Here is a 55,440-nt window from a genome sequence, read left to right as displayed (position 1 = left end):
TTTCAAACAACCGGCCGCCGTCGCCTTGTCCGGCATCATCATCGAAAAACGACTGTGGTGCTGGCGAATACAAGTCGAAGGTGCCGTCGAGCCGGTCAACAACAATCAAAATCGCACCGGCTTCCGCATTGCCCTTTCGGGTGACGGCTGCAAATCCATTTTCAGAAAAAATCCGGCGCACCAGCGCACTGACGAAAAGCTCAGACGTGACGCGCATCCAACCCTTCCTGACTGACCACATACGCTACTGAAAAGGCAAAGTGCCTATCCATCAAAGCGTTGACCGCTGACCATTTCGAGACGTTCGAGCGTTTGGGGATTGGCCTCCCCCGTGATTGGCAATCCACGATCGAGTTCAAACCGCTTCAAAGCCGCCGCTGTATTGGTGCCCATCAGTCCATCTACCGTCAACGGACCGTAGCCAAGTTCCGACAACGCATGCTGTATCTTCTTCAAACGCGGATCAGAATCGACCCCGGTTGCCGCCTCTTCCTGGGTGTTCTGCCGCTGTGTGCCGGACGTTACCGGTTTAGCTCTGGGGACTGGTGGCGCGTTGAGTGCCGCCGGATCGGTCCCATGAAGCCAGATCAAAGCGAGAAGGCTCTCGCTTGCTTCACCGGTCTCAACCCGCCCAGCTTTGCGTTCAAATGCGCGGATTGCACGTTCCGTCGCGGGACCATTGATCCCGTCCAATGGGCCTTCATAAAGACCCGCCTTCCGCAGGGAATTCTGCAGATCGAGGACGAGCGTCGAGATTTCCTGAACTGTGACACCGCCCTCCGCCTCTGCCAGAGGCTCAGGCGCGGTATCCGGCCAGTCGCGCGTTGTGTAGTAAGGCGCTGGATGGCGGCCGGGTTGCAGCCCGAGGGCATTTGCCACAATCAAACAGGCGGTCAAGCCCATGACAACAGTCCCGCCGGCAGCGACAGGATTGTCCCGGGCGACATTGCCAGCCCGGCTCATCATGGTTTCCGGTGGCTCCGGCTTTTTGTTTTGTTTTTTTCGTTTTGCCATGCCCTGCCTATGCCGACTTCGCTCGTGCTGCCTGCGCTGGGATGTTTTCAATGGATACTTCTGGCATGAACTCCGGCAATTGCTCAACGTTATCCGCGATCTCCACCGGTGCACCGCCGCCGGTTTCTGATGTCACTGGATCAATCGCCACAAGGACCGGCTGCGTTTCAGTTTGGTCACGTGCACCTGCCCGAAACGCCTGCGCCGGGATCAGTCTGACCGTCATCGCTGTAAAGTTCGGGGAGCCATTTTCTTCCATGTTTTCGTGAAACGTGCGCACCCGAAGAACCAGTTCGGAGGCAAGACCATCATGCCGGGCTTCAGAAAGCCGGGTCAGGTAAACGGGCCGGTCAGTGACATGAAGCCGCGCAAAGATCCAATCGGGGCCGCTGGAAGCAAACGCAGGCCCGAAAAGCCGGCGTGCAGGACCGCCAAGGAGACGCATGTCTCCATCCGGCTGCACTTCGCAAACGACGCCCGATACCGCCTGCCCCATCGTTTGGAAATCTTCGGTCGCACTTTTGATCAGCACCCTGGTTCGGCTCCGGTCCGAAATCAAACGACAGGCGAGCAGTCCTGCGTAAAGGATCGCGCCAAGCGTCGCGACCGGATCAAGTGCTGCAGGCAAACTGAACCCAATTGAGCCTGCGACCGGCAAGAAAATCAGACCGGCATAAACCGCTGCGCAAAACCCGGTGGTGATCGCCGCGGTACGTCTTTGACCGGCAAAAGCAGCTTCAACGCAGGGAATGAGCAACCAGATGACAGCAAAGGACTGGGCTCCGCCGGTCAATGCGCAAATCACACCTGTGAAGGCCGCAAACAGAGCCGAAGAAATGGTTATGGCGCGTTCCAGATTACCGGACCGGGACAGGTACAAGGCCAATGGCCATTGGCCCAACATCCAGGCCAGCATCAGTACCGCTGCAGAGTGCGGTGCGCCCGCCAGGGCAAGATGTAGCGGCAACACGAAAAGTGCCACCGCACCAGAAAAAAAGCAGCCAACCAGGAATGATCTGTGCAATGGCCCGGCCAAAGGATCCGAGACAGCGTCAGGGTGAATCATCCCGTCAATGCGGCTCGCCCAAGTCGTCCAGGCGTTTTGCAGATATTTCAGATGGTTACTCACAATACACTACCGATACGCGCGCGAGAATCGGGCCTCGCCAACCTGTTGGTGTTATTTTCGCCCGCACCGCTTAAGGAACGTTAAAGGATAAATCTCTTTTCGCTCAGAAATGCACTTTTCTCTTTGTTTTCAGTCCGTTGCTCGAAGTTCATTCAAATTTGAATCAAATTCTCAGAGAATTCGACTTAAATGCATGTTTTATTTTATGAAAATTGGATCCGTCAGCTCAACCGGGCGTTCTGAAGTCAGTGCTACAACGACCCCATAACGAGTGCGCCACCAACACAAACGGCGCACCTGACATGCAAAGAACTATGGGTAGCAGCAATGTTCTTTCTCTTGAGAACCGCCTTCTGGCTGACTTTGGTTTTGGTCCTTATCCCGATCGGGTCTGAGACCGAAAGCACTCCAGTAGAACCAATCAATCCGGTCTCGGCATTTATCGCCGCGCAGGCAACCATGTCTGATATTGGCGGATTTTGTGATCGCAATCCGCAGGCATGCGAAACCGGCGGAAATGCTCTGACAGCGATCGGCAGCCGCGCTCGTGACGGCGCCCGGATTGTCTATGAGTATCTGGACACACAAATCGCTGACGCTGATCCGTCCGAAACTGTGATCACCGGGTCCACAAACGTCCAGCCGACTTCTGATCAAACCAGCACCGCTGGTGCACAGACTGCCGATGGTGTGACCGAAACCACTCAGATCCAGGAATCAGACATTGGGCCAACGCCTAGGCCCAAACCCCGCTCAGGTCATAAGACCTGAGTTAAAACCGTTCCCAGATCCTGAGACCTTCAGGACCAAATGAACGGTTGATTGCGCCCCGCGAAGGCAATGCAAATCCGTTGCATTGCATCAGACGGCTTCACTTCAGCGGTTTTTCCGCTACGCCGCAGACGAACAGCTGCCCATTTCGTCTGCGGCGTTTCTTTGTTTTCACGCGCTCAACAAACATCCAAACCTAATAAAACCCCGGCGCCAGGATAGGCAGATTGGGTTCTGCGAGCTATATGGAGCTCAAAGCGACCACAAAAGACGGATGCCATGACAACGACACTCGATGACATTCTGGAAACATTCGAGTTTCTGGATGATTGGGAAGACCGCTACAAATACCTCATCGATCTGGGCAAGGAGCTTCCGCCTCTGACCGATGCCGAGCGCAGCGAAGAACATAAGGTCCGCGGCTGTGTTTCGCAGGTCTGGCTGATTACAGGGATCGAAAAAAACGCTGAAGGCGCCCCTGTGCTGAAGTTCCGCGGTGACAGCGATGCCCTCATTGTACAAGGACTTGTAGCGATCGTAACAGCAGTCTTTTCTGGCAAGACCGCTGAGGACATTTTGAAAACCGACGTTGAAGGGGTTTTCAATCAACTCGACCTGCAGGAGCATCTCACTCCACAACGTTCAAATGGCCTCAGGTCCATGGTTGGCCGGATTCGGACCGACGCAGAGGCTGCCTTGGCCGCAGCCTGAGTTCGTGTCGTCATCCGGGCGCTCACGATGCGGATGACCAGCTTCGAACGCCAGACGACCGTGACGGGGCTTGCGTACGTTCTCCATAGCGGTCTGCCAATGCAGACAACGCAATTTGCAGGATGATTTTCGCGCACCTTGCAGGCCATCCACGCTCTGCCTCGACTTTTTCAAGACCCTTCAGATGACAACACACGTCCACTAGAACACCCGCCAGAACCGGCTCCAGGCTCTCAAGAACAGTTTCCACACGCTGGCGTGCGGACAGCACATCGTCGTTCAAGTCTTTTAGGCCACTCCCTCTAGAGCTTGTGGTGACCCGCTCGGTGCGCCAGCCCTGCCCGACAGTTGGCATCATCGACGCGAAGGTAAAGTCGGCGCGCAACCGTTCCCCCGCCCGGATCTCTTCCGGCTTCAAAAGCGGCTGGCCGTTTTTCTTCTTCCGTGCAGCCAAGCGGGCAAGCGGACTTTCCGAAAGATTGACCCTGGCAGTTGTTGGCCGCTTTCCAGTTTCATTGGCGCCCTTACCGTTACAAGGCACAGATCGTATCTCGCGATGTTGATCGGCTATGTCCTCAGATCCACTCAAGGCGCGACGGAGCGCTGCACGCCCCTCCGGACTGATCCGGCAGATGCTCTGTTCCACTCTTTTCAGAACGCCGGCCGAAAGTGCCTCCTCTATCAGTCGATCGCTCCAACATGTTGATCTCGTTTTGGAGTCACGGACCAATTTCCATTGTGGCTGTCCGCTGGAACAGTCCCGGATAGCCTCCGATCCTTTGGACGACAAACAGCGCAAAAGACGAACTCGCGCGCGCCGGTCGGTACTGTTGGCTGAAAGGAATGTCATTGCGCCCCCCAGAAGCTGGCACCAAAAAGCGGATCTCGGCGCAATGTGATCAGTGCCTCAATCTCACTCACCAACTCATCAAAAAAGGGATCTTCCCTCATGATTTCTATTTTCTTGCATGCGTGGGAAGCGGTTGAACGGTCTCTGAAATAGCGGCGCCCAACCATCGCAAGAGACAAACCGAACTCAACATGCGCGAGATACATCATCAGTTGCCGCGCACCAGAAACATGCTTGGGACCGCGGTTATGGGTAAAAAAATCCATGGGCTTGATGCAGAACGCGCGGGATACATACCCCTCTGCAAGATGCAAATGGGCCTCCAGCCTGTTCTCCTCTAGCAAGCAAAGTGGTTTTGCTCGCAAAGGTCTGTAGTGGTCGTGTATTGCCCCTCCCCTATCATTGAACATATTCGCACCTCCTGTCGTGAACATTAGGAAATATTCGCCTGAACTACCGAGATAGGCTTATATTCCTACAGTCTAGACTCACAATTCAGAGGCGTGGATAAGTTCGCATACAACCTTAATACAAGATAGAAAGCTGCGACCGAGAGGCCGAGTGAACCCGCTGTCGGGCACGCTGGGACTCAAGACATCTGGTCTCGGTGGCCGGTCAGACACAAAAAAGGCCGCTCAAAAGCGGCCTTTCGATTATCCGGTTTGTATACGGATCAATTACTTCGCGCGCTTGCGCTGTTGGCCGAGGCCCATCTTCTTCGCAAGTTCAGACCGCGCGGCAGCGTAGTTCGGAGCGACCATCGGATAGTCCGGCGCCAGATCCCACTTCTCGCGATACTCTTCCGGCGTCATGTTGTAATGGGTACGCAGATGACGCTTGAGCGACTTGAACTTCTTGCCGTCTTCAAGACAGATGATGAAATCTGGCATGACGGACTTTTTCACAGGCACTGCGGGCTTAAGCGGCTCCGGCTCCGGCTCGTTTGAGGCTGCTGCTGTTTTCTGAAGCGCGCCATACACTTCGTTGATCAGGCCCGGAAGTTCTGTGGAAGCAACGGTATTGTTGCTGACATATGCTGAAACAATATCTGCAGTAAGGTCAATCAAATTGGCTTCAACCAGATTATCAGTCATCTCACACCTGTTCTCTACTGAAATTCAAAACTGCGGCTATGATTACCTGCAAGTCCAAACTCCGTAAGCAAACATAAGAATAGGGATACTTACAATGGCGAGAATCGACAAAGACTCTACTTTGCAGGCGTTGTTGACAGCCTTATATAGACCAAGGCTTGCACAGACAAGCCCCGCTCTCAAATAAAAGTCTAATGGATGCAATAAAAAACTAGGTCTCGGAAATAATGATCATTCTACGGATCATTGATCCACACCTAATCAAAAGTATTACCGCAAGGTCATGACTGCTGCGCTTCGGCAGTCACAACCGGTTTCAAATCAGTCTTTTTGCGGAAAAACCTCAGCCATGGCGTCTTCTTTCGTATCCGCGCAAGGGCGGTATCCAGCTTCATAAGCAGCCTTAGCAAGCAGATGCGCCGAAATCGGGGCAGTCAAAAGAAAGAATATGACACCGGCCAAAGCGCGTGTTGCAACAGCCAAGTCTGCTGCATAGACCGCAAGAGCGATGAGCATGAGACCTGAGCCAAGCGTTCCAGCTTTTGAAGCCGCATGCGTGCGCATGTAAACGTCTTTCAACCGAACTATGCCAATGGATGCAACCAGAGCAAACAAGGCGCCGATGACGAGCATGGTCCCGGCGAGGATCGTAACAACCGCGCTCATTGGCCTGCCTCCCGCCGCCTAATACTATCTTTGACCTCATCCATGATCGTGGCATCCCCTGCCGCACCCCGGTTCAAGATGAAGCGGGCGAAGGCAACGGTTGCCAGAAACCCGACCAGGCCAAGTGTGATTGCGATATCGATATAAAGGTAATAGCCGGTCAGAAGGCCGACCGCAGCAATGAACCCAATGCCAACCGCGACCAGCATATCAAGGGCAACCACGCGATCCGGCAAGCTTGGTCCCTTCACGATCCGGTAGACAATGATCAGGAATGAGATGCTAAGGATCCCGAGCGATGCCTTAACGGCCCAGGCGAGATACGCATCTGCAAAAGCGTCGAGAGAGCTCATCTGAACACCTCCAGGATCTTGCGTTCAAAGCCGTTCTTGATATCGTCAATCGTGGCTTGCGGATCCGGCACATCGATACAATGAACATAAAGCGTCTTGCGGTCTGCAGAGACATCCACCGACAGAGTACCTGGCGTCAGGGTGATCAGATTCGCCAGCATGGTGATTTCAAAATCACGGTCCACCGTCAATGGATAGGCAATAAAACCGGGCTGCAGCTCGATCTTCGGACGCACAACGATGGTCGCCACCCGCCAGGCGGACAATACCAACTCGTAAACGAAGGTTGCGGCCAGGTTGAACGCCTTGCCGACACGGCTGAAGTAGGCCGTGGTCCCGACCTGTTCACGGATCAGGTAGAGAGCAGCTGTTCCAAGCACGAAGCCAAGGGCCAGATTGATCTCGCTGAAACTCCCGGTCACAGCCGCCCAAGCAAGCGCCATGAGTATATTGATCAAGAATAGGCTTGTCATCACAGCCCCCCGAATACAGAGCGCAGGTAGCCGCGCGGTTCGACCAGACCAACAGCTCCGCGTGTTGAGAGTTCAAGCATCCACTCCGGCTGCAAACCGAAATAGACAATCATTGCCGTCAAAATGCCAAGCGGAAGCCAAACGGCTGGCCCCGCCAGTCCCGCAGCCCGTCCGCCAGCAACTGCGGCGGCCGCCCCCGGCCCCACACTCTCGCCGTCGGGCGTCCCTTCCGGTCCGCCTCGCCAGAACGCGTAGATCCACACACGGCCCATCGCGATGGTCGTCAAGAAGCCACTGAGCAGAATGGCGGCACCAAGCAAGGCCCTGCCATCGGCGAACGCAGCATCGACCAACAAGACCTTCGGCCAGAAACCGGAAAAGGGCGGCAGTCCCGAAACAGCGAAGGCAAGCACCAGGAAAACGGCCGCAAAGGCAACGTTCCTTTGATAGAGCCCACCCAACTGACGTAGATCGTAGGTGCCCGACATCATGTTCACGATCCCGCTGGCCATATACAACGCTGTCATCACGATGATCGAATGAACCGCATAGAAGATCGCTCCCGACAGCGCGAGGGTGGTCCCCACTGCAATGCCCGCCAGCATGGAGCCAATCCCGGCAATCACAAGATAACCGAGCAAACGCCGGAGCTCACTTTGCGCCAAGGCGCCGAAAGCGCCAGTCATAAGCGTCAGGATCGCCACCAGGGCAAAGAGGTCTGCGAGTGCTTCGCGGGATCCCGGCATGATCAGTACGAAAATCCTCAGCAGCGCATAGACACCAACCTTGGTCAGAAGCCCGGCAAACACTGCAGACACCACAATGTTTGGCGTGTGATAGGACGCGGGGAGCCAGAAATTGACAGGGAAAGCCGCCGCCTTCATTGCAAACGCCAGGAAATAAAGCACTGCGATGGTGAGAAGCGTTCCGGACGCCGGGCTGTCGAGCTCAGACATCTTGATCGCAATGTCCGCCATGTTCAGCGTGCCGAACACGCCGTAAATCATGCCGGTTCCGATCAGGAAAAAGTTCGTGCCGATGAGATTCAAAACGCCGTATTTGACGGCGCCGTCCAACTGGGGCTTTTCATTGCCGAGAACCAGCATGCCGTAGGACGAGATCAGCAATACTTCGAACCAAACATAGAGGTTGAAGATGTCCCCGGTCAAAAACGCGCCGCACACCCCGGCCATGAGCAAGACAAGAAACGGATAAAACCCGTATCTGCGCCCCGTAGCCCCAACGGTCACAATTCCATAAAGACCGGCGCAAAACGCAACAATCGAAGCAATCAGCGACAGCGTGGCACCAAGCGCATCAACGGTGAAGGCAATCCCGAACGGCGGCAGCCAGCCACCCATCACCATCGTGATAACACCTTGATCCAAAACACGGATCAAAAGCCCGAAGTTGACCAAGACGAGAAGCGCCAGGAAAAGCATCGCCAGTTTCGGCTGGGCGTCTGTGTTCTTGCGCATCATCAGGCAGACGGCACCGCCGATCAGCGAAACCAGAACCGGCGCCACGATCAACCAGTCCGCGGCCGCCACAGGCTCAAGGTTCATGGCTGCGGAATAGTCGACTTTTTCAGAAGAATAAGTGCTGGCCATGTCAGATCAGTACCCTTGCGGCGGAAGCGGATCGTTCTCAGGCTCGGCAACGCGCATTTCGTTGACGTCGTCCGTGCCAACTTCCTGGTAGGCCCGGAAGGCCAGCACAAGAAGGAACGCAAAGAAGGAAAAGGAGATCACAATAGCCGTCAGGACCAGCGCCTGCGGTAACGGATTGGCGATCACCTCCGTTGGCACCATCAACCCTTCCGGAATGACGGGCGGCACCTCACGGGTCAAACGGCCATTGACGAAAATCGACATGTTGACCGCGTTTCCGAGGATAGCGATGCCGAGCAACATTCTCACCAGCTGCTTGGAAAGCATGAGGTAGACGGAGACAGCGAAGAACAGCCCGACAAGGATAGAAAGACCGGTTTCCATCAGTCGCTCTCCCTTTCTTCCAGCGCCAACGCAATCGAACTGATCGCGCCCACCACCACCAGGTAGACGCCAATATCGAAGATCAACGGTGTCGACAACTTGATCTGGACATTGAACAGATCGATCGGCCACCACTGGCTGGTCATGAAAGGCTGATTGGTGAACAACGAGATCACGCCTGCTGCAGCTCCCATGAACAAGCCAAAGCCGGCGATGCTCATTGGATGCACCTTGATCGCGCGGCGTACAGCTGCAACGCCGCAGGCAATGCCGAAGATCGCGAGTGCAGAGGCTGCAATCAGCCCGCCGATGAAACCACCGCCTGGCTCATTGTGTCCGCGCAGAAGGACGAAGATGGAATACAGCACCATCAGAGCGGACAGATACGGCGCAATGGTTCGGAAAATGACGGTACGCATTACACGGCCTCCTTCTTTGCGCCTGTATCGGACGGATCAATGACCTCGTCCTCAGGAAGTGTCTTTTTCGTGTGCACGCGGATCAGCGCAAGGACACAAAGCCCGGCCAGGGCAACCACCGCGATTTCACCGAGCGTATCAATACCGCGGAAATCAACGAGGATGACGTTCACGATGTTCCGGCCGTAGGCAATCGAATTGCTGTACTCGGTGAAGAAGTCCGACAGCCTGCGGTCGAAGGGCTGCTGTGTAATCGCCATCAAGGTCAAGCCAAGCCCAAGGCCGACCGATACGGAGATAGCGCCGGTAACCAGTGTGGAGACACCATTGCGATGATCCCGTGGAGACAGGTTCAGGCGTGTCATCACAAGCGCCAGAATAACCACCGACAGCGTTTCAACCATCAACTGTGTGAAGGCCAGATCCGGCGCACCAAAGAGGAGGAAAATCAGGGCAACCGCAAAGCCCTGGATGCCGAGAGAGACGATGGCGGTCAGACGCGTCTTCGCGACAAGTACCGAAATCAGACCGAGCACCGCGATCAGAAAAATGCTCCACTCATAGAACGTGTAGGTGGGCATTTTCGGCATGGCTGGCCATCCGCCGCCAACATACCCCGGCACCAATACCGCGGCACCGGCGGCCAGAAAGGTCAGCGCCATATAGGTCTGCATCTTACCGCCCTGCACCACCCTGGTAATGGCTGTAGACAACGACACAATACCGGCGATTGCCTGGTCAAAGCCTTTGTCCGGTCCCCAACCGATGGCGGTCAGCGTTCCAGCTATCAAAGCTCTGAGCTTGTCGAGCTGGGTAAACAGGAAAATCCCCATGCCGATCGTAATCAGAGACAAGATCAACGGGGCGTTGATCTTGGTCGGCCAAAGATGCAGATCGATCTCGGTGAAAGATCCGATCAAGGATGACAGAGTTGGTCCGATAAACAGAACGCCTGTTGTGTGCGGGATGACCGCAAGGATGAACCCCAACACAGACAACACCACCGGACCGGCAAACAACAACACCGGCCCCTCGTGAGCGTGTTTCGGAGTGTCCACCGCTGGGCCGAAGAACGGCTTGATCGCAACGGCCGCTGCGATAACCAGCATCAATGAGTTGCCGACAACAGCCACGACAGTGATTAGGAGGCCAAAGTCCGGCCATCCCCATGTGCCGTAGTAAAGAACTTCCTTGGCGATAAAACCAATGAAGGGCGGAAGTCCTGACATCGACAGCCCTGCCAGACAGGCAGCCCCGAAGGTGATCGGCATCGCGGAGCGCAAACCACCAAGATAACGGATGTCCCGGGTGCCCGCTTCATGATCGATGGTTCCGGCAACCATGAATAGTGCGCCCTTGAACAGCGAGTGCGCCAATAGATACAGAACCGCGCCCTCAAGCGCTTTTTCATGACTTGTGCCGGTCAACATGACGAGAAGACCGAGAGACGCCACCGTTGTGTAGGCCAGCATCAATTTCAGATCGGTCTGACGCACGGCCAGAATGGTACCCACCAACAAAGTGATACCGCCAAAGAGCGGCAACACCGTCGTCCAGAGCGCGGTGTCTCCGAGAAGCGGGTGCATGCGCATAAGGAGGTAAACACCTGCCTTGACCATTGTTGCGGAGTGAAGGAACGCGGAGACGGGCGTCGGCGCTTCCATCGCATTGGGAAGCCAGAAATGAAACGGAAACTGGGCTGATTTCGTAAACGCTCCGCCGAGGACCAGCAGGAAAATCGGCACATAAAGGCCGGTGTCCTTGATGATATCGGGCGATGCCAGAAGCACCGACATCTCGATTTCACCGGTCGCAGAAATGATGACGATGAAACCGGCCAGCAAAATCAAGCCGCCACCGCCCGTCACCACCAAGGCCTGGATTGCTGCTCGTCTGGACGCCGCCCGAAGGTGGTCAAAGCCAATCAACAGGAAGGACGTGATCGACGTCAACTCCCAGAAAATAAACATGGAAATCAGGTTGTTGCCGAGCACGAGCCCCAACATAGCGCCCATGAAAAGAAACAGGAACGAAAAGAAACGGCCTTGCTGCGGATGGCCTTTCAGATAGCCACCGGCATACAGAATAATGAAGGTTCCGATCCCTGAGATCAGAAGCGCAAAAAGCGTAGACAATCCATCGACATAAATGGAGAAGTTCACACCATAGCTCGGCGCCCAAGCGACCGCTGCAACAAAGGACTGGCCCTCCGAAACAGGTGCGACAAAACCTGTGAAATGCAAAAAGATGAGCGCGGGAACCACCGCCAGCGGCCACGCCGCGTTGTGTTTGAACCACTTCGTCAAGAACGGCGCGGCCACTGCAGCCGCAAACGGCGCAAGCACAGCCAGAAGCGTGGTTTCGTCAGTAACTGCGGGCGTCATACTGATCTTTCGTTACGGTTGCCGATGGAGCATCGCGGATATGCTGAACGAATCGATGTCTTTGGGGGGCATAATAGCGGGATAGGAACTGTCAGGTGCGTAATTGGGACCCGTTTTTTGGACTTCAAGGCACAACGCGTGACCATTCAATACCTTACTCAACGCCAGGGTGCTGCCTCCCTTGACGCTGCGAGCTTCGTGCAAAAGTATTTAAAAATTGATTCCATTTGTCTTTTTGCGACATTCAGCCTCGGCCCGCCCGCTAGCCAACCAAATCAGCAGGAAGCCTCCCACTGCAAAGCAACACCAAAGATGAAACTGGTCTCATACGTAAACAACGATTTCTACGGGACTGCGTGCTGGCTCGCGCTGTAGAGCCGCGAACAATCCCCTAATACCGCAAGCCTCTTGATTTCACGTCCCTAATACCGTTCACTTTAAGAAACGTCGCAGTGGTTTCAGCGGCAAAATTAAGCGAGGCAACGCATGGCTTTGGACCAAAGAGGGGGGACAGCGTCCGGGGCTGCTGCTTCGCAGCCGAGCAATTTGAATTTCGAAACACTTTTGTCTCTCAGCGGCGACGCAATCCTTCAGCTGGGCCTCACCGGAACTTTGGAGTATGCCTCACCGTCCGCTTCCCGCTTGTTTGGCTGGGACTCCGAAAAGTTGCCGGAACATTTAAGTGACCTCGTCTATCTTGGCCCTCCCAACCCGGAGGCGGAGACGCTTCACAAGATTCTGTCTGGATCTGCAACACCAGACGTCAGCTTGCCCCATGCCGACCTACAGCTTCGCTCGGCACATGGCTCGCTTGTTTGGGCCGAAGTGACCACGCACCTCATCGAAAAAGACGGAGAACCGGCCGCATTTGCGGTCTTCTTTCGGAGCATTGCACGGCAAAAGGAACTCGAAGGGCTGCTTGAAGCGGCCACGCAGACGGATGCCTTGACCGGTCTCTTCAATCGCCGCGCTTTCGAAGACACATTGAACAGGGAGTGGGCGATCGCACTACGCGAAAACACCCACACAACTCTTATCAAGGTTTCGGTCGACAAATTTGACGCGATTTCCGAACAGTATGGACAAAGCGCTGCAGACGACTGCGTGGCGAAAGTGGCAGACGTTCTGAAAGACACCGCGCGCCGACCCGCCGACGTTGCCGCCCGGATTGCGATGTCGGAGTTCGCATTGCTTTTGCCTCGAACACACGAAATGGGCGCCGAAACCATCAGCGCCTATATACAAGTCGCGATTCAAGACTTGGGGATCCCCAACCCGGGAAACACCGCTCATAACGGTGTCGTTACCGCTTCGGTCGGTACAGCCTGCGCAGTTGCCGAACACAAAGGCGTGGCGGAAAGCTCAGAGTTTCTGTTAGCTGCTTCAGAATCTTGTGTTTTTCAGGCCCGTCAGGAAGGCGGAAACCGTGTCAAATTCTCAATGAGCGTCCTTGGCGGATGAGCTTCCGCCTCTTGCCGGTTCCAGTGATTTTCTTATCTCTTAGTCGGTACAAAGCTAGGAAAAGACAATGAGCGACGACACCGACACACAAATTAAAAAATCAACGGCTGAATGGATGGCGCAGCTCACGCCCGAGCAGTTTTATGTCACCCGTCAATCGGGCACGGAACGCCCCTATACGGGCCCCTACTGGAACAGCTTCAACGCCGGCCGCTACGATTGCGTCTGCTGCGGTGCCGAGCTTTTCCATTCGGACACCAAGTTTGATGCGGGCTGTGGCTGGCCAAGCTTCTTCGAAGCAGCACATCCTGGTGCGATACGCGAGATTGAGGACCGGTCCCACGGCATGATCCGTACGGAAATCAGATGCAACAAATGCGACGCACATCTTGGGCATGTTTTTCCAGACGGCCCGCCGCCAACAGGACTGCGCTATTGCCTAAACGGCCACGCGATGTCCTTTGAGCCAAAAGAGTAATGCCGCAGAGTTTCGTTGCGGCAAATGGCGGCTTTCAGCGAGACATTATGAAAGCCCAAACCATTGAACTCATTCATGACATTTCTTTGCGGGACTTTAGGCCTCCTTTAACATAACACTGGTATTTCCCCTGATAACTCGCCGCACTTTCAGGGGAAACACCTTGCCTATTCTTCGGATACTGGGACATGTCCTGTTGGGGGCAAGCTTATACGCTGCCTTCACCGCAGGGGCCCGAAGCCAAGACAAGATCATCGCCTACACTGGGTTTCTTCCCCCCTTGTCGATCAATGCCGAGGAACGGGGCATCGCCGTTGAGATCATGGAACTGGTCGCGAAAGAGGCGGATATCGAACTCGATATCCGGTTCGCACCTTGGAAACGGGCGCAGGTACTCGTCGAAAACACCCCTGGGTCTCTCATTTTTTCCCTAGCCTACACGCGAAAACGCAGCGAAAAACTGAAGTACATTGCCCCGTTGATCTACACGGAAAGCGCCTTCATCACCCTCGATGAACAAATCGACAGCTTTGAACAGGCGCTGGCAGACAACAAGGTCATCGGAGTGCATCTGGGCAGCCAGAGGGCCCGTATCTTACGGCGAAATGGCCTGACAAACCTAACCGAGATTGCCACCGCAGAACAGATGGCCCGGATGCTCCAGGCCGGACGTGTAGACGCCTGGTACACCATTTCGATGCGCGCAAGTTACATCACTCGCAAGCAGGGCTTTGATCACACACGCCTTCAGGTTGGAGCCCCACTTTCGCACGGCGTGCAATGGCTGGCCGCCAACAAGTCTGTGTCCCCCGCCCTGAAAGCCCGCTTGTCAAAGGCTGTTTCTAAGGTTTGGCGGGATCCAAGATATTGGCAGATCGTCGACAGCTATCTGCAATAACCCGCGCGTAACGCAGGATTTACCCCACAAACATCACCACGTGAGTACCGTCAGGAAAATGGAAGCGAACAGTTTGGCTCCGCTGGCCAACGGCTTCGTTTCTTGGCTCGCAAAGGATATATGATGACGGTGACGGCTTGCTTGAAACTCCTGATGCTGCCAGCGGTGCTGATTGGCGCCCTGGCAATGAAGGATAGCGTTGCAGCACAGGACCGGTTGCCGGACGGTGACGTCGCAAAACTTCACCACAATGGAACGACCTATGCGGCCTGGTACGGCACCCCCACGGATCGCTATGGGCATGCGATTTTGGGCGATGGGATTGAGGGCGGATCGCTGCATCTGAAAGTCGGTGGGAACGATTACACTGTGACCCTGCCACAAGACCAGGTTTTTGAAGATCGCACACCGCGCATTATTGATCTGAACGGCGACGGTAAGCCGGAAATCGTCACAATCCGGGCCTTCTTGTCTGCCGGCGCAAGTGTGGCTGTTTTTGGATTTCAAGGCGATCAATTGGTTGAACTTGCAAGTTCCCGGCCCATCGGCCGGACGAACCGCTGGCTCAACATTGCCAGGATCGCGGATTATCTCGGGACTGGACAAAAGCAGATTGCGTTCGTTGAAACGCCGCACATTGGCGGAACATTGCAAATCGCACGCTGGCAAGGGAATAAACTGGAGCTGGCACACGCGCTCCGTGGATTTTCAAATCACAAGATTGGCGCGCGAGAGCAAAACCTGAGCGCAACGGTCAAAGCCGATGCTCAAGTCCTGCCCTTCATCATACTGCCATCCAACAATCGCAGGGCCCTGCACCTGGTTGGATACAAGGATGGAGAATTTCGGAGTTTGGGCCAGAAAGCGCTTAAAGCCCCTGTCGCTAGGCATATCCCGGGCGCACAAACAAAAGCAGATTGTGCAGCGTTTGAGCTAGAAAATGGCGCGCAGACACGAATGTGCGCGAGCGATATCAACGCTGGGTGACACCTGGAAGCCAAAACAGTTCCGGGGATCCATTCACGCTGCTTGTCGATCGCTTCAAGGATATTCATTGGCCGCAAAGGACCTGACCTGATAGTCATTCCGGCAAGTCTTCCTTGAGAATTGCCAATGTCTGCCACCGCCACTAACGATCCTTTTGCGCCCGATGGGTCATACGCCTGGTTTCGCTTGGCTGTCTCGATCCTGCTGAGCACGCTTGGTGGCGCGGGAATGTGGGCGGTGGTGATTATCATGCCGGCTGTCCAAGTGGACTTTGGCATTGACCGGGCCGGATCTGCCCTACCCTACACGCTGACGATGATCGGCTTTGGTCTTGGCAACTACCTTCTCGGACGGGTTGTCGACAGGTACGGCATTGTCCTGCCGGTCATCGCTTCAGCCGTTAGTCTCGGCGCAGGTTTCGCGCTCGCTGCCGTCGCGCCAAACATCTGGGTGTTTTCGCTCGCACAAGGATTGCTGATCGGCCTTGGAACCTCGGCAACCTTCGGCCCGCTTGTCGCTGACGTTTCTCACTGGTTCGTCAAACGACGTGGTTTGGCAGTTGCCTGCGCTGCCTGCGGAAACTATCTGGCCGGCGTGCTCTGGCCGTCCTTGATCAAATGGAACCTTAACACGGGAGACTGGCGCGATACCTACTTGCTCATCGCTTTCATTTGTCTCATCACGATGATCCCGCTTGCTTTGGCATTGCGCAGAAGGCCACCAGAATCGGCGTTTAGCACAGCTCCTGCTCCTTCCGCTTTCCACCAGGCTTCTGCAGGATTGTCACCGCAAGCGCTTCAGCTGCTGTTGTTTGTGGCAGCGTTAGGCTGTTGTGTCGCCATGGCCATGCCCCAAGTCCACATCGTCGCCTACTGCGTCGACCTTGGATACGGCGTAGCGCCGGGTGCTGAAATGATCGCAATCATGACAGCCGCAGGCGTTGCCAGCCGGCTGGTGTCGGGTGTATTGGCCGACAAGATCGGCGGCGTTCGGACCCTACTGATCGGCTCAGTCCTGCAATGTGCTGCCCTGTTCTTGTTCATACCTTTCAACGGGCTTGCATCCCTTTATCTGGTGTCCCTGATCTTTGGGCTGAGCCAGGGTGGGATCGTCCCGAGCTATGCCGTAATTGTCCGCGAATACCTTCCTGCCCGTGAGGCCGGACAACGGGTCGGGCTCGTCATTATGGGGACTATTCTCGGCATGGCACTTGGAGGATGGCTGTCCGGGTGGATCTACGACCTAACCGGATCCTACCAGGCAGCGTTTTTGAATGGTATCGCCTGGAACTTCCTCAACATCACCATCATAATCTTCATTTTGATGAAGGGTAAGCGTCGCCTCGCAGCAGCTGTCTGAACTGTTCAACAGTTTCAGATGCCCCCTCAATCGAGAGCGCCGACCTATCAAGGCCGGAGTTCTACGAGCCAAATTTGAATGCCGAGCTCATAAAGATAGCACTTATCGGCAAATATACCTAATATTTCAGAGACATAAGTCGCAAAAAGCTAAGTTTAATGAAATGGATTCATAAGACTTTGTGAAATAGGATTGCGCCGACAACCTGCATACACCCGACCAAAACCTTGAAAGCTATCTGACAAGCGGGAAGACGTGTTTCGTATTATCGAAAAGACCCTGACATTATTACTGATGGCGTCGTTCCTGTGCTTGGCGTTCCCTGGTGGCGGGTCTTCCGCCTCTGATCAACAGGACATCCAGATAATCACGTGGCGTGGAATGACCCCCGCTGAACAGGGTTTTTTGTCGCGGCTGAGCGAGCTCGGCATAAGGGCAAAATTCCATCATTTCGACGCCGGGCGGAGTGAAACCAATCTTGCAGGTTTCTTGAGGGCCAATCGGTCCGATCTTGAAAAGAGAAACCTTATCTACACCTTCGGAACAACTGCAACCAACACCCTTCTCAATTTCGGGGTGGGCAATGTTCCGTTGGTTTTTAACATCGTGTCAGATCCGATCGGCAATAACATCACGCTGTCGATGCATATGCCAACGCGCGGCGCGACCGGTGTCAAACAATCCCTTTCCGCAGAAGTCATCTTGCAGTTGCTGGAGCAGGTCTACCCGTATGAAACCATAGCGGTTTTATTCGACCCAAGAGAACCCAACTCCACCACAGAAGCCGATAAGGTCACAAATGTCGCGGATGTCTTGGAAAAACAAACACTGCGTGTGCGGTTCATTCCCGATGTGGAAGATGCCGAATTGCATGTGGAACTGATGAGGTCACAGCTGGAAGCCGCAGATGTTGTCTATGTCACCTCGACATCATCGTTCGTACAGAAAGCTTATCTTTTGAAGCAAATATTGCCGCCAAACATCGTGAGTGTAACAGCATCCCCGGCGCTGGTGGACCATGGTGTTTCTTTGGCCTTTGGCGAAGCGTATTGGCAGCGCGGCGAAGCTGCTGCGGAATTGGCGGCAGAAATCCTGCTGAACGGCAAATCCCCCTCGGAAGTTTCAATCAACGAGATCAAGGCAAACGAGTCGATCCTCTTCATCGGAAAAACAAGCCCAGTGGCAGACAGGCTCGATCTGAGTGCGTTTCCCGATCGCGTGAAATACAGGTGATGTGGCAGGACATAGGCCACGCTTGATCGCCCTTGCCTTGACCGGGCAAACACCTTACCTCCGATTTCATGAAAAACGACACGCTCCCTCCACGCGCTGAAGCGCGCCCCGTCCAAATTGAAACCCACGGCATTACCCGGCAAGACGCCTACAGTTGGCTGCGGGCCGACAATTGGCAGGAGGTCATGAAAGACCCCAGTGTCCTAGATGCCGACATCCGGGCGTATCTTGAGGCGGAAAACACCTATCACGAGGCGCAAATGGCGCCGACGAAAGCTTTGCAGGAAACGTTGTTTTCCGAAATGCGAGGCCGCATCAAGGAAGATGACAGCGCGGTTCCCTCCCCTGATGGCCCTTATGCCTACAGCCTGAAATACAAGACGGGCGGACAGCAGCCGATCTTCTACCGAATACCGCGCGATGGTGGTGAAGACACTATCTTGCTGGATGGTGACAAGGAAGCCGACGGCAAAGCCTATTTCAAGATCGGCGGCGCCAGCCATTCCACGGACCATAAGCTGTTGGCCTGGGCCTACGACGACAAGGGGTCTGAGTATTACTCCCTCCAGTTCCGCAATCTAGAGACAGGTGAAGACACCGGTTATGTCATCGAAGACACGAGCGGCGGCGGTGTTTTCTGCGCGGAGAGCAAATACGTCTTTTATATCCGCCTTGATGCCAATCACCGGCCGTCCAAACTTTTACGCCATGAAATTGGTACGGACCCAGCAACAGATGTGCTCGTCTACGAAGAAAAAGACCCTGGCTTCTTCATGGGTGTCGGCAAAACGCAGTCCGGCGACACGATTGTCATCGACATTCATGATCACGAGACGTCCGAAATCTGGATGATCCCGGCGGATCAGCCCACAACAGCGCCCGCCCTGATCGCTGCTCGCGAAACCGGCATCGAGTATTCCGTCGATGACCATGGCGACACGCTTTACATCCTTACCAACGCCGACGGCGCGGAAGACTTCAAGATCGTGACGGCTCCGAAAGCCACGCCAGGCCGTGAAAACTGGCGCGATCTGGTGCCGCACAAGGCCGGGTGCCTGATCCTGTCCCACTGCGTCTACAAGACATTCACGACCCGTTTGGAGCGGGAAGATGGCTTGCCGCGGATCGTCATCCGTAACCTTGCAGACGGCGACGAACATTATGTCGCCTTTGACGAGGAAGCTTATTCGCTGGGATTGTCTGGCGGGTATGAATTCGACACAGAGACCATCCGCTTTTCCTATTCATCCATGACGACGCCGTCACAAACGTTCGACTACAACGTCGCAACGGGCGAACGCAAGCTGCGCAAGGAACAGGAAGTGCCCTCCGGCCACAAGGCAGATGACTACGTCACGCGGCGGTTGATGGCACCGGCGGCTGACGGCGAAACGGTACCGGTCTCAATTCTCTACCGGAAAGACACACCGCTGGACGGCTCGGCCCCACTCTTGCTCTATGGCTATGGGTCTTATGGCATTTCCATCCCGGCCAGCTTCAACACGAACAGTCTTTCGCTGGTCGATCGCGGGTTTGTCTATGCCATTGCCCATATCCGCGGCGGCAAGGAAAAAGGCTTCGGCTGGTACAAGGCCGGACGGCGAGAGAATAAGAAGAACACCTTCACAGATTTCATCGCGGCGGCAGATCATCTGGTCAAGGACGGCTTCACAAGCCACGAGAAGATCATTGCGCAGGGCGGATCAGCCGGCGGTATGCTGATGGGTGCGATCTCGAACATGGCGCCGGAGAAATTCGGCGGCATCGTTGCCGAAGTCCCGTTTGTCGATGTGCTGGCAACCATGCTGGATGACACGTTGCCCCTCACCCCGCCGGAATGGCCTGAGTGGGGCAACCCCATCACCGACAAAGTGGCCTATGAGTACATCGCTTCGTATTCGCCTTATGACAATGTCGAAGCCAAGGACTACCCGCCGATCTTCGCCCTTGCAGGTCTGACCGACCCGCGTGTGACCTACTGGGAACCGGCCAAGTGGGTTGCCAAACTCCGCGCGACAAAGACCGGTGACAGTCTCGTAATGCTCAAAACCAATATGGACGCCGGACATGGCGGGGCATCGGGACGTTTTGACCGGCTGAAGGAAGTTGCCCTCGTGCAAGCCTTTGCGCTTCAGGTGACCGGCAAGGCGTAAGCCCCTTCACAGTCTTGTGAAACTATTACCGGGTCCGGAAACGGATCCGGTTTTTCTTTGGCCATGAAGTCGCTTAGTGTGATCGGAGTGACTTCATAATGACAAGCAGGGATATCATGACCCGTACATCGTCCAGATGGCTTCGGCGCACCGCCGGTTTCACGCTGACCGCCGCCCTTCTCACGTCCGCCACGGTGACCCAGGCTGCTGAACTGCGCTGGTCGTCACCGACCGATCCGCAGACGATGGACCCGCATGCAGTCAACTCCGCCCCGGTGCTCGGGTTCTTGAACAATGTCTATGAAGGCCTTGTCAGGCGTGGTAAGTCCATGGACATTGAGGGATCCCTTGCCGAGAGCTGGGAGCCGATCGGAACGGACGGATGGCGCTTTAACTTGCGCAAGGGCGTGAAGTTTCATGACGGGGCTGATTTTACCGCTGAAGATGTCTTGTTCTCTTACCAACGCGCTTCATCCGAGGCCTCAGACACCGCATCCTGGTTTGCTCCGGTAAAAAGCGTTGAAGTCGTCGATGGCTTTACGGTCGATTTCCTAACCCACGCCCCCGACCCGATCTTTCCCGATTCCATCGCAAACTTTATGATCCTCGACAAGGATTGGGCCGAAGCAAATGATGCCGCCCTTCCCGCGAAGGATGCAGAAACTTACGCCACGCTGAACACAAACGGCACGGGGCCGTTCAAGGTCGTCAGCCGGCAACCCGGCGTCGAGACCGTGCTGGAACCGTTTGATGGTTGGTGGGATACCAAGGAGCACAATCTCACCAAGGCCACCTTCTTGCCAATCGCCAATCCGGCGACGGCCGTTTCTGGACTGCTCTCCGGTCAAGTCGATCTGATCAATCCGGTTCCGGTTCAAGACGTCAATCGGGTCGCCAATCAGCAAGGATTGAAACTGCATCAGGGCATTGAGGCCCGGGTCATCATGCTCGGCTTCGGGCACGCCCACGACACCTTGAAGTATTCCAAGGAATCGACCGGCAAAAACCCCTTCCAGGACGTTCGGGTTCGCAAAGCGGTGCAAATGGCGATCAATACCGAAGCCATGATCGACAAGATCATGCGCGGCAGCGCGGAATTGGCAACGCAACTCGTCAGCCCGCAAATGAAAGGATACAGCTCCGCAGCATCAGACCGTTTTGGCTATGACCCAGCCGCTGCCAAGGCCTTGCTGGCAGACGCTGGTTATCCGGATGGCTTCTCTTTCGGACTGATGTGCCCCAACGACCGCTACATCAATGATGAAGCGCTGTGCAAGGCAATGGCGGCGATGCTGACGCAGGCAGGCATGCGCGCCGAGTTGAATGCCATGCCGGTCCGCAGCTACTGGCCAGAACTTCGCTCCGGCAATTTCGACATGTATCTCCTGGGTTGGTCGCCTGGAACCTTCGACGCCGAACACCCAATCCGGTTCCTCGTCACCATGAGAAATGATGAGAAGAAGCTCGGCAGCTGGAACTTTGGCGGCTACTCAAACCCCGAGGTGGATGCGCTCTTGCCGCAAATCCAGCGGGAGATTGATCCGGCCAAGCGGCAGCAAATGCTGGATGAGATCGCTCTCACCGTCCGCAACGATGTGGTCTACGTGCCGCTCCACATCCAGCCCCTGCTGTGGGGCTCCAAGGACACGGTCGATCTGACCCAGCGGGCCGATAATTTCCTGATGCTGCGCTGGATTACAGTCAACTAGATCAGCGGGCGCTTAATCGAAATCGATTGAGCGCCTAAAGCTGATCGTTTCGAAAGGAGCCGAGCATCTTTGGGTGCGTCTAACAAAACGCCCGATGCTCTAGTCAACATCCGAGACTTATGAAACATACCGGCGCCGCTCGCGCCGGTATTTTTCCTTTCGGTCAAATAACAAAAATTTTTCTCCAATATTTCTTCAGAACATTTATTCGGATAACGAAATATAGATTAGATATTACAAAGAATAATATAAATATTACAGGCATTTAATGACGACAGTTTAATTTGAAATCTTCTCCGATCACGACCAAATCGTAACCGTCATCACCGGACAACAGTGTCCAAAACGATGGTCCTTGCGGAGGAGCAATACAATGACTTACCAGCCTACCCATCCCCTGCCGTTTTCAGTCAACACTGCGCCAGTCATGCCGATAGACCTCTATATCCCGGCTGGGCCGCCGGGTGATCAGAACGGAACCAGCAACACCGCTCTCTTCATGACCGATCTGGATGAACTCGGCTGGACGGTGCCGGACGCATTGGATGTTTCGACCAGTCCGGTCGAGTTCAACGATCTGCCGTTCTTGAACCTGGATCCTTACAATCTGGACGGTAAAGACAATCTTCCGACTGGCGACCTTGCAGAAGGGCCGCAGGGCGGTCTCAGTTCCCAGGTCGATGTCCAGGCAGGCTCCGGCGAGCAGCAGGTTAACTTCAGCCTCGAGATGGAAAACTACACGTACACCACAGAGTACGGACAAATTAACATCCTCACGCTGGCCGAAGAACGCACGACAGAAATCAAGACCATCAATTTCAACGGCCAAGAAGTCGCGGTGGAGTATCAGGCTGGCATTGCGCATGAATTTGAAGGCAGTTTCTACGACAATGCCTTCCGGGAGCTTTATGTCGAGATGGCTTTCGAAACCGGGATGACAATCCAGGCTGAAGCCTTCGACGCCAACGGCAACCCGATCATGACTGCGTTCGGATACGAGCAGGCGCTTGAAGTATACGGCGAGGCCTTTGATTACGGCATCGAAGAATTCGAAATGGCCTTCGAACTCGGAATTGAGCTCGAGCTGAACGATTTCGGCATGTATGAAATGACACTGTCGGTGATGTTTGAAGGCGAAATCGTCTACATGAACGGCGCAGAGCGTTTTTATGAGTTTGAAGACGAGCTGTTCTTTATGTTCTCCGACCAGGACCAGATCGACTTCAACCAAATCCCGGACGGGCTCTACAACGAGATCCAGAAATTTGCTGCCGGCATGGGTGATGCTTGGGGTGGCATGGAAATCCTGAACGCTCAGCTGGAAGCAATTTTCCTCCAGCTTCAGGAAGACGGTCACTACCAGGCATGGGATGACGTGGATCAGGGACTGGACAATCCGTTCGACTTCAACGTACCGCCGTCCGACTGGCTGACCTGATAGACTCGAACCACTCCGCAGAATTCATCCCTTTTGGAAGATCTGCCTTTCTCTTGAACGGACCGGTGGCAAAGCCATCGGTCCGTTGTCGTATTTCAGAAGGCCAACAATCTGGTCATATCGGATTTTGCGCCACAATAGCTTTTGACGTTTCGACCAGATGTTTGTACGACGGAACTCTGATTTGAAAGACATCTCTGAACAGAGATGCCGTCCGCGATTGCCAGAGGTCTTCATGCCGAAATTTGTGAGTAAAACTCGAAATGCCGGAAACCGCCTAAGGCTCATTGCGGTTGGCACTCTCGCATTCGCCCTAAGTGCCTGCCAGATCCAGTCGCCTTCAGATATTCTTTTTGCACCAACCTATAATACCGACCGCGGCAGCATTCCGGTCGTATCCGGAACTCAGTATGACTGCCGCACGTTTCAGGGCAGCGGTTGGAAAGGGATTGCCGGCGGCCGCGCTGCGAACTGGGGGGAGCCTTTCCCGGTCGCCCGGACAGCCTGTTTTAAGACGCGGGACGAATGTCAGGCTTTCCTGACCCTGATGAGCGGTTACATCGACTATCAGCCCTACTATCGCTGCCAGCCCCACACAGCCTGATATGATCAGCTGATCTGTCGCGCTATTGTCCTGGTGTTGCCGGAACATGTGCACAATCAATTCTCTGGTGCGGCGTGATCTGACCGCTTAAGTCAAAGTTGATACCGCGGGCAGCTGTCCTTGAAACACAGGTCGCTCGGCCAGATAGGTCCGCATAAACTCCCGCAGACACTTTGCACGCGCGCTCAAGAGCCTACCGGTTGGCCAGACAGCGTAGATATCTCGTTGCTGACCCTGCCAGTCTGGTAGAAGAAGTTTTAGTCGGCCCTGCTCTAGCGGCTCAGCAGCTTCAGTCACACTCAATAGACACACGCCAAACCCGTCCTCTGCAAACTGACGGACGAGCGCGATATCATCAACAATCACATCACCCTTGAGATGCAACTCGGAAGTGCTGCCAGTCAACCTGTGGCTCAACCGCCAGGCCGGGATCGTTCGGACGGCGATGATGGCATGTTGCTCAAGATCGTCTGGACTTTCCGGCATGTTGCACCCCTCAAGATAGGATGGGGCTGCCATCACCGCTGTCGAAATGGATCCAATCTTTCTTTGATAAAGACGCTGATCCTGCTGCGGGCCAATTCTCAGGGCCAGATCAATTCGCTCATCCAACAGGTCGATGTTGAAATTGCTCAGTCGCAAGTCCAGACGAATGCCTGGATACTGCCGCATGAAGGCGGTCCACATTGGCTGCAGGGCACCGACCGAAACATTGGTTGGCGCAGCTACAACGAGGGGCCCACTGAGTTCGTGCATCTCGGCGCTCAAGTTGCGCGCAGTGACCTCCGCCTGCTCCACGATCCCGGCAAAGGCCTGAAAATAGGCTTCGCCTTCAGAAGTCAGTCCGAATTTGCGGGCGGAGCGATGAACCAGTTGATGCCCGAGTTTGTCCTCCAATCGTTGCAATCGCCTGGTGACGGTCGCAGCCGGCAGGCCCAGCGCTGTGCCGGCACCCGTTAAGCTGCGGGCTTGGGCAACGTGTACAAAGAGCGCAATATCATCCAACATGATTACATTTTCGGAATTTAAATTGTCGATAATCGGTATTTATCATGAAAAATGAAATTCATATACCTCTCCTGTCCCCAAACAGATCAGGAGATGATCATGAGCCACTACTTCATCAGCGCCGGTATCGAAATGACTGCAGGCTCGAAGCTTGAGCAGGTTGAAACCGAGCTTCAGAAGCTGGTTGCGCAAACGCGCGAAGAACCAGGCTGCATCTTGTTTGAAATTCGCCAGAACCTGAAAGAACCAACAAAATTCACTTTGTGGGAGTGCTGGACCAATCCGGAAGCCTTGGCCGCACATTTCGAGGCACACCACACGAAAGCCTATCTCGCCCAAAACCTAACGGAAGTAAGGCACATCGAAGCGCTTGGAGAAATTGGAGACAAAACCTTCGCCGATGCGATCAAGGCACACGCATGAGACATCGTCTGATCTCGACCGCGTTGATGTCCTTCTTCTTGTCGTTTCTGATGTCCTGCTGGGTCACCCTGATAAATCTCGGCTGGAGCGACGCTTTCCTTGGTCAATGGATGTCTGCATTCCGGCTGGCATGGCCGGCTGCCGCCGTAATTGCATTCTGCTTTGGCCCTTTTGTCCAAAACGCCACCACCTACATCACGCAGCGCTTCCCGGGTTAGGTGCTCCGATCATGAGAGAAATCATGCTTCCAATTCGCCAAAACGTCGATCAACTTGGCCCCGTGGCCGGGCCATACAGCCATGCCGTGATCCACGGTGACACGCTCTACACGTCGGGTCTGACAGCCTTTGGCTCAAACAGCCAGTCCGAAGGCGCAGCAGAGCAAACACAAACCATTCTGGACCAGCTCTCCATTCTAGCTGAGAGCTGCAACACATCCCTGCAGCACCTGATCAAGGTCACGATCTTCGCGGTGGATCCGGCTGACATTCCCGAAGTCCGAAAGGTGCTCACAGACCGCTACGGTGAAAACGTGCCGGCCAGTTCTCTTGTGTTTGTAAAGGAGTTGTTTTCGCCGGATCTCCGGCTGGAAATCGAGGCAGTGTTTGGAGTGCATCCCGCCTAAAGTCCCCACCGCCACGGCGGGCTTGATCCCGCAGTGTACAAGACGGACGCTTAATCAAAACCGGTAGTGCAGCCATCAAACTGTATTGCCGGAACCGCATAATTCGGTGGCGGCTTTACAAACTACACTGGAGAAAGACAGTCTCTTTTATGGGCGTATCATAATAGGCCGGGATCTCCACAAACCCTGCAGCCTTGTACAAACGGATAGCACCTTCCATGGTAGGTAGCGTATCGAGCCGCATATACCGGTAGCCTGCGCTTCTGGCCCGTCCCAGAACGGCGGACACCAGGCTGGAGCCGACCCCGCTTCCCCGTCCCTCAGGCGCGACATACAAACGTTTCATCTCGCAAATGCCTTCATCAGCCATCGGCCGCAGGGCCACACAGCCGATCGATACATCAGAGCTCGTCTTCGCGAGTATCAGCGCACCTAGCGGCGGAACATACTTGCCAGGCAATGCAGCCAATTCTTCCTCAAAGCCTTGATACGACAAATCAATTCCAAGCCAATCCACATAGGCCCGGAACAGCCGTTTGACGTCTTCAAGGTCGCGGGACGGATCAGCATCCGTAACGGTAAAATCAGTCATGCTTGGGAAAAATCTTGTCCTGTTCAACTCGCGATCATTGGGCAGCGCCCGAAACAGCCGGGATTGCTTTTAAATAAACCCCGATCGCCTCGCGGTCGGAGGCCGGAAGGCGGGCCATATTTTCCTGAACCGGCACCATCTCCCCACCCACAGAATCGTAATCCGGTGTAAAGCCGCTTTCCAGGTAATAGGCAATGTCGGATGCGCTCCAGCTACCAAATCCTCCCGAGACAGGGGTGATGTTCGGCACCCGCCCCTCACCCGTTGCAGCCGGTGCCCCGCCCAACCACTCCGAAAGGATCAAGCCGCCAGCAAAATCGCGCGGCGTATGGCATTCCCCGCAATGGCCCATGCCTTCCACGAGATACCGTCCCCGCTCCCAAATTGCCGGATCCACATCTTCTCCACCACCAGGTGCCGCAACTACCGGAGCCGGGTCCAGGAACATTCGTTTCCAAAGCCCGACGCCCCGCCGGATGCTGAAAGGAAAGGCCAGTTCATTCGGTCCGGCATCTCCGCCGACAGCCGGCAGGGTCTTCATGAAGCTGAAGAGATCCTTGATGTCCGCGAGATCCATCCGGGCGTAAGAGGCATACGGAAAGGCCGGATAATAATTCCGGCCGTCCGGAGATGTCCCGTGTGTCATCGCGTTTGCTAGATCAGCGACTGACCAATTCCCGATACCATCATTCGGGTCTTGGGAGACATTTGGTGCCACGAAAACGCCAAACGGAGTTTCAAGACGCAGCCCGCCACCGAGTTTCAGCTTGTCATCGCCCTTCGCATCCGGCGCGGCGTGGCAGGAACTGCATCCAGATGCCCAAAACACAAGCTCACCATTGTCCGGATCGCCCGGTCCGAGGTTGGCAACTATGTTTTCGTCCAACCGGGTTGGGGCGGAGAGAAACCAGCCCAAGAGTGCCGCAGCAACGCCCAGCACGATCACGAACAGCAAGAGCTTTTTCATGATGGTTCTCCCCTCACCCCGAATTATGGATCCCGGAAATCCTAGTTCTTGACCCGGAACCCTTCATGGCACGACTTGCATGTCCCGAAGACTGGCCCCATCGCCGCTTTGAACGCATCGAGATCGGCTGGTCCGGCGCGTCCGGCTGCTTCCATCGCCGTGCCGGTCGCAGCAGCGAACTTCGCGATCTCGGCATCAAATCCGGCGCGGTTGTCCCAGATCGCCGGAGCGGCTTCTGTGTCGCCCGCGTTTGATCCATCCGGGAAATAGTCTCCAAAAGTAAGGGAGGCTGCACGCATGGCGGCAATGGCCGCTTTTCCGGCAGCAGGCGAATAGGCGATTTCGCCCTTCATCAAGCCGCCGCCAAGGCCAGCAGCTGCACCAACGGACGACATAATCGCCTGCCGGTCACCAATTGGATCATCGTCCGCCTGGGCCGCCCCAAGGCTGGCTGCAATCGCGATCGAAACAATGGAAATGCACTTCGAAATGGTCCGCATGGTCCTCTCCTCACTGACAGGTCTCAGCTTTGCTCAAGCGGATCTGCGTGTGGGAGCGTCCATCCCGGCAGCCGCATAAGTCTAGGGGAGCGGAAAGTTGCGGGCGTTGCAAGCTTTGAAATGTAACAACCGTTATCAAGAAATAGTGCGCAGACGTCTGCGGAAGGCAAAAAAGCCCCCGGTCTCGATTGAAGCCGGGGGCGGAAACGTCGCAGAAGCGAAGGTTTACTTCGTTGCAGCTTCGTACATCTCCAGGACGTAGTCCCAGTTGATCATGTTGTCGATGAAGGCTTCCAGGTACTTCGGACGCGCGTTGCGGTAGTCGATGTAGTAGGAATGCTCCCAAACGTCACAGCCCAAAATCGGGCTTGCGCCGTGAACCAGCGGGTTTTCCCCGTTCGGGGTCTTCATGATTTCCAGTTTGCCGTCCTTGACTGCCAGCCATGCCCAGCCAGAACCGAACTGGCCGACGCCAGCTGCAATGAAGTCCGCACGAAACTTGTCGTAGCCGCCAAGGTCGCTGTCGATCGCAGAAGCCAGAGCGCCCGGCAGAGAGGTGCCGCCACCGTCTTTCTTCATCCACTTCCAGAAATGGATGTGGTTGTAGTGCTGACCGGCGTTGTTGAAGAGAGGCGCGTTTTTGCCGAAGCTTTCTTTTACGACGTCTTCCAGAGACTTGCCTTCCAGGCCGCTGCCGGCGAGCAGCTCATTGCCTTTGGTGACATAGGCCTGATGGTGCTTGTCGTGGTGAAACTCGAGTGTTTCTGCAGACATATACGGGGCCAAAGCGTCATAAGCATACGGCAGATCAGGCAATTCAAAAGACATGGCAAACTCCTCATGTGTTCTATGAACAGCGGCGCTGACCAAAACGGCCGCGTACCGTGTTGAGCCGCAAAATAGGTTCGTCACCTGCGCTCGGCAAGGCGCGTTTTGAAAATAAAGAAAAATTTTCTTTGTTTTATCGCTTGTCCGGCTGAAATGCATTCCGGATCAAGCGGGAATCGAAGTTGAGCGGCATCTCACCCTCGACGGCGTAGATATAAAGCGCAGCCCGCAAGATGGCGCTGAGTGTGGTCACGACGACAGACCCGACGAGGATCAGGGTCACGCCCACCGTGGCCAAACCACTGCCCAAAGCCGGGTTTTGCTCAAAAGAAAAGATCCCCAGCATCAAGATTGGCATCGCCACAATCAAAATCAGGAAATTCAAAGCCCCCAATCCTATATGTCCAACCAGCGCTTCGCCCCAGGTTTTTCGAACGGCTTGAACTGATCGCTTGATTGCGGTCACCGGACCGACACCATCCACCACCAAAATCGGCACGGCGAAATACGTGGCAACAGCCCAACCGGCCCCGAGCAAGTTGATGAAAAAGCGCATCAGCCCCTTCAACCGGCTTTCAAGAAGCTGCAGAACCCAACCGACAAATGCCGTCACCAAGGCCCAAAGCAGGATCTGCGGCAGTCTGCGCATGGACAGGCTGAGACCGTCCATGACCGTCGGATCTCCCCCGGCGAACCGGATCAGGGCACAGCCAAGAAGCGCCGCGTTGAAAAAGATCATGATGAAGTAATTGATGAACAGGAAAACGAACATCAGCGCCCAAAACCTTGGATCCTGATCCGGTTGCTCGCTGTCGAAGATGCTCTGGAAAAAAACTTGAAGTTCGGGCGTCGTGTAAATCGCCCAGCCTCCGGACCCAATCACAAGAGCAAGTGCCAAGGCGCTCATGATCGGAAACAAGAGCATCTCCTTGTCAAGGAGCAACACTTTCCAGCAAGCCGCCCCAAGCGCCAGGGCTCGTTCCAGTTTCTCGATCATGTGTGGTTCCGTTCGCCGTTCAAACCGACAACATACGAAACCACATCTTCCGTTAAGGAAGCCCGAAGACAGACACTTCACACTTCAAATGCGCCCGCGTCCATCCACAGACATCGGTCGCCCTGGCGGTCAGTTCTGTTGTTGTAGCGGTGCGATCAGGGCAAGAATCCGCCTGTTACACCATTTGATTCGTTGAGTTTTTCCAAGATGGGCAGTGTTTATCCTGGCGCGGTGAAGCCAGCCCTGTGGCTGTTTGCTTTTACCATTATCGCTGCGTCCCAGCCCCAACAGATCCAGGCGGCTGACGTTCGGGTTGTTGACGGAGATACGCTCGTTGTGAACGGAGAGCGGGTCCGCCTTGAAGGAATTGATGCACCCGAACTGGCCCAAACCTGCCTCACGTCTTCGGGCAAAAGCTATCGATGCGGCCTGACCGCCAAGGAGCACCTGCGATCGCTTGTAAAGCAAGGTGATGTCACGTGCAGGGGAAATGAAACCGACGCCTACGACCGGAAACTCGCCACCTGTTTTTCCGGCAAAAAGAACCTGAACAAAGCCATGGTCGCAGATGGTCATGCGTATGCGTTCTTGCGATACTCTGATGCCTATCGGACCGAACAGGAAATGGCTCGGCTGAATGGCGCAGGTCTTTGGGCGGGCATTGCTGAAGCCCCTTGGGACTTCAGGCAGCAAAAATGGCAAGTTGCAGGGTCAAAAGCACCGGCAGGCTGTCCAATCAAGGGGAACATTTCGGCCCGCGGACGGATCTACCACACACCCTGGTCACCGCACTACAACCGGACACGAATCAACGAGGCTGCGGGAGAACGATGGTTCTGCTCTGAAGAAGAGGCGGTTGCCGCTGGCTGGCGTTCACCGCTGAGCTAATGCAACGCTTATTCTAATGTGTTCCTGAGGTCATGCCCCAAAGGCCGGGTTCAAGTTTTCATTGCGTATTCGGTAAACCAGGGTCGGATTGGCCCTCGTCACCCGACGTTGTGAGATGACGATTGAACAGCTCCCGCGCTTCACGGCCGGCTGGTGAGTTCTCAAAACACACATAAAGACTGTGGTTGATCAGCAGCTTTTCGTGAAACTGTAAACTATCCGCCACGAAGGCCACGCCAGCGTCTTCGGCCTTCAAATAGTTGAAGACATTTTTGTCGATCACGATGGCATCAGCCCGCCGAGCGGCGACCTTCAAGATATTCTGTGTGTCGTTTTCAGCCAGTTCACCGATGATGTCCCCGTCTGCAATCATCTGATCGAGCTTTGCTTCATTCACATAGCCGCGAACCACGCCGATGACGAAGGATCGTAAGTCATCGTGTGTTTCCCAGTCGAAAGAGCTGTTTAATGGTGTCAGAAACCCAACCGGGCTTTCGCCGAAAGGTTTTGAAAACAGGCACCGGTCTCCGTCGGCTTCCGCGTCTATGTCAGCCGAATAATACTCTGGATAAACACCGATCCAGTTCGGGTCATCAGCGGCAAGCATAATTGCGCGGTTCCAGGGAAACAGTTGAACATCAACCTCTATCCCAGCCTTCGCAAACGTTGACCTCACTGTGTTGGTATTCGGCCCCTCGCCCGTCGCTTCCACGTAAGGCGGCCAGTGAAGCGTGGTCAGCCTCAGCGTGTCAGACGCAAAGGACAGCGAAGACGTTGCAATGATCAAGGCACTTAAGGCCAATACGCAGCGCATCAAATTCTCTCGGTTATGATCCGTATTACACCGCTGGTAATCGGAACTGTCTGAAAAGCGCAGCGTGCCGCGCTTTCCATGTTTTAGTGAGCTCTTTAGCGCTCGTCAGAGAGCGGAGTTGAACTTGTCCCGCGCGGCCTTTCCGGCATCGGAGTTTTCGAAGCAGATGAAAAGACCGTGTTCAATGAGCAGATTGTCGTTGAACTTCAGATCACCGGCAACCTTGGCAACAGCCGGATCGTTCTGCGCAAGATGCTCAAAAACCAGCTTGTCGATCACGCCTGCAGCAGCGCGGCCGCCCGCGACTTTCAGAATGTTCTGCGAATCGTCGTCAGCTTCCTCGACCGCGATGTCGCCAGCTGACACCATGCCGTCGAATTTCTCTTCGTTGTTGTATCCACGAACAACGCCGATCTTGTGCGCTTTCAAGTCGTCATGGGACGACCAGGAGAAGTCTGAATCCTTGCGTTGAACGAACCCAACCGAGCTAACGCCGAAAGACTTTGAAAACAGGCAGCGGTCGCCGCCCTTTTCCGCATCACTGTCTTCGGCATAATACTCAGGGTAAACGCCGATCCACTCAGGGTCCTTTTGCGCCAGGTTGATCGCCCGGTTCCAAGGGAAAACAGCCACTTTAGCGGCAATACCGGCCTTTTCAAACGCTGCCTTGACAGCGTCCGAGCTCGGACCGCTGGCATCAGCCATCACGTAAGGCGGCCATTCCAGCGTCGTGAGTTTTACGGTCTCGGCCTGAGCGGCCAAGGGGCTCATGAGAAAGGCTGCGGTCGCAGTAGCCAATAGAAGACGCATGTGTTCGTCCTGCCTTAAATTAAAAGTGTTTCGTGCTCACGAGTGAGCGTGCCAACACTACGAACGAACAATGAATAAGAAATTTCCGAAGTGAAACCATGTCGCTTTTACGCACGTACAGTGCCGCGAATATTTGTTTTAACTGTTAATAATACTTATCTGCACACCAGACAATTTGATTAGACACAATCAACGGAACCCTTCGGCTGGAGGCTTGCAGGGCCCTAAACCGGCATCTACAAACAATTTCGGATAATTCCGCCCGCCGTTCCAGACACAAGACATCCTTCCATGAAACAGTCCTTTTGGAGTTCGATTTGCCTCGCGCTTGGTGGGTTGCTGGCACTGGCCGCGGCCATGGGCATTGGACGGTTCGTCTACACCCCGATCCTCCCCTCCATGGCCGAGGGCATCCCGCTGACGCCGAGTGCGGCCGGGCTCATCGCATCTGCGAATTTTCTCGGTTATCTGACTGGCGCTCTTATTGGCGCATCCCGTTTTTTGGGCGGAACACCCAGAACCTGGTTCCTTGCCGGGCTCGCGCTCAGTGCTCTGACGAGTGCAGCCATGGCCGTCACCAGTGATGTGTGGTTCTTCATGATGATACGCTTCATCAGTGGCCTGGCCAGCGCCTTCGTTCTCGTTTTTTCGACCACTCTCATATTGGAACGGCTGACCACAGCCGGTCACAGCGCCCTGTCTGCAGTGCATTTTTCTGGAGTTGGCATTGGCATTGCCCTCTCCGCTGTCCTGATCGCGGCTCTCAATCACTCCGCGGCAGATTGGCAAACCTTGTGGCTCGCAAGTGGCCTGGCGACCGCAATCCTTCTGGCCGGGGCCATTGTTCTCGTTCCGACAAGATCAAACACTTCACCGACGGGCACAACAAATGGCAATCACACCCCAGAACACGGCCAACGCACCTGGTCTTCAACGGTTATCCGTCTGGTTGCCGCTTATGGTCTGTTTGGATTCGGGTATGTCATCACCGCGACTTTTGTTTCGGTCATGGCACGCACGACCCCGTCCCTGACAGAGATCGAGCCTTATGTCTGGCTGGTTGTTGGTCTGTCGGCAGCGCCATCAATCTATGTTTGGAACTTGATCGCCGCCAAACTCGGTGCCCGCCGGGCCTTCGCGTTGGCATGCCTAGTAGAAGCAGGCGGCGTTGCGATGACAGCAGTCAGCACCTCGCCAACTATCTTTCTGATCGGAGCAGCACTACTGGGCGGAACCTTTATGGGCATCACAGCCCTTGGTCTTGCCGAAGGACGCCGTTTGACGGCAGAAGCCGGGACGGCCGCAGTTCGCCAGATGCTGGCGACCCTGACAGCCAGTTTCGGCCTGGGTCAGGCGGCAGGACCATGGATCGCCGGGCAATTGCATGGCGTGACGGGCTCCTTCCAGGCACCATCCATTGCCGCAGCCATTGCTCTTGTGATTGCGGCCGTTCTTGCCGGGCTATGAGCTACTGCAAAGCGCCCCTCACCAAAAAATGATCGAATTTTATCTAAATTGAAAACGTGTGATTTAAAACACGTCAGATGGAGAATTCCACCGCTACATTCCGCGTCACAGTCAATGACGACTGCAAATGACTTGGGAGAAAGATGTGAAACTTGTAAATTCAACTATTAAAACTGCAGCACTTGCAGGTTCTATTTCATTCGGCGCTACCGCAGCATTTGCTGCACCACCAAGTGATGGATCAACACTTGGCGAATGCTACAACAACTGGATTTCGCATTGTAACCAGACCACACCGGGCTACCCGAACAGCTGTTACGATGAAGTTTTGAACCATTGCGACAGCGTGCACAGCGCAAGCCTTGGAACACTCTCAGGCTACAAGGTCAAGTCCATGCAACGCTCCGCTCTCACGAAAGCCAAGCGTGCTAACACGACACTCGTTGCCCCGAAGGTTCAGCCGGTTCGCGTTCAGAACTGACCGGGCGCTACAGCTCAACAAAAAGCCCTGCAATGGACGCATTGCAGGGCTTTTGTCTGTTCAATTGAGCGCCTCCAATCAGGCGTGGGAGAACTCCCAATAAAGGTCACGTGCCCGAGCGGCGATCGGACCTGGCTGCAGATCACGCTCTTCGATCCGATTGACCGGCGTCACCTTGTTGTAGTTGCCAGTTGAGAAGATTTCATCAGCTTCCAAAAACTCGTCATAACCGAGTGTACGCTCAAAAACGTCATATCCGGCAGACCGCAGCAGATGAATGACACGCTGGCGGGTGATCCCGTTCAGGAATGTGCCGTTCGGCGCCGGGGTATGAACTTTCCCATCCTTCGCCATGAAAATGTTCGCAGAGGTCAATTCGGCAACGTTGCCCAGCATGTCGCGGACCACGGCATTGTCGAAACCCCGCCCTTTGGCCTCCAGCATCGCACGCGCATTGTTCGGATAAAGGCACCCAGCCTTTGCATTGACCGGCATGCATTCCATGGTCGGACGGCGGAACGGAGAAAGTGTGATACTGGACGCTGCATCCTTCGGTGCCATGGGTGCGTCGAACAAACACAAACAGAACCGTGTGCTGTCCGGATCACCGCTGATGACACCCGGCCCGTCACCTTCCACCCAGTACATCGGTTTGACGTAGATCTGCTTGTCGCTGCCGAACTTGGCACAGCCTTCCTTGGTCAGCTCCACCATCTCCCCAACCTTCATGGTTGGCTTCATGCCGAGAGCGACTGCGGAATCGTTCACCCGTTGGCTATGGAGATCGATATCCGGCATCACGCCATCGAAAAAACGGGCGCCATCAAAGACGCTTGACCCGAGCCAGGAAGCGTGGGTCCGCGGGCCCATGATCGGCGGGTTCCCTTCGTGCCAAGTCCCGTCAATCCAGGTCCAGGTGTCGCTCCAGCCGCTCATCGTTCTCCCTTTCGATCATTCTGGGTGTTTGTTATCCGTGACCGGACAGAACACCGCCACCGCCCGCGGGTCAATAGCTTACCCACAACATCTGGATCGCAAGTCATATTATTCCTCCAGCTGACTTTCTGGGACCAGTATCGACCTCACGACCATGCAAACCAGGATATTTCTTCCAGACGAGTTTATTGCGATTGAGCAGGATTGGCGTCCCACTTATCGCCAATGAACAATTTCTTGGAGGCGCGAATTTGCGATCAGTGCTTGCAAGAATACCGTGTCCCAGATAATTTGTTCCCTCTTTGTTCATTAATTTGGAGAAACTTGTAATGGATCAGCGCATTTCAATGATCACCCTCGTTGTTCCCGATATCATGACAACACGGGCTTTTTTCGAGACCGGTTTGGGTTGGCAGGTGAATGCGGCTCCCTCCCCGCATGTCGTGTTTTTCCAGATACCTGGCGGCGTGTTTGCGCTTTATGATCGCAGCGCACTTGAGGACGAGATCGGCACAAAGGTCACGGATGCACCCTTCGGTGCAATGACATTGGCATGGAACGCCAAAGAGCGTGGTGATGTCGACGCGATGTTTGAAAAGGCGGTTGCTGCAGGTGCCCGCCCGATAAAAAACCCTCAAGAGGCGTTCTGGGGAGGATATTCCTCCTACGTTGAAGTTCCCGGCGGGCATCTGCTGGAAATCGCATTCAACCCGTTCTGGACCGTCAACGACGACGGCTCCGTGCAGCTCCCTGAGGCCCAGCCGTGATGGGATGGCAACGGCGATGAACATTTGATTTTATTCGTACGGCTTTTGCTTGACCTTGTTCCAGGTTCAAGGTTCTCTGCCGCGTTCGTGTATCTCTTGTGCTGAAGGATCCGTTATGGCTCACGCCGCTTATGTCTTTGATGCTTATGGAACTTTGTTTGATGTGCATGCCGCCGTGCGCAGACATGCAGCCAAACTGGGTCCCGATGCGCAACGGCTGTCCTCTCTGTGGCGTGAGAAGCAGCTAGAGTATTCCTGGGTGCGGGCCTTGATGGGCCAGTACAAGGATTTCTGGGAATTGACCCAGGAGGGTTTGGACACTGCGTTTGCGCTGGTCCCAACGGCTGATAAGTCGATGAAAGACGACCTCCTGAATGCGTACTGGGAACTGGATTGCTATCCGGAAGTCCCGCAGGTTTTGACCGACCTGAAAGCAACGGGTGCCAAGATCGCGATCCTGTCCAACGGGTCACCGGCCATGCTTGACGCAGCGGCCAAAGCTGCAGGGCTCACCGAATTGTTTGACGAGATCTTTTCCGTCGATGAGCTGCGGACCTTCAAGACCAACCCGCAAACCTACGAAATGGTGACGACCCACTTCCGCATTTATCCGGAAGAAGTCTCCTTCCAGTCCTCCAATCGCTGGGATGTTGCCGGCGCAACCGCGTTTGGCTTCCGGACGGTCTGGATGAACCGCACCGGAATGCCGGATGAATACAGCGACCTTGCCCCAAAGGCAGTTCTCGCAGATCTGACCGGCCTGGCAGCTTTGGGCTGACCGGGTCGTCATCGCTGACAGATAACTTTTCAAAATGGATAGTTTCCATTACGCTCATCTAAATTGATAGTCGAACCGATTATTTCTAAAAAAGAAAAAATATTTATCTGAGATCGCATAGTTGCCGAACTTTGAAACTGTCCTATCCTTTTATCTTGCTGGGAGATAAAAAACTGAGGGCAATCTACTAACCCGTTAGATTTGTTGATCATTCGCAGCATTGCTTCGAACAATAAAAAACGGGCACACTCTACGGCACGGTTGGGAGGCCTGCCGAAACGCTCTTCAGATGATCTCTCTCAAGCGAATTGGGAGGAATTTATGACGAAGCTTACGACCCGCCGCGACGCACTTCGCGGCATTGCGGGCGCTGGCGTTGCCGGTGCCGCGACTCTTGCAGCCCCGAACATCGCGACTGCCCAGGGGCAAACGACCACCTGGAAAATACAGACCTCTTGGCCAGGCGGCGCTGGCCTGCAGATCTTCAAGGACTGGTGCGCAACAATCGTCGAGAAAACTGGCGGCGAATTGGCGTTCCAGCCGTTCGGCGCGAACGACGTGGTCGGTGACTTTCAGCTTTATGACGCGGTAAAAAACGGTGTTCTTGACGCCGTAAACCCTTTTACGATCTACGCGCAGGGCATCATTCCGGCGGCAACATTCTTGACATCGATCCCGCTTGGCCTGCGCAACCCGCATGAATTTGATGTTTTCTACTACGGCCTCGGCGGCATCGATATCGCCCGTGAGCTGTACGAGAACCAAGGCATGAAATTCGTCGGCCCGGTACACCACGGCCCGAACATCATCCACTCCAAGGTTCCGATTCGGTCAATCGATGACTTCCGCGGCCGCAAGATGCGCCTGCCGGGCGGCATGGTTGCCGAGGTATTCACCGAGATTGGCGCAGAAACAACCGTTCTGCCGGGGTCCGAGATTTTCCCCGCCCTTGAAAAAGGCACCATCGACGTCGCCGACTATGTCGGTCCGGCGGTCAACTATGCCCTCGGGTTCAGCCAGGTTACCGACTACATTGTCATGGGTCCTCCAGGGTTCATGTCGCTCTACCAGCCGGTCGACATCATGGACATCACCGTCGGCATGGACGCCTGGAACAAGCTCAGCCCGCAGATGCAGCAGTTCGTCGAGATGGAAACACATGTTTACTCCGACGCACACCATGCTGCGATCCAGAAGGCCGACCAAGATGCCTGGGCGAAGTTCGAAGCAGACGGCACGGAAGTTACCCGCCTGACGCAGGACGACGTCGAGCTGATGACCGAGGTCGCTGTTCCGATCTGGTTCAACTATGCAAACCGCGACGCAGACAGCGCCCGTGTGTTCAAAATGCAGCTCGACTACATGATGTCCGGCTCGTTGGGCTACGTGGATCCGTCGTTGACGGAAGGCCTTGAGCTGAAGCTCTAAGCCACAAACCGGCTCCGTAGGAAGTCACCAAATCCGCGCAGGAAACTGCGCGGACATCTCACCTCGACGTTAGGTTCGCCGAACAACAATGCACGCCACCCTGAGCTGTGCGGCTTTTCATAAAGCCGGGCGGCAACAGGTGTCAGGGCAGACGCCTCCTCGCGTGGGGACTGCGACTGTCCGGGGGAAGGACAAGGCATGCCTCAATTGGATTTCACTCTGCCGCACTGGGCCTATTGGCTCGGCCTGATCCTGTTTCCGATCATCGCGGCAACTCTGGCCAAGCGGCCAAAACCCAAAGAACGGAAATATTCAACCGTTCTGGGCTATTTCATCTTGGTGACCGGCGGCATATTGGGACTGCACAGGCTTTACCTCAAAAGCATGATCGGCCTGCTCTATATCCCGGTCTTCATTGTCATTCTTTTTGCCAATTCCCAGGGGCAGGATGCGCGGTCGGTCGCCTCCGACATGTCCAACCTCGTTCGCCAGGCAGAACGGACACTTGACCGTGAAGGCGGCCGGGTTACCTCAGCCGAAGCTGAACTGCCGGACATGCGCCAAAAGCTCGCGGAAGCTGAAGCCGGAAGCTTCGCCGAACGGCGGGCACAGCGCGATGTCCGCAGAGCCGAACAAAGGATCGAACAAGGCCGCGAACGCATGGCCGAGGCCGAAGCGGACCTGGAAACCGCACGGCCGGCAGCTGAAGAAGCGCAAGCCAATCTGGAATTCTGGCAAAACATCGCGAAATATGCCTTCTGGCTTATCCTGGCCGGGGTGGCGATCGACGCGATCCTTCTGCCCGGTCTTGTGCGCAAGGCCAACGCCAACCTGCCGCCAGAACCGGAACTCAGCGAAGCCGAGCGCAAGCTGAAAGCCCTTGAAGAGGCGGAGCGGAAAGACGACGCGAGTTACGTGTCGAGCGGCTGGACCGGATGGATCGATCGCCTCTCGCTTTTCTGCGGTGAGTTTGTGGCCTATTGGGCCGTGATCGCGGTGATTGTCTACTACTTCGAGGTTATGAGCCGCTATGTCTTCGGCAGCCCCACGAACTGGGCGCATGAAGCCATGTACCTCATGTTCGGCATGCAATACCTGATTGCGGGTTCTTATGCGATGCTGACGGAGTCCCACGTCCGGGTCGACATCTTCTACGCGCCACTTTCCAAACGCCGCAAGGCGATCGTGGATCTGCTGACATCAGTCTTCTTCTTCATCTTTGCCGGCACGCTTTTGGTGACGTCCTGGATTTTCGCGTTCGACGCGATTGCCGTTCCCTCAGGAAACTCCCTGATTTCGGATTGGGCCCGGGGCGAGATCGGCTTTGGAGAAGTCATCACAAGCTGGAACCTTGCCCAATGGACTGACCCGAACATCCGCTGGGGCGAAATCAGCTTCAACGAGTGGGAAGTCCCCTTGTGGCCGATGAAAATGGTCATGATCATCGGCGGGCTGCTTCTGGTGCTTCAAGGCATATCGAAATTCGCGCAGGACCTCCGCGCGCTTGTGGGGAGGACCTAAAGAATGGGTCTTGAAATTGGCATTGAGTGGCTGACACTCATCATGTTCGGATCACTGCTGGTGCTGTTGATGGCGGGCCTTCCGCTCGCCTTCGTGACCGGCGGCTTGGCCTGCGTGTTCCTGTTCATTTTGGGCGACGAACGCGCTCTTAACATTGTTCCGTCGCGCATCTTCCCGCTGATGACGAACTATCAGCTCTCGGCGATCCCCTTGTTCATCTTCATGGCGTCGATGCTGGAGCGAGCCGGAATCATCAACGACATGTTCGATGTCATCTACAAGGTGCTCGGGGGCGTTAAGGGCGGACTGGCGGCCGCAACCATCATTGCGTCCACAGTTCTGGCAGCGATGGTGGGGGTGATCGGTGCGGCGGTCGTTACCATGGGCATCATCGCCCTGCCTGCCATGCTGAAACGTCATTATGACCCAAAGATCGCCATGGGATCGATCATGGCCGGGGGTACGCTCGGCATTTTGATCCCGCCGTCGATCCTTGCGATCATCTATGCCGTCGTGGCCGAACAATCCGTTGGAGAGCTGTTCATCGGGGCGGTCGTGCCGGGGCTGTTGCTCTCGGGGATGTACATCCTCTACGTGATCATTTCCTGCACGATCAGCCCTCAAAAAGGCCCGCCGATCCCGGAAGAAGAGCGCATTCCCTTCAAGGAAAAAATGCGGCTCATGTCCGGCATGTCGGCGCCGATTGCACTGATCGCAATCGTTCTCGGGGTTATCTTTACCGGTGTTGCAACGCCGGTGGAAGCGGCCGGGATTGGAACTTTCGGGGCCATCATCGTGGCGGCCATTCACCGGAACCTTGACTGGCAGACACTGCGCGAGGCCTCTCTGACAACCCTCAAGGCCTCCGCCATGGTCATCTGGATCATGTTCGGCGCAACCATCTTTGTCGGGCTCTATGTCCTGGAAGGCGGCCAGCAGTTTGTGCAAGGCGCGTTGGAAGCCACCGGTCTTGGCCCCTGGGGCATCCTGATCCTAATGCAGGTGGTGCTGGTGATCCTTGGCATGTTCCTCGATTGGGTCGGGATCCTGCTGCTCTGTGTGCCGATCTTCGTGCCGATCGTCAAAGCGCTCGGCGCAGCAGCCTTCGGGCTCGACAACCCGGACGACCTCGTCCTTTGGTTTGGGGTGCTTTATCTCGTCAATATGCAGATGAGCTTCTTGTCGCCACCGTTTGGCTATGCGCTGTTCTATCTGCGCGGTGTTGCGCCCCCGGACATCCCGATGACGGACATCTTCAAGTCCGCCCTGCCCTTCCTGGCGCTTCAAATCATCGGACTGGTGCTTTGTATGATGTTCCCCGGCATCATCACCTGGCTGCCAAATCTGGTCTATGGCTAGAAAAAACTGAAACAAAAAGACCTACGGCTGCGCGTTTATCGATGCGCAGCCGTAGTTATGTTTCAAGGAATGAGGTCGTTAGAAGGCACGTGAAATACCGAGCATCAAACGATGGTTGCCGGCGGTACGTTTGGCCTGCGTTCCGGCAAAGGTGTCTTTAGTGTCGGCGATCCCGGTCAATGTGTAATCGGCGCGAAGACGCCAGTTGTCGTGCATGGCGACTTCCACACCGGCGCCAAGAACCGCACCAAGCCCGACCGAACTCTCGGTCCGGCCATTGGCCTTCAGGCTGTGATCAGTCGCAGCGACGCCGAGACTGACATACGGCATGAAGTTGTTGATTGGCAGACCAACCCGGGTTTTTGCAGTCACCGACCACTTGGACCCGGTCTCGATCGTTCCAAGCACCGGATGCTGACCTTTTTTCGTGTCACCAATATAGGTCGCAGCCCCTTCCACGCCCAAAATCACCCGGGAAACTTCCCAGTTGTAGCCGCCAAAAACACCAAACGCGGCATCGAAACGGGAATAGTCTTTCTTCTGACCGCCCGCTTTCACATCCGTGACTGTTTGAGACCCACCGGCCTCAAATCCGAGATACGGTCCTGCCCAAATGGACCCGGCAGGAGCCATTGGAACAAAATCAGTTCCACCAGCGACTGGCATGTCGGCGGCTTTGGCTCCGCCGACCAGAACAGCCAGGGCTGCGCATAATACAAAGGGCTTTACCAGCCAATGCCTTGTATTCGGTAAGGAATTCCGGAAGCTCCGAAACGGTTTTGGCCGCGGCGAACAGCCATAAAAAACGCAACTATCGCGATTGGTAAAGGAACTTACCATGGGAGGTCTCACTTCGGTTATCTCGTCAAACCCGAAACACAACAATCAAAAATTATTGCGAAACGATAATTTTAAAAATCACAACGATGATTATTTTGTCAACTGCAATGTTTTGAGTTTGCGTTTTTTTTCAAAATGGACTAGAGGCTCTTTTCGTCAAAGGGCAGCACTCACCCGCGTACCAACATCTTCCCTTGCGGATGAACGCGCGCTGAATGCACTGACCCAAAGGCTCTGAGTTGGTAGAACTAATTGATTTATCAAAGTGTATTGGCCTTTTCCCAATCAAGGCCGGAGGAAATCATGACAGAGATGGAATGGTCCGAACGCGAAAAACGACTGACACGGATAAGGCGGGTATCAGCGTTCATGAAATGGATGGTCAGCGGAATTCTGCTCCTGATCTTGATTTTCGGCCTTATCGTGATTGTTGGGATTTCTCTGCCGAACGAATTGATGATCGCACCTGACGAAACCATCGATTTCGCCGACATCGAACGTCCACTGGGCGAGATCCCTCAAATCCAGCGCTTCGGCTTGTCGATCGTATCCGGTATCGCATTTGTGCTTTTGATGCTGGCCGGCTGGAACATTCGCCAGGTTTTCAAGCGTTTCCAAAGCATGGAGTTTTTCTCGCCCCAAACCCTCGCCAGTGTCATTTCCTTTGGGGTCTGGCTCATCGCCTTTGCAACTTTTGACCTGATCAGCGATCCAGTTGGCTCGGTGCTTTTGACGTATGATTTTCCACCCGGCGAACGGTCAATTGATGTGACCCTGGATGGGGGAGAACTGTTCTTCTTTGTTCTTGGGGCCTTGATGCTGCTTTTTGGCTGGATCTTGCGGGAAGCCGCGCTCATCGCGGATGAAAACCGCCAATTTATCTGATTTGGGCCGAGGGATAAAAATGGTCGACGCTTCCATCGATGAACAGAGCAAACGCCTGAAGCGCATTCGTATTGTCGCAAGACTGGTCAAGTGGATCGCAACCCTCTCCCTATTCGTCACCTTGACGGTCGGGATCGGCCTGACCTTTGTGTTCCTTTTTCCTCAAGGGCCAGCGTGGAGCATCGACGAAACAATCTGGGTTGGCGAAGGTGAAAGAGCGCTTGCGGCCATCCCAATTGAACAACGGTTTATCCTGGCAGTGCTGCTGGTGGTCAACTTTGTGCTGGCTCTTGGAATCATTTGGGCGCTGCGATCGGTATGCCGGCATTTTGAAACTGGGGACTACTTTTCCCCGCAGACTTTGGAAAATGTCTTTTCGCTCGGCGCATGGATGATTTCATTTGCGGTATTTGATATTGCCAGTGATCCGGTCGGGATCATGGTCGCGACACTTGATTATCCGGAAGTGGAGAGAGTCATTGACGTTTCCCTCGATGGCGGCGAAATTTTCACAATGATTCTTGGGGCGCTTATGTTGTTGTTTGGATGGATCTTTCGTGAGGCGGCCCTGCTTGCGGAAGAAAACCGGCAAATCGTCTAGCATCAACGCATCAGGGTCTCGAATATGCCGATCATTATCGAACTGGATGTGATGCTCGCCCGCCGAAAGATGCGGTCGAAGGAGCTTGCCGAACGGATCGGCATCACCGAGCAGAATGTGTCCCTGCTCAAGTCTGGAAAGGTGAAGGGCGTCCGCTTCGAAACTTTGGAAAAGATCTGCGAAGTTCTGGACTGTCAGCCGGGCGACATTCTGATCTACCAAGCGCCAGAAGACCCATAACCCGTCAAACTTTCATCAAATACATATGAAATTGCGCGGATTACTGTAATTTCATCGCAAATTTTGACAATTAAAACGCTCCGGGATTATTGCGCATCAGATCCTTTGGAGCTCATTTCTTATGTATGCACCGTCAGTTACAGACAATACTGGAATACGGCTGGCACCGGCCTCCCGAACACGGTTGAGGCACGGAAAACTCCTCACAGTCGACAAAACCGACATTTGTGATTGCACACTTTACGACCTTCAAAACGGCGGGACGGGTGTCGTCATCCCGGACGCCGAAGCTGATCTGCCCGACACGCTTTATGTCGCTGATACCAAGCTTGCGACCGTGAACTTGGCGAAGGTGCGCTGGCGTGTGGGGTCCAACTTGGGGGTTTTGTATTTGGAAAAGCCCGTTCAGCTCAGCCTGAAGCAGTCAGCTAAAACAAAATAACCGGCTGCGTTTCCCGCAGCCGGTTCGAATTTTGATTGCCAATTACGTTTATTCGGCAGCCTGGGCCGGCGCGTAACCAAGCTGAACATTCAGCTTTTCAATCAACCCGACAGCTGCTTCCGCAATAACAGTCCCCGGCGGAAAGATGGCTGCGGCTCCGGATTTATAAAGCTCATCGTAGTCTTGCGGCGGAACCACACCGCCCACGACGATCATGATGTCCTCCCGGCCCTCATCGGCCAGCGCCTTTTTCAGTGCTGGGACCAGCGTCAAATGACCTGCGGCCAGGGACGACACGCCAACCACATGGACATCGTTCTCAACCGCCTGCCGGGCCGCCTCTTCCGGGGTTTGGAACAACGGGCCGATATCGACGTCAAAACCGAGATCGGCAAAGGCCGAGGCAATCACCTTCTGGCCGCGGTCGTGACCGTCTTGCCCCATCTTGGCGACGAGGATACGCGGACGCCGGCCATCGTTGTCCTCAAACGTTTCAACGAGGCTTTGTACCTTTTCCATGGTGCCGGACATTGCGCCAGCCTCCCGCTTGTACACTCCTGAGATCGATTTGATCTCCGCTTTATGGCGGTCGAAGACCTTCTCCATAGCGAACGAGATTTCTCCGACGGTCGCCATGGCCCGTGCAGCCTTGACGGACAGATCCAGAAGATTGCCCTCGCCGGTTTTCGCACACTCTGTCAGGGCATCGAGCGCGGCCTGCGTTTCCGCTTCGTTGCGCTCTGCACGCAGCCGTTTCAGCTTGTCAATTTGGGCCGCCCGTACAGTCGCATTGTCGACTTTGAGAACGTCGATGGCCTGTTCACTCTCCGGCTTGAACTTGTTGACGCCGACAACCGTTTGCGCACCGCTGTCGATCCGCGCCTGGGTCTTGGCCGCTGCTTCTTCGATCCGGAGCTTTGGAATACCCTTTTCAATGGCTTTTGCCATGCCGCCCAGCTCTTCGACTTCGCGGATGTGCGCCATCGCCTTTTCGGCCAAATCGGCGGTCAATTTCTCGACATAGTATGATCCCCCCCAAGGATCGATAACCTTGGTGGTGCCGCTCTCCTGCTGCAGGAAAAGCTGGGTGTTCCGGGCGATCCGCGCCGAAAAGTCTGTCGGTAGTGCCAGCGCCTCGTCCAACGCATTGGTGTGCAGCGACTGGGTGTGCCCCTGTGTCGCTGCCATTGCTTCCACACACGTACGGATGACGTTATTGAAGACATCCTGCGCCGTGAGCGACCAGCCGGAAGTCTGAGAGTGGGTGCGCAGGGACAGGGATTTTGGGTTCTTCGGCTGGAAGTTTTCTTCCATCAAGGTCGCCCAGATCAGGCGCGCAGCGCGCAGCTTTGCAACTTCCATGAAGAAGTTCATGCCAATCGCCCAGAAGAACGACAGGCGCGGCGCAAACTGGTCAATGTCCATGCCAGCCGCGACACCGGCGCGGGCATATTCGATGCCGTCCGCAATCGTGTAGGCGAGCTCCAGATCCGCCGTCGCACCCGCTTCCTGCATATGATAGCCGGAAATGGAAATCGAGTTGAACCGCGGCATGTTCTGTGAGGTGTAGGCGAAGATGTCGGAGATGATGTTCATCGACGACTTCGGCGGATAAATGTAGGTATTGCGGACCATGAACTCCTTCAGAATGTCGTTCTGAATGGTGCCGGAGAGATCCTTTTGATCGACGCCCTGCTCTTCCGCAGCCACGATATAGAGTGCCAGCACCGGCAACACTGCGCCGTTCATGGTCATGGAGACGCTCATCTTGTCCAGCGGGATGCCGGAAAAGAGCGTGCGCATGTCATAGATCGAATCGATCGCAACACCGGCCATGCCAACGTCACCAGAGACACGTGGATGATCGCTGTCATAGCCCCGGTGCGTGGCAAGATCGAAAGCAACCGAGAGTCCCTTCTGACCAGCAGCAAGGTTCCGCCGGTAAAACGCATTTGAGTCTTCGGCCGTCGAGAACCCGGCATATTGGCGCACAGTCCAGGGCTGCTGGACATACATCGTGGGATACGGCCCCCGCATGAACGGCGGAAGACCCGGCCAGGTGCCGATATGTTTCAGGTCGGCAATGTCACCGGCACTGTATGCAGCAGCAACATCGATGCCCTCAGGAGTGGTCCAGGCCGCCTCGTCCCCGGCATTGGCCGCGCCAAGCGCGTCCTGAAACGGAACCTTGGAATAATCCGGAATCCGGCTCATGCTTGGCCCTCCAGTTCTTGTTCTGCTGAAGCGCTTGGGAGCCCCAAGAGGCTGTGCGCATCACGAAGCAGTTCCAATATATCACAACCGGCAAAAACGAAGGTTCCGACACCGGCAGAACGATAAGCGGCTTCCTTGTCGCCCGGCTTTCCTGCAAGGTAGATGTGTTTGGCCCCGCCATCGGAAAGGGCTTTCGCGGCAGCTTCGGCCTCACTTTCGTAAACAGCGTCTGACGACACGATGCACACCAGCGCTGCGCCACTTTCCGTGAAAGCGGCCGCCATTTCCTCAACAGATCCATAGACAGCCGCTTCACTTGCCGTCAAACCGCCGGCTGCGAATGCGCTGGCCAGCCACGTGGCACGAGCCGTGAACTGCGCGAGCGGGCCAAGGGTCGCCAGGAAGATGCTTGGCGCCTGTCCCGCTGTCTGTTCATGTGCGTCCGCGGCAGCCCGGAGCGCCTCAAAAGGTTCGGCATAGCGCCAACCGTTGTCGGAGTTTGTCTTAGCGAGCACTTCGACGGGTTTTTCGCCAAGATTCGGGAACTCACTGACGCCCGTGATCGGGCGTTTGCGCCGGGCGATATCCTTTTCGATTTTCGCTCTGGTTTCGGCGATACTCTTGTCTATCAATCCGCTTTTGCGCGCAGCAAGCAATCCACCCGCTGCCTCGATTTCTTGGAAGAATTCCCATGCAGCTGCACAGAGTTGATCCGTGCGCGCCTCAATCGCTCCAGAACCCGCAGACGGATCCATGACCTTCGCCAGGCTGCTTTCTTCCAAAAGCATCGACTGGGTGTTGCGCGCGAGCCGGCGGGCGAACGCATCCGGCAAACCGATTGCTTCTGTGTGCGGCAATACACAAACACTGTCAGCTCCACCGACACCGGCTGCAAAAGACGCCACCGTGTTGCGGAGGAGGTTCACCCAAGGATCGCGTTGAGTCAGCATTCGCCGGGAGGTGACCATATGCAGATCGGCAGGATCTTGCTTCACGCCGGCACCTGCCAAAACGGATGCCCAGAGTTTCCGGATGGCCCGGGCCTTGGAAATTGTGCCGAACTGATCAGCATCGGCAACCAGAGTGATCGAAATCCGCGTAGCCCATTCTTCAGGCTCAAGACCCGCATTTTCCAGAGTGCGCATGTGCGCAACGGCAGAGGAAAGCACGAGCGCCAACTCTTGCGCATCGCTCGCGCCGGCATTGTGCCAGGTTTGCCCGTCCGCGGTCAGCAGGCGCAGCGGACTGCCACACGCTACACTTTCTTCTGCCACAACCTTCAGCGCTGAGAGGTCAGCCCCATCAGTCTCTGCAGCTGAATTCGGATCATAGGAGGCGGTGAGACGCACGGTCGCTGGCTCAATACCGGCGGATGTCAGATAGCTAAGGAACTCGCTAATGAGCCCTAGTGTCTGGCTTCCTGCGCCGAAGCGGGTTTCGATCAGGTCTGGAAGCACGCCAGCATAAAGTCGGGCAAAGTCACCCGCGGTTTTTATTTGAATACCTCGACCGGTTCCCAATCCAATTGGATCCAAGACAAGATCCAAACCGCTGGCGCCACCTTCCAAGTCCTGCAGGATTTGCGCATTGGCAACCGAAACGTCGGGAAGGTCGATCCGCTGTGATATGGTCCAGGCACCCGGCTTAGCTCGCAAAGCCCGGGCTGGCTGGTCGGTGCGGTTGGCGTAAAGCGGCTGGATCGGCAGACCGTCATCGGTGAGAGATGTCAGTCTATCCCTCGAGGCTCCTTTCAGAGCCTTGTCGACCGCAGACCACCAGGCCTCTTCATCGGCAGTGTAGAAATGATCTGGCCCAGAAAAACTAAGTGGCATGGATACAGTCTCCCTTGCCGGCGTTTTTAGTCTGCAGGTTAAGCCTAAGCAACTCAGCATAAAGGGTAAGACTAATCAGAAGAAAGCCGTAAAGCACAAATCTCCGCGATCCCACCAACCTCCAGAAGCATATCCGGAGCTGATTCCTTGACATAATTAATTAGGGGTTAAAAACAATTAATATTGTTATTTTTTACAATATACAATAAGATGAAAAACAACTCCTGATAAACAATTCAGTAATTTATACACCCCTTCCCGCTGGGGAAATGCAAACAAAATGGCATATAAAGCCAACTTGCAGGTTTTTCCATATTGGTACGATCATCAATTGTATTGTAGCGTGAGTGTGTTGACGCATGGGAAGTTCTATCCACGGAAGAACAACAAATGTCCCACCAAATAAATGCGCGACGCTTCGAGTTTGGCTGGGGGCAGGTCACCTGTGCCATACGCGAGTTAACCCATCAGGATCGCCAACAGCGTGTCTGTGGCGTGTCCAAAAAGCGGCTTTCAAGCCGCAAAGGATGTGCACAATGCTTGATCAAACCGAATTGAAAAATAAACTGAGAGCGATCTCTGAGGCCAACGCGGCCCATCATGTTCTGGACATTTTGGAATCGAACCTTCGGCGTATGGGGGCAACCCATATCCTGATAACCGGTCTGCCGATGCCCAACCGTCCGATCGACAACCTGGTGCAGCGCTTCCGCTGGCCGGATCAACGCAACGATGGCATCGAGAGCACGTCTCTGTCGGCAAATGACAGTGCCTTGATGCTGGGGCTGGGCTCAAACCGGGCCCGCATCTGGACGATCACTGCCGGTGACATGGAGCATTCCGATCTCATGGCCTCCGCTGGAGAAGGCAGTCAGATTGTGGTCGTACCTGTTACCGAGCTTTATCCGTTCCAGGCATTTGTTTTTGCCAGTGGACCGGCCCTGCAGGTCAGCAAATACGATCTGTCTAATCTTGAGGCACTTTCGGCGGCAGCATTCTCGCGCCTGCGTGAACTCGGTGTGGTCTCCGGCCAACGCCCGGGCGCTCTGTCGACCCGCGAGCGCAAGGTTCTCGAACTGACAGCCTACGGCAAAACCGCCGGTGAGATCGCAGATGTTCTGGATATCTCCCAGCGGACAGTCCATGCGCATTTGCAAAATGCCAGCGTAAAGCTGAATGCATCCAACAAGACCCACACAGTGGTTGAGGCTCTGCGTTACGGACAGATCAACGTCTAGCAAACTTACCAAGGTGCCTGACTTGGCACCTAGACCTGACTGCTTACAAATGCCCCGTGGAGTTACCGCGGGGCTTTTTTTATAACGATTGCAGAGATCTCACGGATCGGGACCTACAAATCGATCGAAGTCATGCGAAACCATCTTCAATCAGTGATGTTGCACGCCAGTTTTTCAAGGCACTGTCGAGATCAGTCTCGAAAACGTACCCCGATGACTTGAGCTTCGCCGGAACAATGTTCGTTGATACGACCAACTTCTGAATACGCGCCCGGTTAATGCCGTTCCTGATGCCAAACGCATTCAGGATTTCAAACGGCAGGCTCGCCAGCTTCATCAAAGGCAAGGGAACAACGCCCCGGGGCTGAGACAGGCCACCGGCTCGCTCAAAACTCTGGCAGATTTCTTCTATCGTGTACGGGTGCGGATAGCAGAAGTTATAGAGCGATTGCCCTTCCTCTTGCCCCAGCATGAAATCGAAGGACCGGATCAATTCATCAACATAGCCACACGCCTTGATCGTGTCCTTGCGGCCTGGATAGAGAAAGAACCCCTTTTTTAAGGCACCAGCGAGCCGGGTGAAGTTGCCGTTTTCTCCAGCACCGAAGACAACTGCCGGCCTGGAAATCACTAGTTTACGGTCCGGTGCTTCTTGCTGCCAACTTTGCTGGATCTGCTCGGCCAAAAGCTTGGACCATCCGTAGGCGGATTGCGGCGCGGTAGGAGTGGTTTCTTCTTTCGGTGCCTCATCGGGGCCATACACTGCGATCGAGCTGGTAAAAACGATCTTTTTGACACCTAATGCCCGTGCGAATTCGCAGATATGCGTCGCCCCGGCCACATTCGTTTCATAATACTCATGCGTTTCATGGCCAGGCGTCCGGTGGATAGCTGCAAGATTGTAGATAACATCAGGGGCCTGACACAGATCCACGGGCAGCGGCCGGCGAATATCTGCGATTTTGTAATCGACTGTCTCGACCGGTGTGCGCGGGGCAACCAGATCAACGCTCACCAGTTCCTTGAACTTGCCGCTTTCTTTCAAGGAAAGAAGCAGGTGGGACCCGATAAATCCGGCGCCGCCAAAGACTACAGCCCGCGACATGCTTTTCCCTCATCCTGAATTCGACCTAGTCAGAAAGCCCTAAAGACCTGAATAAATTACTGACAAATACGAAACGTTATCGTCAAAACTGCGCCTGACAGAATTGTTACATGAGGCATTCTTGAGTTTTACACGCAAGAGGTCAGATGAAGTCGAGATGCACCACCTGACCTCTCCTCAACCGACAGGCTTTCGGCTGGACCTCAGGAAAAAAATATGGTTTCACGCAGCGCCTAGAGCTTTGCCCAACCCCAAAGGTGCCTTGTCTTGAAGATTTCCGAAACCGACATTCTGCTCATTCCCGGCTACGGCAAGACCCTGCCGGGCCATTGGCTGTTGCGCTGGCAAGACAAAATGCCCACCGCCCGTGTTGTGGCCCAGGCCGAACTGCATCGCCCCACCAAAAAGGAGTGGGTGGATACGCTGGTCGGTCAGGTGGACGCTTGTGAACGTCCAGTCGTTTTGGTCGCCCATTCGCTGGGGTGCATTCTGGTTGTCCATGCGGCCAACGCCTTGAAGGACAAGATCCGCGGTGCCTACCTTGTTGCTCCCTCCGATTGGGATCGCGACGGCCTCGTTCCGGAGTTTGATGGCGGTGACTTCAAACCCGTGCCAACCCATCCCCTCACCTTCCCGGGCCATCTTGTCGCGAGCCGGAACGATCCTTACTGCGATTATGAGCGGGCTCAGGATTTTGCGAACGCCTGGGGCACGACGTTCCAGGATGCCGGCGAGGCTGGCCATATCAATCTGGAAAGCGGGCACGGCCCGTGGCCGGAAGGCATGATGTCCTTTGCCCACTTTATGAAGAAGCTCGGCTAAACCGGCGGAGTTCTCTTAAGTTCGCTTCGCCCGCAAGTCTGTCCGTACTGCCTCGCCAACAGTATTCCTCAATAGCTGGCTGCGGGCCCTGATCCCGTTGCCGCATCGACCTCTTGAAGGTGGGCGCGCGCCGCCTCATCGAACATCATCATGTCTGTGCCGTGGGCCATAAGCCTGAAGCCTTGGGCGATGGCCTCCTCAACTTTTGCCGCACCAATGCAGAAGATACCGGCTATCTTCCCCGCCGCTTTCGCTCGGGCTGCGATTTCGCCGCAAACCCGGGCCGTCTCCTCGCCGTTCGGATCCAGTTTTTCGCCATTTGACAGAGCCAGCGATAGATCGCTTGGTCCAACAAATACTCCGTCCAGACCCGGCACCGCCAAGATGTCATCCAGCGCGTCAACAGATGTACGCGTTTCCACCATGGCCAGAGCAAGCGTTTGTTCGTTCGCAGTTTCCAAGTAGGCATCCGGCGTCTGCTGGTTGAGCATAACCACTCGGAACGGTGCCCAACTGCGTTCACCAACAGGCGGGTACTTGACGGCCTTCACAAAAGCTTCGGCATCTGCGCGGGAATTGATCATTGGAGCAATGAGGCATTCTGCGCCCATGTCCGCCAATCGGCTGGCAGTTGCATTGTCGTCAACGGGGATTCGCGCAATCCGGTGAGCCCCGCCAAGCGCCAAAGCCGCAAAGCCATCACTGGCAGACTTGAAGTCATGCATTCCGTGCTGAAGGTCCAGTGTGACCGCCTGATAGCCACTTCTTGCAAAAAGCTCCGCTACAATCGGGGCCGCCAACATGGACCAGCCTGTGATCACCGGCTGTCCGGAGCGCAATATGTCGGCAAGGGTTTTCGGGTCGGTCACGGTCGTCTCCTCCTGATTGGCCGCCATCAGACAAGGATCTCAAGCTGCCCGCAAGCCGGATATGTGCCTCATCCGTACGGGTGCAACCAACAAACAAAAACGCCCGCCGATTTCGGCGGGCATTTCAAATTCGATAAAGACCAGTTCGATCCGCTGATCAGCCTTCGTTTTGCAGCTGATCCACGGCGGTTGCCATCAGTTCGTCCATGGTGCGCCGAATCTGGTGATCCGACTGATCGACATTGTTGGCATCAAAGTCTGCGCGGATTTTGCGGAAAACGTCTTCGTCACCCGGCTCTTCGAAGTCAGCCCGGACAACTTCCTTGGCATATTCTTCGACCTTCTCACCTTCGTATCCGAGAAGCCCTGCAGCCCAGAGGCCCAGCAGCTTGTTGCGGCGGGCGGTTGCCTTGAACCGCAGCTCCTCGTCATGCGCGAATTTGTTTTCAAATCCCTGCTCGCGCTTGTCGAATGTGCTCATGCTTCTACGTCTCCTGAACTGCGGTGCACATCCCCAATATGGGGATCATTTGGCTCTTTCAATATCCCCCACCGCTTCGCAAATCAACGTAGTAGCGACACGGATTGGCCAAAAGCATGACATTCCCCGGAAATTCGCACAAAACATAAGATTGTGCTTTCGCCTCGCTTCGGGTAAGTTCCGCGCCGCAATCGAGGATTTGCGGCCATACGGTCCCCACCTGGTCGAAGCCAAATTCCCAGTGAACGAGACGTATAGGCGCAGATATCCCTCGCAAGGTTTCTCTCAATAACGAGACGGATAAGCCCATGAACCGCCGCCGGCGCATTTATGAAGGTAAAGCGAAGATTCTCTATGAAGGTCCGGAGCCAGGAACCCTGGTTCAGCACTTCAAGGATGACGCGACTGCTTTCAACAACAAGAAACACGAGATCGTTGACGGCAAGGGCGTGCTCAACAACCGCATCTCCGAGTACATCTTCAACAACCTGAATGCCATCGGTATTCCGACGCACTTCATCCGCCGCATGAACATGCGCGAGCAGCTGATCCGCGAAGTCGAGATCATCCCGCTGGAAGTGGTAGTGCGCAATGTTGCCGCTGGCTCAATTGCGAAGCGCCTGGGTCTTGAAGAAGGCACACAGCTGCCGCGCTCCATCATCGAATTCTACTACAAGAACGATGAACTCGATGATCCGATGGTATCTGAAGAACACATCACGGCCTTTGGCTGGGCAACACCGCAGGAACTCGACGACATGATGGCCCTGGCCATCCGCGTCAACGACTTCCTGTCCGGTCTGTTCCTGGGTGTCGGCATCCGCCTCGTTGATTTTAAGATCGAGTGTGGCCGCCTGTTTGAGGGCGATCTGATGCGCATCGTGGTCGCGGACGAGATTTCGCCGGACAGCTGCCGTCTATGGGACATTGAGACCAACGAAAAGATGGACAAGGACCGCTTCCGCCGCGAAATGGGCGGCATGCTGGAAGCCTACCAGGAAGTCGCCAAACGTCTGGGTCTCGTGACACAGAACGAGCGCCCGGTCGGATCAGGGCCAACCCTGGTCCAATAAATCTTCAAAGACCCCTGCCCTGATCTCGATTGGCAGGGGTTTTTCTTTTGAATAGCCGTCTTTGCCTTTGCGAAGCGGTTCAGCTGGTGTATGGAGCGCGCAACACGCCCACCAGATGCTGATGGAGACAACAATCATGAAAGCTCGCGTGATCGTCACCTTGAAAAACGGTGTTCTCGATCCTCAGGGAAAAGCCATTGAAGGCGCGCTCGGCGGTCTTGGCTTCGGCGATGTCGGCTCTGTCCGCCAGGGCAAGGTGTTCGACGTGGAATTGACCGGCTCCGACAAAGATGCCGCCAAGGCCGAACTGGAGCAGATGTGCGAAAAGCTGCTCGCCAACACCGTGATTGAAAACTACGCGATCGAGATCGCATAAGCAGGGGAGCGAGATGGATAAGGATGCAAAGAGAGCTGTTCTCTTTCTGGCCATAAAAGCTGCAATCTTCATCCTGCTGCCCGCATTTATTGCCCTCGTTGCTGTGTTTTACCTGCTCTGAACTTCCGGAACTTGCTCCATGAAAACCGCCGTCATCGTTTTCCCAGGCTCCAACCGCGATCGTGACATGTTTCATGCGCTGGAACTGATCACCGGCACGCGCCCTGTCGGCGTCTGGCATACGGAAAGCTCCCTGCCCGACGCCGATTTGGTCATCGTCCCGGGCGGTTTCTCCTACGGCGATTACTTGCGCTCCGGCGCGATTGCAGCGCGGTCCCCGATCCTGAAGGATCTGGTCGCCAAGGCCGAGAGCGGCGTTTCGGTTCTTGGTGTATGCAACGGCTTTCAGATCCTGACAGAGGCAGGCCTGCTGCCGGGTGCCCTCATGCGCAATGCCGGACTGACTTTTGTCTGCAAGGAAGTGATGCTGGAAACGGTGAACAGCGCAACACAGTTTTCTTCCAAGTTCGAAAAAGGCCAGGTGTGGCGATGCCCGGTTGCCCATCACGATGGCAATTATTTTGCCGACGCTGAAACCCTCAAATCCGTTGAAGACAATGGTCAGGTCGTGTTCCGCTATGCCAACGGCACCAATCCGAACGGCTCGATCAACGACATTGCCGGCGTCACAAACGCCAAAGGCAACGTGCTCGGCATGATGCCCCACCCGGAAAACCTGGTTGAGCCGCTCCACGGCGGCCTCGATGGCCGCCTGCTGTTCGAAAGCCTTTTGGAGAAGGCTGCCTGACCGGCCAATCTCTTCACCTGAATGCTGGGGGCAACCAGACATGCCGGACCTGAAACTGGACAAGGATACTCGCGCCCGCCTCAACCAGCAGATCCGGCAGTATCTGAGCGACGAACTGGATACCGATATCGGCAACATGGAAGCCGATTTCCTGATCGACTTCCTGACCAAATCACTTGGCGCGAGCTTCTACAATCTCGGTCTGAAGGATGCTCAAACGCTGATCGCCCGGAAGATGGACGACATC

62 protein-coding genes (2 of these 62 only partly in view) are annotated in these 55,440 nt (G+C 55.2%); 34 read left to right on the top strand and 28 right to left on the bottom strand.

The genetic code is table 11. From position 1 onward, the window contains the following. The 3 genes in view from AC0J4F_RS13810 to AC0J4F_RS13800 are tightly spaced (at most 55 nt apart) and all read right to left on the bottom strand, a layout consistent with a single transcriptional unit that may run on beyond the window. On the bottom strand, window positions 1–217 hold the 5' portion of the coding sequence (locus AC0J4F_RS13810) for a DUF1491 family protein (protein ID WP_133946741.1). Its footprint begins 173 nt before the window's first position; only the first 217 of its 390 coding nucleotides appear in the window; it begins with the start codon at window positions 215–217; its stop codon lies beyond the left edge, outside the window. Window positions 218–264: 47 nt separating this feature from the next. After that, on the bottom strand, window positions 265–966 hold the full coding sequence (locus tag AC0J4F_RS13805; protein WP_306150024.1) for a peptidoglycan-binding domain-containing protein: 702 nt from the start codon (window positions 964–966) through the stop codon (window positions 265–267). A 55-nt stretch (window positions 967–1,021) separates the two neighbouring features. Then, window positions 1,022–1,984, bottom strand: a complete 963-nt coding sequence (locus AC0J4F_RS13800) for a hypothetical protein (protein WP_473023755.1) — start codon at window positions 1,982–1,984, stop codon at window positions 1,022–1,024. A gap of 486 nt (window positions 1,985–2,470) precedes the next feature. Here AC0J4F_RS13800 and AC0J4F_RS13795 point away from each other — a divergent pair, with 486 nt between their 5' ends. Both AC0J4F_RS13795 and AC0J4F_RS13790 read left to right on the top strand, forming a co-directional pair. Continuing rightward, window positions 2,471–2,914, top strand: a complete 444-nt coding sequence (locus AC0J4F_RS13795; protein ID WP_420340469.1) for a DUF5330 domain-containing protein — start codon at window positions 2,471–2,473, stop codon at window positions 2,912–2,914. A gap of 279 nt (window positions 2,915–3,193) precedes the next feature. Continuing rightward, the gene (locus tag AC0J4F_RS13790) at window positions 3,194–3,625 is read left to right on the top strand and encodes a SufE family protein (RefSeq protein ID WP_133946737.1); all 432 of its coding nucleotides are present in this window, start codon (window positions 3,194–3,196) and stop codon (window positions 3,623–3,625) included. A 22-nt stretch (window positions 3,626–3,647) separates the two neighbouring features. On the opposite strand, the gene AC0J4F_RS13785 is transcribed toward AC0J4F_RS13790, so the two are convergent. From AC0J4F_RS13785 to AC0J4F_RS13740, 10 genes are all read right to left on the bottom strand, one after another. Next, on the bottom strand, window positions 3,648–4,271 hold the full coding sequence (locus AC0J4F_RS13785; RefSeq protein ID WP_473023754.1) for a DUF6456 domain-containing protein: 624 nt from the start codon (window positions 4,269–4,271) through the stop codon (window positions 3,648–3,650). 200 nt (window positions 4,272–4,471) lie between these two features. After that, entirely contained in the window at window positions 4,472–4,789 is a 318-nt protein-coding gene (locus AC0J4F_RS13780) for a helix-turn-helix domain-containing protein (protein WP_422022638.1), read from the bottom strand. Window positions 4,790–5,152: 363 nt separating this feature from the next. Next, window positions 5,153–5,569 (bottom strand): Ros/MucR family transcriptional regulator, encoded by a 417-nt coding sequence (locus tag AC0J4F_RS13775; RefSeq protein WP_008190661.1) that lies wholly within the window; start codon window positions 5,567–5,569, stop codon window positions 5,153–5,155. Window positions 5,570–5,890: 321 nt separating this feature from the next. Continuing rightward, on the bottom strand, window positions 5,891–6,235 hold the full coding sequence (gene mnhG, locus AC0J4F_RS13770) for a monovalent cation/H(+) antiporter subunit G (protein WP_008192167.1): 345 nt from the start codon (window positions 6,233–6,235) through the stop codon (window positions 5,891–5,893). Continuing rightward, window positions 6,232–6,588 carry a cation:proton antiporter gene (locus tag AC0J4F_RS13765; RefSeq protein WP_008196590.1) on the bottom strand — a complete coding sequence of 119 codons (357 nt, stop codon included), beginning with the start codon at window positions 6,586–6,588 and terminating at the stop codon, window positions 6,232–6,234. Before AC0J4F_RS13765 ends, mnhG begins: the two co-directional genes overlap by 4 nt. After that, window positions 6,585–7,061, bottom strand: a complete 477-nt coding sequence (locus AC0J4F_RS13760) for a Na+/H+ antiporter subunit E (RefSeq protein ID WP_040450782.1) — start codon at window positions 7,059–7,061, stop codon at window positions 6,585–6,587. Before AC0J4F_RS13760 ends, AC0J4F_RS13765 begins: the two co-directional genes overlap by 4 nt. Next, entirely contained in the window at window positions 7,061–8,671 is a 1,611-nt protein-coding gene (locus AC0J4F_RS13755) for a Na+/H+ antiporter subunit D (protein WP_473023753.1), read from the bottom strand. The genes AC0J4F_RS13760 and AC0J4F_RS13755 overlap by 1 nt, the downstream gene beginning before the upstream one ends. A 6-nt stretch (window positions 8,672–8,677) precedes the next feature. Beyond that, complete coding sequence (locus tag AC0J4F_RS13750; RefSeq protein ID WP_008192232.1) at window positions 8,678–9,055, bottom strand: Na+/H+ antiporter subunit C; 378 nt, start codon at window positions 9,053–9,055, stop codon at window positions 8,678–8,680. Continuing rightward, on the bottom strand, window positions 9,055–9,474 hold the full coding sequence (locus AC0J4F_RS13745; RefSeq protein WP_040452267.1) for a Na+/H+ antiporter subunit B: 420 nt from the start codon (window positions 9,472–9,474) through the stop codon (window positions 9,055–9,057). Before AC0J4F_RS13745 ends, AC0J4F_RS13750 begins: the two co-directional genes overlap by 1 nt. After that, window positions 9,474–11,858: a putative monovalent cation/H+ antiporter subunit A gene (locus tag AC0J4F_RS13740; protein ID WP_473023752.1), complete on the bottom strand. Its 2,385-nt coding sequence runs from the start codon at window positions 11,856–11,858 to the stop codon at window positions 9,474–9,476. The genes AC0J4F_RS13745 and AC0J4F_RS13740 overlap by 1 nt, the downstream gene beginning before the upstream one ends. A gap of 486 nt (window positions 11,859–12,344) precedes the next feature. On the opposite strand from AC0J4F_RS13740, the gene AC0J4F_RS13735 reads away from it, so the two are divergent. From AC0J4F_RS13735 to AC0J4F_RS13690, 10 genes are all read left to right on the top strand, one after another. Further along, the gene (locus AC0J4F_RS13735; protein WP_473023751.1) at window positions 12,345–13,319 is read left to right on the top strand and encodes a GGDEF domain-containing protein; all 975 of its coding nucleotides are present in this window, start codon (window positions 12,345–12,347) and stop codon (window positions 13,317–13,319) included. Between the two features lie 67 nt (window positions 13,320–13,386). Next, window positions 13,387–13,797 carry a peptide-methionine (R)-S-oxide reductase MsrB gene (gene msrB, locus AC0J4F_RS13730; protein ID WP_473023750.1) on the top strand — a complete coding sequence of 137 codons (411 nt, stop codon included), beginning with the start codon at window positions 13,387–13,389 and terminating at the stop codon, window positions 13,795–13,797. Window positions 13,798–13,993: 196 nt separating this feature from the next. Further along, window positions 13,994–14,695: a substrate-binding periplasmic protein gene (locus tag AC0J4F_RS13725; RefSeq protein WP_209173959.1), complete on the top strand. Its 702-nt coding sequence runs from the start codon at window positions 13,994–13,996 to the stop codon at window positions 14,693–14,695. A 120-nt stretch (window positions 14,696–14,815) separates the two neighbouring features. After that, window positions 14,816–15,682, top strand: coding sequence for a hypothetical protein (locus AC0J4F_RS13720; RefSeq protein WP_473023749.1), 867 nt, complete (start codon window positions 14,816–14,818; stop codon window positions 15,680–15,682). A gap of 126 nt (window positions 15,683–15,808) precedes the next feature. Further along, window positions 15,809–17,041 carry an MFS transporter gene (locus tag AC0J4F_RS13715; RefSeq protein WP_473023748.1) on the top strand — a complete coding sequence of 411 codons (1,233 nt, stop codon included), beginning with the start codon at window positions 15,809–15,811 and terminating at the stop codon, window positions 17,039–17,041. Between the two features lie 381 nt (window positions 17,042–17,422). After that, window positions 17,423–18,274 (top strand): ABC transporter substrate binding protein, encoded by an 852-nt coding sequence (locus tag AC0J4F_RS13710; RefSeq protein WP_473023747.1) that lies wholly within the window; start codon window positions 17,423–17,425, stop codon window positions 18,272–18,274. 68 nt (window positions 18,275–18,342) lie between these two features. Further along, complete coding sequence (locus AC0J4F_RS13705; protein ID WP_473023746.1) at window positions 18,343–20,427, top strand: S9 family peptidase; 2,085 nt, start codon at window positions 18,343–18,345, stop codon at window positions 20,425–20,427. 116 nt (window positions 20,428–20,543) lie between these two features. Further along, window positions 20,544–22,136 (top strand): ABC transporter substrate-binding protein, encoded by a 1,593-nt coding sequence (locus AC0J4F_RS13700; protein WP_473023745.1) that lies wholly within the window; start codon window positions 20,544–20,546, stop codon window positions 22,134–22,136. Between the two features lie 373 nt (window positions 22,137–22,509). Beyond that, complete coding sequence (locus tag AC0J4F_RS13695) at window positions 22,510–23,574, top strand: hypothetical protein (RefSeq protein ID WP_473023744.1); 1,065 nt, start codon at window positions 22,510–22,512, stop codon at window positions 23,572–23,574. A gap of 235 nt (window positions 23,575–23,809) precedes the next feature. Beyond that, window positions 23,810–24,178 (top strand): hypothetical protein, encoded by a 369-nt coding sequence (locus tag AC0J4F_RS13690; RefSeq protein ID WP_133946724.1) that lies wholly within the window; start codon window positions 23,810–23,812, stop codon window positions 24,176–24,178. 87 nt (window positions 24,179–24,265) lie between these two features. Here the strand turns inward: AC0J4F_RS13690 and AC0J4F_RS13685 are convergent, their stop codons facing one another. Further along, complete coding sequence (locus tag AC0J4F_RS13685) at window positions 24,266–25,186, bottom strand: LysR family transcriptional regulator (RefSeq protein WP_133946723.1); 921 nt, start codon at window positions 25,184–25,186, stop codon at window positions 24,266–24,268. A 99-nt stretch (window positions 25,187–25,285) separates the two neighbouring features. On the opposite strand from AC0J4F_RS13685, the gene AC0J4F_RS13680 reads away from it, so the two are divergent. From AC0J4F_RS13680 to AC0J4F_RS13670, 3 genes are read left to right on the top strand one after another with little or no spacing between them, the layout of a single operon-like run. Beyond that, entirely contained in the window at window positions 25,286–25,609 is a 324-nt protein-coding gene (locus tag AC0J4F_RS13680) for an antibiotic biosynthesis monooxygenase (RefSeq protein WP_473023743.1), read from the top strand. Further along, window positions 25,606–25,827 carry a DUF2798 domain-containing protein gene (locus tag AC0J4F_RS13675; protein WP_133946721.1) on the top strand — a complete coding sequence of 74 codons (222 nt, stop codon included), beginning with the start codon at window positions 25,606–25,608 and terminating at the stop codon, window positions 25,825–25,827. The genes AC0J4F_RS13680 and AC0J4F_RS13675 overlap by 4 nt, the downstream gene beginning before the upstream one ends. Window positions 25,828–25,850: 23 nt before the next feature. Beyond that, a complete protein-coding gene (locus tag AC0J4F_RS13670; protein ID WP_473023742.1) occupies window positions 25,851–26,234 on the top strand; it encodes a RidA family protein in 384 nt (127 codons plus the stop codon). A 115-nt stretch (window positions 26,235–26,349) separates the two neighbouring features. Here AC0J4F_RS13670 and AC0J4F_RS13665 read toward each other — a convergent pair whose 3' ends face one another. From AC0J4F_RS13665 to AC0J4F_RS13645, 5 genes are all read right to left on the bottom strand, one after another. Next, entirely contained in the window at window positions 26,350–26,826 is a 477-nt protein-coding gene (locus AC0J4F_RS13665) for a GNAT family N-acetyltransferase (RefSeq protein WP_133946719.1), read from the bottom strand. A gap of 34 nt (window positions 26,827–26,860) precedes the next feature. Beyond that, on the bottom strand, window positions 26,861–27,793 hold the full coding sequence (locus AC0J4F_RS13660) for a c-type cytochrome (RefSeq protein WP_133946718.1): 933 nt from the start codon (window positions 27,791–27,793) through the stop codon (window positions 26,861–26,863). A gap of 41 nt (window positions 27,794–27,834) precedes the next feature. After that, window positions 27,835–28,293, bottom strand: coding sequence for a c-type cytochrome (locus tag AC0J4F_RS13655; RefSeq protein ID WP_133946717.1), 459 nt, complete (start codon window positions 28,291–28,293; stop codon window positions 27,835–27,837). A 225-nt stretch (window positions 28,294–28,518) separates the two neighbouring features. Next, complete coding sequence (locus AC0J4F_RS13650; protein ID WP_008192782.1) at window positions 28,519–29,121, bottom strand: superoxide dismutase; 603 nt, start codon at window positions 29,119–29,121, stop codon at window positions 28,519–28,521. Window positions 29,122–29,254: 133 nt separating this feature from the next. Beyond that, a complete protein-coding gene (locus AC0J4F_RS13645; protein WP_473023741.1) occupies window positions 29,255–30,118 on the bottom strand; it encodes a DUF6159 family protein in 864 nt (287 codons plus the stop codon). 207 nt (window positions 30,119–30,325) lie between these two features. On the opposite strand from AC0J4F_RS13645, the gene AC0J4F_RS13640 reads away from it, so the two are divergent. After that, window positions 30,326–31,006: a thermonuclease family protein gene (locus tag AC0J4F_RS13640; protein WP_473023740.1), complete on the top strand. Its 681-nt coding sequence runs from the start codon at window positions 30,326–30,328 to the stop codon at window positions 31,004–31,006. Window positions 31,007–31,064: 58 nt separating this feature from the next. Here AC0J4F_RS13640 and AC0J4F_RS13635 read toward each other — a convergent pair whose 3' ends face one another. Further along, complete coding sequence (locus AC0J4F_RS13635) at window positions 31,065–31,820, bottom strand: substrate-binding periplasmic protein (protein ID WP_473023739.1); 756 nt, start codon at window positions 31,818–31,820, stop codon at window positions 31,065–31,067. Window positions 31,821–31,925: 105 nt separating this feature from the next. Beyond that, window positions 31,926–32,630 (bottom strand): substrate-binding periplasmic protein, encoded by a 705-nt coding sequence (locus AC0J4F_RS13630; RefSeq protein WP_473023738.1) that lies wholly within the window; start codon window positions 32,628–32,630, stop codon window positions 31,926–31,928. A 291-nt stretch (window positions 32,631–32,921) separates the two neighbouring features. Here AC0J4F_RS13630 and AC0J4F_RS13625 point away from each other — a divergent pair, with 291 nt between their 5' ends. Both AC0J4F_RS13625 and AC0J4F_RS13620 read left to right on the top strand, forming a co-directional pair. Next, the gene (locus AC0J4F_RS13625; protein WP_473023737.1) at window positions 32,922–34,097 is read left to right on the top strand and encodes a YbfB/YjiJ family MFS transporter; all 1,176 of its coding nucleotides are present in this window, start codon (window positions 32,922–32,924) and stop codon (window positions 34,095–34,097) included. A 145-nt stretch (window positions 34,098–34,242) separates the two neighbouring features. Beyond that, window positions 34,243–34,578, top strand: a complete 336-nt coding sequence (locus tag AC0J4F_RS13620) for a hypothetical protein (RefSeq protein WP_473023736.1) — start codon at window positions 34,243–34,245, stop codon at window positions 34,576–34,578. Window positions 34,579–34,656: 78 nt separating this feature from the next. On the opposite strand, the gene AC0J4F_RS13615 is transcribed toward AC0J4F_RS13620, so the two are convergent. Further along, the gene (locus AC0J4F_RS13615) at window positions 34,657–35,514 is read right to left on the bottom strand and encodes a branched-chain amino acid aminotransferase (RefSeq protein ID WP_209173980.1); all 858 of its coding nucleotides are present in this window, start codon (window positions 35,512–35,514) and stop codon (window positions 34,657–34,659) included. Between the two features lie 329 nt (window positions 35,515–35,843). Here AC0J4F_RS13615 and AC0J4F_RS13610 point away from each other — a divergent pair, with 329 nt between their 5' ends. From AC0J4F_RS13610 to AC0J4F_RS13590, 5 genes are all read left to right on the top strand, one after another. Next, window positions 35,844–36,281: a VOC family protein gene (locus AC0J4F_RS13610; RefSeq protein WP_473023735.1), complete on the top strand. Its 438-nt coding sequence runs from the start codon at window positions 35,844–35,846 to the stop codon at window positions 36,279–36,281. A 115-nt stretch (window positions 36,282–36,396) separates the two neighbouring features. Next, window positions 36,397–37,059 carry a haloacid dehalogenase type II gene (locus tag AC0J4F_RS13605; RefSeq protein WP_133946708.1) on the top strand — a complete coding sequence of 221 codons (663 nt, stop codon included), beginning with the start codon at window positions 36,397–36,399 and terminating at the stop codon, window positions 37,057–37,059. A 321-nt stretch (window positions 37,060–37,380) separates the two neighbouring features. Further along, window positions 37,381–38,487 carry a TRAP transporter substrate-binding protein DctP gene (gene dctP, locus AC0J4F_RS13600; RefSeq protein WP_473023734.1) on the top strand — a complete coding sequence of 369 codons (1,107 nt, stop codon included), beginning with the start codon at window positions 37,381–37,383 and terminating at the stop codon, window positions 38,485–38,487. A gap of 198 nt (window positions 38,488–38,685) precedes the next feature. Further along, entirely contained in the window at window positions 38,686–40,008 is a 1,323-nt protein-coding gene (locus tag AC0J4F_RS13595) for a TRAP transporter small permease subunit (protein ID WP_473023733.1), read from the top strand. 3 nt (window positions 40,009–40,011) lie between these two features. After that, window positions 40,012–41,367: a TRAP transporter large permease gene (locus AC0J4F_RS13590; RefSeq protein WP_133946705.1), complete on the top strand. Its 1,356-nt coding sequence runs from the start codon at window positions 40,012–40,014 to the stop codon at window positions 41,365–41,367. 78 nt (window positions 41,368–41,445) lie between these two features. Here AC0J4F_RS13590 and AC0J4F_RS13585 read toward each other — a convergent pair whose 3' ends face one another. Then, window positions 41,446–42,033, bottom strand: coding sequence for an outer membrane protein (locus AC0J4F_RS13585; RefSeq protein WP_473023732.1), 588 nt, complete (start codon window positions 42,031–42,033; stop codon window positions 41,446–41,448). 477 nt (window positions 42,034–42,510) lie between these two features. On the opposite strand from AC0J4F_RS13585, the gene AC0J4F_RS13580 reads away from it, so the two are divergent. The 4 genes from AC0J4F_RS13580 to AC0J4F_RS13565 all read left to right on the top strand — a co-directional run bounded on the left by AC0J4F_RS13580 (window position 42,511) and on the right by AC0J4F_RS13565 (window position 44,375). Continuing rightward, window positions 42,511–43,092: a DUF2975 domain-containing protein gene (locus AC0J4F_RS13580; RefSeq protein ID WP_422022583.1), complete on the top strand. Its 582-nt coding sequence runs from the start codon at window positions 42,511–42,513 to the stop codon at window positions 43,090–43,092. 19 nt (window positions 43,093–43,111) lie between these two features. Beyond that, the gene (locus AC0J4F_RS13575) at window positions 43,112–43,693 is read left to right on the top strand and encodes a DUF2975 domain-containing protein (protein WP_473023731.1); all 582 of its coding nucleotides are present in this window, start codon (window positions 43,112–43,114) and stop codon (window positions 43,691–43,693) included. A 24-nt stretch (window positions 43,694–43,717) separates the two neighbouring features. Beyond that, the gene (locus tag AC0J4F_RS13570; RefSeq protein ID WP_008189941.1) at window positions 43,718–43,933 is read left to right on the top strand and encodes a helix-turn-helix domain-containing protein; all 216 of its coding nucleotides are present in this window, start codon (window positions 43,718–43,720) and stop codon (window positions 43,931–43,933) included. A gap of 121 nt (window positions 43,934–44,054) precedes the next feature. After that, on the top strand, window positions 44,055–44,375 hold the full coding sequence (locus AC0J4F_RS13565; protein ID WP_133946701.1) for a hypothetical protein: 321 nt from the start codon (window positions 44,055–44,057) through the stop codon (window positions 44,373–44,375). Window positions 44,376–44,423: 48 nt separating this feature from the next. On the opposite strand, the gene scpA is transcribed toward AC0J4F_RS13565, so the two are convergent. Continuing rightward, window positions 44,424–46,589 (bottom strand): methylmalonyl-CoA mutase, encoded by a 2,166-nt coding sequence (gene scpA / locus AC0J4F_RS13560; protein ID WP_133946700.1) that lies wholly within the window; start codon window positions 46,587–46,589, stop codon window positions 44,424–44,426. Beyond that, complete coding sequence (locus AC0J4F_RS13555) at window positions 46,586–48,421, bottom strand: methylmalonyl-CoA mutase subunit beta (protein ID WP_473023730.1); 1,836 nt, start codon at window positions 48,419–48,421, stop codon at window positions 46,586–46,588. Before AC0J4F_RS13555 ends, scpA begins: the two co-directional genes overlap by 4 nt. 536 nt (window positions 48,422–48,957) lie before the next feature. Here AC0J4F_RS13555 and AC0J4F_RS13550 point away from each other — a divergent pair. Further along, on the top strand, window positions 48,958–49,659 hold the full coding sequence (locus AC0J4F_RS13550; protein WP_133946698.1) for a helix-turn-helix domain-containing protein: 702 nt from the start codon (window positions 48,958–48,960) through the stop codon (window positions 49,657–49,659). A 130-nt stretch (window positions 49,660–49,789) separates the two neighbouring features. Here the strand turns inward: AC0J4F_RS13550 and AC0J4F_RS13545 are convergent, their stop codons facing one another. Beyond that, window positions 49,790–50,764: an NAD-dependent epimerase/dehydratase family protein gene (locus AC0J4F_RS13545; RefSeq protein ID WP_209173989.1), complete on the bottom strand. Its 975-nt coding sequence runs from the start codon at window positions 50,762–50,764 to the stop codon at window positions 49,790–49,792. 267 nt (window positions 50,765–51,031) lie between these two features. Between AC0J4F_RS13545 and AC0J4F_RS13540 the strand changes: the two genes are divergently transcribed. Next, a complete protein-coding gene (locus AC0J4F_RS13540) occupies window positions 51,032–51,586 on the top strand; it encodes an RBBP9/YdeN family alpha/beta hydrolase (RefSeq protein ID WP_209173990.1) in 555 nt (184 codons plus the stop codon). A gap of 68 nt (window positions 51,587–51,654) precedes the next feature. On the opposite strand, the gene AC0J4F_RS13535 is transcribed toward AC0J4F_RS13540, so the two are convergent. After that, entirely contained in the window at window positions 51,655–52,455 is an 801-nt protein-coding gene (locus tag AC0J4F_RS13535; protein WP_209173991.1) for an HpcH/HpaI aldolase family protein, read from the bottom strand. A gap of 157 nt (window positions 52,456–52,612) precedes the next feature. Further along, the gene (locus AC0J4F_RS13530; protein ID WP_133946694.1) at window positions 52,613–52,936 is read right to left on the bottom strand and encodes a DUF1476 domain-containing protein; all 324 of its coding nucleotides are present in this window, start codon (window positions 52,934–52,936) and stop codon (window positions 52,613–52,615) included. Window positions 52,937–53,244: 308 nt separating this feature from the next. On the opposite strand from AC0J4F_RS13530, the gene purC reads away from it, so the two are divergent. The 5 genes from purC to AC0J4F_RS13505 all read left to right on the top strand — a co-directional run. After that, the gene (gene purC / locus AC0J4F_RS13525; RefSeq protein WP_133946693.1) at window positions 53,245–54,009 is read left to right on the top strand and encodes a phosphoribosylaminoimidazolesuccinocarboxamide synthase; all 765 of its coding nucleotides are present in this window, start codon (window positions 53,245–53,247) and stop codon (window positions 54,007–54,009) included. Between the two features lie 133 nt (window positions 54,010–54,142). Beyond that, window positions 54,143–54,385 (top strand): phosphoribosylformylglycinamidine synthase subunit PurS, encoded by a 243-nt coding sequence (purS, locus tag AC0J4F_RS13520; RefSeq protein ID WP_040452276.1) that lies wholly within the window; start codon window positions 54,143–54,145, stop codon window positions 54,383–54,385. 13 nt (window positions 54,386–54,398) lie between these two features. Further along, a complete protein-coding gene (locus AC0J4F_RS13515; protein ID WP_208326659.1) occupies window positions 54,399–54,506 on the top strand; it encodes a phosphoribosylformylglycinamidine synthase-associated small membrane protein in 108 nt (35 codons plus the stop codon). 18 nt (window positions 54,507–54,524) lie between these two features. Then, the gene (gene purQ / locus AC0J4F_RS13510) at window positions 54,525–55,193 is read left to right on the top strand and encodes a phosphoribosylformylglycinamidine synthase subunit PurQ (protein ID WP_133946692.1); all 669 of its coding nucleotides are present in this window, start codon (window positions 54,525–54,527) and stop codon (window positions 55,191–55,193) included. Window positions 55,194–55,233: 40 nt separating this feature from the next. After that, window positions 55,234–55,440, top strand: partial view of a DUF2164 domain-containing protein gene (locus AC0J4F_RS13505; protein WP_133946691.1) — the 5' portion only. It continues 48 nt past the right edge of the window; only the first 207 of its 255 coding nucleotides appear in the window; its start codon is at window positions 55,234–55,236; its stop codon lies beyond the right edge, outside the window.

It is taken from the genome of Roseibium sp. R5, from assembly GCF_055755305.1.
The sequence above is the reverse complement of the archived record's forward strand: the minus strand, read 5'-3'. Positions and strand labels throughout refer to the sequence as shown.

Bases quoted from the DNA above. Each gene is read 5' to 3' on its own strand.
- purQ (WP_133946692.1), top strand. From the start codon at position 54,525: ATGAAAACCGCCGTCATCGTTTTCCCAGGCTCCAACCGCGATCGTGAC.
- AC0J4F_RS13630 (WP_473023738.1), bottom strand. From the start codon at position 32,630: ATGCGTCTTCTATTGGCTACTGCGACCGCAGCCTTTCTCATGAGCCCC.
- AC0J4F_RS13565 (WP_133946701.1), top strand. From the start codon at position 44,055: ATGTATGCACCGTCAGTTACAGACAATACTGGAATACGGCTGGCACCG.
- AC0J4F_RS13720 (WP_473023749.1), top strand. From the start codon at position 14,816: ATGATGACGGTGACGGCTTGCTTGAAACTCCTGATGCTGCCAGCGGTG.
- AC0J4F_RS13795 (WP_420340469.1), top strand. From the start codon at position 2,471: ATGTTCTTTCTCTTGAGAACCGCCTTCTGGCTGACTTTGGTTTTGGTC.
- AC0J4F_RS13655 (WP_133946717.1), bottom strand. From the start codon at position 28,293: ATGCGGACCATTTCGAAGTGCATTTCCATTGTTTCGATCGCGATTGCA.
- AC0J4F_RS13615 (WP_209173980.1), bottom strand. From the start codon at position 35,514: ATGAGCGGCTGGAGCGACACCTGGACCTGGATTGACGGGACTTGGCAC.
- AC0J4F_RS13790 (WP_133946737.1), top strand. From the start codon at position 3,194: ATGACAACGACACTCGATGACATTCTGGAAACATTCGAGTTTCTGGAT.
- AC0J4F_RS13590 (WP_133946705.1), top strand. From the start codon at position 40,012: ATGGGTCTTGAAATTGGCATTGAGTGGCTGACACTCATCATGTTCGGA.
- AC0J4F_RS13625 (WP_473023737.1), top strand. From the start codon at position 32,922: ATGAAACAGTCCTTTTGGAGTTCGATTTGCCTCGCGCTTGGTGGGTTG.
- AC0J4F_RS13670 (WP_473023742.1), top strand. From the start codon at position 25,851: ATGCTTCCAATTCGCCAAAACGTCGATCAACTTGGCCCCGTGGCCGGG.
- AC0J4F_RS13735 (WP_473023751.1), top strand. From the start codon at position 12,345: ATGGCTTTGGACCAAAGAGGGGGGACAGCGTCCGGGGCTGCTGCTTCG.
- AC0J4F_RS13740 (WP_473023752.1), bottom strand. From the start codon at position 11,858: ATGACGCCCGCAGTTACTGACGAAACCACGCTTCTGGCTGTGCTTGCG.
- AC0J4F_RS13605 (WP_133946708.1), top strand. From the start codon at position 36,397: ATGGCTCACGCCGCTTATGTCTTTGATGCTTATGGAACTTTGTTTGAT.
- AC0J4F_RS13610 (WP_473023735.1), top strand. From the start codon at position 35,844: ATGGATCAGCGCATTTCAATGATCACCCTCGTTGTTCCCGATATCATG.
- AC0J4F_RS13805 (WP_306150024.1), bottom strand. From the start codon at position 966: ATGATGAGCCGGGCTGGCAATGTCGCCCGGGACAATCCTGTCGCTGCC.
- AC0J4F_RS13530 (WP_133946694.1), bottom strand. From the start codon at position 52,936: ATGAGCACATTCGACAAGCGCGAGCAGGGATTTGAAAACAAATTCGCG.
- AC0J4F_RS13555 (WP_473023730.1), bottom strand. From the start codon at position 48,421: ATGCCACTTAGTTTTTCTGGGCCAGATCATTTCTACACTGCCGATGAA.
- dctP (WP_473023734.1), top strand. From the start codon at position 37,381: ATGACGAAGCTTACGACCCGCCGCGACGCACTTCGCGGCATTGCGGGC.
- AC0J4F_RS13635 (WP_473023739.1), bottom strand. From the start codon at position 31,820: ATGCGCTGCGTATTGGCCTTAAGTGCCTTGATCATTGCAACGTCTTCG.
- AC0J4F_RS13700 (WP_473023745.1), top strand. From the start codon at position 20,544: ATGACCCGTACATCGTCCAGATGGCTTCGGCGCACCGCCGGTTTCACG.
- AC0J4F_RS13570 (WP_008189941.1), top strand. From the start codon at position 43,718: ATGCCGATCATTATCGAACTGGATGTGATGCTCGCCCGCCGAAAGATG.
- AC0J4F_RS13715 (WP_473023748.1), top strand. From the start codon at position 15,809: ATGTCTGCCACCGCCACTAACGATCCTTTTGCGCCCGATGGGTCATAC.
- AC0J4F_RS13575 (WP_473023731.1), top strand. From the start codon at position 43,112: ATGGTCGACGCTTCCATCGATGAACAGAGCAAACGCCTGAAGCGCATT.
- AC0J4F_RS13755 (WP_473023753.1), bottom strand. From the start codon at position 8,671: ATGGCCAGCACTTATTCTTCTGAAAAAGTCGACTATTCCGCAGCCATG.
- purC (WP_133946693.1), top strand. From the start codon at position 53,245: ATGAACCGCCGCCGGCGCATTTATGAAGGTAAAGCGAAGATTCTCTAT.
- AC0J4F_RS13595 (WP_473023733.1), top strand. From the start codon at position 38,686: ATGCCTCAATTGGATTTCACTCTGCCGCACTGGGCCTATTGGCTCGGC.
- AC0J4F_RS13765 (WP_008196590.1), bottom strand. From the start codon at position 6,588: ATGAGCTCTCTCGACGCTTTTGCAGATGCGTATCTCGCCTGGGCCGTT.
- AC0J4F_RS13685 (WP_133946723.1), bottom strand. From the start codon at position 25,186: ATGTTGGATGATATTGCGCTCTTTGTACACGTTGCCCAAGCCCGCAGC.
- AC0J4F_RS13675 (WP_133946721.1), top strand. From the start codon at position 25,606: ATGAGACATCGTCTGATCTCGACCGCGTTGATGTCCTTCTTCTTGTCG.
- AC0J4F_RS13660 (WP_133946718.1), bottom strand. From the start codon at position 27,793: ATGAAAAAGCTCTTGCTGTTCGTGATCGTGCTGGGCGTTGCTGCGGCA.
- AC0J4F_RS13545 (WP_209173989.1), bottom strand. From the start codon at position 50,764: ATGTCGCGGGCTGTAGTCTTTGGCGGCGCCGGATTTATCGGGTCCCAC.
- AC0J4F_RS13665 (WP_133946719.1), bottom strand. From the start codon at position 26,826: ATGACTGATTTTACCGTTACGGATGCTGATCCGTCCCGCGACCTTGAA.
- AC0J4F_RS13695 (WP_473023744.1), top strand. From the start codon at position 22,510: ATGACTTACCAGCCTACCCATCCCCTGCCGTTTTCAGTCAACACTGCG.
- AC0J4F_RS13585 (WP_473023732.1), bottom strand. From the start codon at position 42,033: ATGCCAGTCGCTGGTGGAACTGATTTTGTTCCAATGGCTCCTGCCGGG.
- AC0J4F_RS13640 (WP_473023740.1), top strand. From the start codon at position 30,326: ATGGGCAGTGTTTATCCTGGCGCGGTGAAGCCAGCCCTGTGGCTGTTT.
- AC0J4F_RS13760 (WP_040450782.1), bottom strand. From the start codon at position 7,061: ATGACAAGCCTATTCTTGATCAATATACTCATGGCGCTTGCTTGGGCG.
- AC0J4F_RS13515 (WP_208326659.1), top strand. From the start codon at position 54,399: ATGGATAAGGATGCAAAGAGAGCTGTTCTCTTTCTGGCCATAAAAGCT.
- AC0J4F_RS13550 (WP_133946698.1), top strand. From the start codon at position 48,958: ATGCTTGATCAAACCGAATTGAAAAATAAACTGAGAGCGATCTCTGAG.
- AC0J4F_RS13650 (WP_008192782.1), bottom strand. From the start codon at position 29,121: ATGTCTTTTGAATTGCCTGATCTGCCGTATGCTTATGACGCTTTGGCC.
- AC0J4F_RS13750 (WP_008192232.1), bottom strand. From the start codon at position 9,055: ATGGAAACCGGTCTTTCTATCCTTGTCGGGCTGTTCTTCGCTGTCTCC.
- AC0J4F_RS13680 (WP_473023743.1), top strand. From the start codon at position 25,286: ATGAGCCACTACTTCATCAGCGCCGGTATCGAAATGACTGCAGGCTCG.
- AC0J4F_RS13705 (WP_473023746.1), top strand. From the start codon at position 18,343: ATGAAAAACGACACGCTCCCTCCACGCGCTGAAGCGCGCCCCGTCCAA.
- scpA (WP_133946700.1), bottom strand. From the start codon at position 46,589: ATGAGCCGGATTCCGGATTATTCCAAGGTTCCGTTTCAGGACGCGCTT.
- mnhG (WP_008192167.1), bottom strand. From the start codon at position 6,235: ATGAGCGCGGTTGTTACGATCCTCGCCGGGACCATGCTCGTCATCGGC.
- AC0J4F_RS13745 (WP_040452267.1), bottom strand. From the start codon at position 9,474: ATGCGTACCGTCATTTTCCGAACCATTGCGCCGTATCTGTCCGCTCTG.
- msrB (WP_473023750.1), top strand. From the start codon at position 13,387: ATGAGCGACGACACCGACACACAAATTAAAAAATCAACGGCTGAATGG.
- AC0J4F_RS13710 (WP_473023747.1), top strand. From the start codon at position 17,423: ATGACCCCCGCTGAACAGGGTTTTTTGTCGCGGCTGAGCGAGCTCGGC.
- AC0J4F_RS13645 (WP_473023741.1), bottom strand. From the start codon at position 30,118: ATGATCGAGAAACTGGAACGAGCCCTGGCGCTTGGGGCGGCTTGCTGG.
- AC0J4F_RS13775 (WP_008190661.1), bottom strand. From the start codon at position 5,569: ATGACTGATAATCTGGTTGAAGCCAATTTGATTGACCTTACTGCAGAT.
- AC0J4F_RS13580 (WP_422022583.1), top strand. From the start codon at position 42,511: ATGACAGAGATGGAATGGTCCGAACGCGAAAAACGACTGACACGGATA.
- AC0J4F_RS13690 (WP_133946724.1), top strand. From the start codon at position 23,810: ATGCCGAAATTTGTGAGTAAAACTCGAAATGCCGGAAACCGCCTAAGG.